Consider the following 48731-nt stretch of genomic DNA (forward strand, 5'->3'; position numbering starts at 1 on the left):
CCCCGGAACCCACCCCGGTTCCCACAGTGGAGCCTACCCCGGAGCCAGAGGTTACCCCTACACCGGAGGTCAGCCCTCAGCCCACAGAGTCGAGTGGGGAGACATAAATATGCAATTAAGCCCTCAGAGCATCGCTCTGAGGGCTCGCCGTTTCTTACAGGGGGAATAGCAGCAGTGTCAGGCCGGGCAACAACAGTACGCAGATGAGGGAGGCAGGAAGGGGGGAGCGCACCTTGGCGGACACTCCTTCCACCACGGCACAACCTACACAGGCCAGGAGCCCCCACAGTGCCATGGTCAGGGCCAGGACTCCCCACAGGGGGAGGACAGCGGGGAGGGCGGCAAACCGGGCCAGGCTGTTGGCCTGGGCGGTGAGCTCCGGCAGGCCATAATTCTGATATACGGCAACGATGCGGGGGAGGAAGGCGGCGGCCGTGCATGCCAGGGCGAAGAGCCAAGCCGTCAGGCGTTTGCGTCTCTTGACGTCCCGGCTGGCCCCCGCCGTCTCAATGAGCACCCCCACCTCCGTCTCCCGCTCCATGGAGAAGAAGAAGGGCAGGCACAGGGACAGGCTCAGCAGCAGCTTGGCCAGGTCGATCCGGTTGGCTGCCTGCCCCCCTGCATCGTACAGCAGCTCATAGGGGGTGGTGTAGATGTAGCATTGGCTGCTGGTCAAAGCCTCATACTGGGTCTTGGCCTGGTCCAGAGGCTCCCGGGCCTCCAGCTTTTGCGCCAGCTCACCGATTTCCTGGGTCAGCCAGGGAGAATCCTGGGCAGAGGCCTGGAGTTGGGCCAGCTGCTGCTGGATCTGCTCCAGCTTCTCCTCCTGTTGGGCCAGATAGGAGGCCTTTTCCTGGCTGGGCGGCCCGGAGAGTACGGAGCTGTACTGTCGGTAATACGTCTCCTTGGGGCCCTGGGGGCCGGAAAAGTCCCGGTAGGACAGCACCTGCACCGCCACCAGGAGGAGGAGCACCAGAAGGGCGCCGTTGGAGCGCAGCAGCTTGTACCCCTCGTGGCCCATGGGGTGGACGTGGCAGCCCAGAGACAGGCCCGCCGGGGAACGGCGAGCCGCCGTCACCGGGCTGCGCCGGACAAAGAGCGCCCCGGCCCCGGCGACACTCCCCGCCAGAAGTACCCCACACACCCCCAGGGTGGCGTGGAGCCGGGCCACGGGCAGGCCGAAGAAGTTGAGAAAGAGCAGCCCGTCAAACAGGCGGTAGGTGTCCCCCAGGCCCAGCAAATTCAGGCTCTGGGCCAGGTGGGAGGGCAGCGTCCCCAGGGCAAAGGAGAGCCCCAGGAGCAGGACCGCTGCCACCAGGGAAGCGGAGGAGCGCAGGGCGTTGGCCAGCAGGGCGAACAGCCCGGCCAGGGCCAGCAGCCACAAAAGCTTCAGGGCGAAAAACAGGGCCAGAAAGCCCCCAACTGTCAACAGGTAGGGACAGGCGGTGAGGCCATACACCGACTGCACCGGCAGGCTCAGGTTGCCCAGGCCGTAGAGCCCGGCGGAAATGCCCAGGCAGGTGCCGTACAGCACCAGGGCCAGGAAGAGCACCGCCGCTCCCAGAGCCAGACCCTTGTCCCGGTACAGGGACAAGCGGCCCCGCAGGGTGGGGTGAAGCAGGCACAGGGTGCCCTGTTCCCGCTCCTGGGCAAACAGGGCCAGGGCGGCGGCCAGGGCCAGCAGCACTCCAAAGGCATCGGCCAGGCGGTAGTCCAGCAGCGTCTCCACCCCGCCGAAGAAGCACACCTGGGGCTGCACCTGGCGCACCGTCTCGTACACCCCGTCGGTGAGGCGCAGGGAGCGGGTCTCAAAGCTGTCCCCGGTGCCAAACAGACCCGTGTTCAGCTTGGCCCGGGCCTGGGCCTGGAGCTGGGCCATGGTCTGGGGGAACTCCTCCACCGCCCGGATGCGGTCCAGGGTGTCACCCACCAATCGGGACTCCTGGTAGATGTCCCCGGTGAGCAGGGTGTCGTCGTAGATCTCCGTGTCATATCTGCACCGTTCCGACAGGTCTTCCTCCATGGCCTCCAGCTCCTGGGTGCTGCGGGTATAGAGGGTGGCCATGGGGGCGAAGTTGCCAGATGTGGCGTGGTCATAATAGAGCCAGCCATTGGCCAGACACAGCAGCAGGGCCAAAACCACCAGCATGGGGCTGCCCCACAGTTTTCTCAGTTCCCATTTCATAGGCCGCCCTCATCTCCAAAGGTGTGCAGGTACACATCCTCCAGGGTGGGCTCCACGGTCCGGCTGGGGTAGGGGGGCGGGGCGTCGGCAATGAGCCGCACCGCCACACCGCTGCCGCTGCGGCGCAGAGAGCTCACCAGTCCATACTGGCCCATCTGGGCCAGGTCCGTCTCCGGGATCTCCACATCCCACACCTGGCCCTCCATCCCCTGGCACAGGTTCTGGGGGGTGTCCTGGCATACCACTTCACCGTCCCCAATCAAAACCAGTTCCCGGGCGATGTACTCCACATCGGGGACCACATGGGTGGACAGCAGGACGATTTTGTGCAGGGCCATACTGGCGATGAGGTTGCGCACCACAATGCGCTGCCGGGGATCTAGCCCCGCCGTGGGCTCGTCCAGCACTAGAATGTCCGGGTCGTCCAGCATGGCCTGGGCCAGGAGCAGCCGCTGCTTCATGCCCCCGGACAGGGCCCGGGTGGGCTTTTTCCGCACCTCCTCCAGGGCCAGCAGATGCAGAAGCTCCGCCACCCGCTCCTTGGTGCGGGCTTTGGACATCCCCCGCAGAGAGGCTATGTAGTACAAAAACCGCTCACAGGTGAAGCCGGGGTAGAGGGTCTGCTGTTGGGGCATGTAGCCCAGCCGGGCCCGGAAGCGGCGGCCCAGCTTGGTCACATCCTCCCCGTCCAGAAAGATGTGCCCTTCGGTGGCGGGCAGATTTCCGGTGAGGATGTTCAAAAGAGTGCTTTTCCCCGCTCCATTGGGGCCCAGCAGGCCGTAAATGCCCTCATTCAGGGTGAAGCTCACCCCACGCAGGGCATGCTTGTCTCCGTAGTTCTTTTTGACATGGTCAAAGCGCAGTTCCAGGTTCGCCATAGCTGGTCACCATCCTTGCGTCAAACTCGGATGAGGCGGTCAAACCGCTGAGCCCAATAGTCCTCCTTGGAGAGGATGCAGGGGAAAGGCGTCTCTCCTCCAGAGTAGAGGCCATAGATGTAATCCTGACACTCTCCGCTGGTGGAGAAGGTGACACTTTGCCGGTCCCCCTCATCTTTCAGCAGCTGGGTGGGGCCGCCCTCTGGGTCGGCATAGTATACCTTCAAATCGGGGTCACGGGTATAGATGATGATACGGCCATCGGTAAAAAAGAAGTTTCTCAGCGTCCCTTGATACTCGATCTGACGCTGTTCCCCTGTGGCCAGGTCGTAGAGAAACAGGTCGTCTCCCACGGCGTACAGGGTCAGATCGCCCCAATGGGCCAGACTTGGAACCATATTGCCCCGGATGTAGCCACTGGCCACCACCTCGTAGCTGGACAGATCGGGGGTGTACTCCCGCAGTTCGGTTACTACGTCGTCTGGGTTCTGGTTGTCGTGAAAGTCGTCTAGATAGTCAAAATAGTCCTTGTCTGGATGTTGTGCCAGATACTCCTCCTCACTCAGGGGCTTCTGGGTAAAGATGGACACTGCCGCCAGAATGCGGTCCTCTCCAGCGCCAAACACCTGGACGGATTGGTTTTCAAAGGGAGATTCCACCTTACCGTTATCCAGCTGTACACGAATCATGAAATAATTGGAGGTGGTGCTTCCGTCTTCCTCTATGATGTCATGGAACAAATACAGATAAGCATATCCATGGGCGATCAAACCAGAGGAGAAGTAGTAAGAGTCCCTCCCGGTCTCCCCCATAAACTCACACAATTTGGTGCGCTGGCGGGTCTTGGGGTCCACCTTCCATACAGCGGCACTAATCATACCTTCATTGGACAGCACATACCAGGTGCCATAGTAGTCTACGAACCCGGCGGCGCTTTCCGCCAGATAGGCCCCACAGCTCTCGTCGGTGTGATAGCATCCACTCTGGGAGCACAGCGGCACCTGGGTCTGGACCATGGGATCATAGTAATTCAACAGGCGGCTCTGCGGGACGTAAAAGCCCTTGCCGTCGGCGGAGGGCCCCCAGGAGAGTCCGGCAAGGGTGAAGATCCGATTTTCACTAGGCGGCGCAGCGTGGTTACTCTGAACCGTCGTCCCCGGTTGAGCGGTTTGGGGCATTTGGGCAGTTTGCAGGCAGCCGCTGAGGCAGATGAGCAGGGCCAGGGAGAGAAGAGCGGATGTGAAAGAGAGAATGGTTCGAAATCTCATGGCGCACCACCTTTCAGAGGGGATTTTACAGACAATGAAACGAACTATATAGAAGGTTTCTCATCTGTAAGCGATACATTTCTAATGGCGTCAATATTGCTTATAGACGTTGCAAACCACCTTGGTATCTGCTCTAAAAATAGATGTGGTGTCTACTCTGACGCAATCCTTGATTTGTGATCTGCCCTTGGGACAGACAACGATGGGAGATCGAGTGATTCCGGCTACGGGACCCGTCTCATATGCACCCCCCGAAGCCTTTACAATACCGTAATTTTTGGTAAGCCATTGACCATGCAGAGCCTCTTGCGTGCGTATAACGGCAGCCTCAGTGGAACAGTGGCAGCTATATCCACCCTCACTGGCTTCGGTGTTCAGAATGACGCTATAATGATATTCATGATCGTTATAGACAAGCCAGCCGTATTCCCCCCCGTTATAATTAGACGGTTTTTTGGCAGCAAAAGCAGTGGCAGAGATACAGGAGAGGCAGAGGGCGGTAGCGGAGAGGGCGCACAGGATGCGAGCTGTTTTTTTCGCTTTCATGATATGTTCCTCCTACTATAAAGATTAAGATTTGGTATCAGCAGCCAGTAGGCTGATGATATAATACCGTCGTATGGGTGAGGCTTCCTTTCCCTCCTTGCGGCAGAGTCCGCTGAATACAAGAGTGGAACCTCTCCCTTCACGGGATTTCATTGATGAGCCGGATGAAGCAGCCCGATGTGAGCTGTCTTCTCATTTCGCAGTAGGGTATGACCCGTGGAGAACGAGAGGCGCAGCCATACGAAACCTGAACCAAAGGAGTGTTCTGCATGTACATCGTAGGCATCGACATCGGCAAACGTAATCATGAAGCCAGTATCATGAATGCAGCGGGAAAACAGTATGGAAAGCCCATTCGTTTTGCCAACTCTCATACCGGCTTCAACAAACTGATGGATTGGGTAAAGAACATCTCAGGAGCGGATGATGTCGTCTTTGGAATGGAAGCTACCGGGCACTACTGGCTGGCGCTTTACACCCATTTGTGTCATGAGGGGTACGCCGTCCATGTAATCAACGCTGTTCAGTCAGATGCTCTGCGGGGAATGTATATCCGCCAGGCTAAGAATGACAGCAGAGACTCATTTATCATTGCCGAGGTCATCCGCTTCGGACGCTTTTGTGAAACTGCTGTTTCAGCACCGGAACTCCATGCATTGCGGGAACTATGCCGCCATCGCTTCTGGATCGTTGATTCTGTTTCGGATCTAAAGCGGAAAGTAATCGCGTTGCTGGATCAGGTGTTCCCTGAGTATGAAAACCTTTTTACCAATACCTTTGGAAAGACTTCTTTACAACTTCTCTCCGAATACACGACACCGGAAGAACTGCTTGCCGTTGATACGGCCAAACTGGCAGAGACGATTTACACCGCCAGCCGTGGTCACCATGGCATTGAGAAAGCCCAGGAGATTCAAAACACCGCACGCAATTCCTTCGGAATCCTGCTGGCTTCCGATTCCATTGCCCTTCTCATCCGCCAATACATCGAACAGATTCGCTTCGTGGAAAAACAGGTTGATAGAATCGACACAGAAATCGCACGTTTGCTCTCTGCTTTTGACAACCAACTTACCACCATTACAGGTATTGGCCCAACCCTTGCGGCTACAATCCTTAGTGAAATTGGCGATATCCGCAAATTTGCGTCACCGGGCAAACTAGCCGCCTTTGCCGGTATTGATCCGACTATGAAACAGTCTGGTAACTTTGTTGGCAGCCATGTCCATATGTCCAAACGTGGCTCGCCTTATCTGCGCCGGGCTATTTGGCTTGCTGCAACTATCGCTGCCTTCAAAGACCCTTCCATCTCTGTCTACTACCAGCGCAAACGCTCTGAAGGGAAATCCCATCTCACAGCACTGGGACATGTTTCCCGCAAAATGGTGAATATCATCTTCGCTGTCCTTCGTGACAATACCCCCTATTCCCCAGCTATTTAGAAATCTTCTCTTGACAACCCTTTATAGCCGGTCTTGTATCAAAAACCCCAGAAAATGGGGTGGTACGCGAAAATACGACGTGTATTATATCACGGGTTTGGGAGATTGAAAAGTCTCCGGGAAAAAATATGGAGATTCTTAAGAATTACGATAAAAAACATTCGTCGGTTGTACATTGGCGGGGAATGTGGTATGATGAAGAACACTACACCTGCGAGATACAAAGGGAGGTTCTGCTGTGTATCAGCAAAAGCAGAAGTTACAAAACAGTTTGCTTGTCCTGGTGGATGCCGTATGCCTGGTGGCTGCGTTCCTCTTCGGCAGCGTGGTGCGGCTGGAGTTTCGCCCTGACCCGGTGAACCCCACCATGAACGGGGTCATCGCCAACCTGTGGTTGGTGTTGGTGACCTACTTTTGTGTGTATGTATTTTTCAATGCCAACCAGGACTTTACCCGCCGGGACGGCTATGAAGAGCTGGTATATGTGGTCAAAGTCAGTGCGTTTGTGGCGGGAGTCATTGCACTGGTTTTCTTTGCCGCTCACAAGCTGGAGTACCTGACCCGTACCGTGTGGGCGGTGACGGTGCTCAGCAACCTGGTGCTGATGTACACCAGTCACATGCTGGTCAAGAAAGTGGCCAAAAAGCGCCGGGCCATGGCGGAAAAGGAACACATGTACCTGGTGACCACCCAGAGCCGGGTGACCTACATCCTCTCCCAGCTCAAGCACGAGGAGGTGCTGGAGCGGTACACCCTGCGCATTGCCATTGTGGACCAGGACATGCGGGGCATGACCATCGGGGGCTATCCCGTGGTGGCTACCTTGGAGGACATGATGGAGGACCCCCGCCGGGAGGTGGTGGATGTGGCCTACATCAACGTGCCCTATGACACCGGGAAGTCCCTCCAGGAGTACATTGACGGCTTTGAGGAGATGGGCATCCCCGTCCAGCTCAACATCAACATGCTGGAGGGCAAGGAGGGCTACAGCCGCTGCATCGACATGGTGGGCAACATGCCGGTGGTCAGCTTTGCCCCCCGGTTCTTTGACTACAACAAGCTGGTGATGAAGCGGGCCATTGATATCATTGGCGCCCTGGTGGGACTGCTCATCACCGCTGTGGTGAGCATCTTCGTGGTCCCCGCCATCAAGCTGGAGTCCAAAGGCCCGGCCCTGTTCCGCCAGAAGCGGGTGGGCAAGAATGGCCGCTACTTCTATATCTACAAGTTCCGCTCCATGTCGGCGGATGCCGAGGCCCGTAAGGCGGACCTGATGGAGCAAAACGAGATGAAGGGCCAGATGTTCAAGATGACCAACGACCCCCGGGTGACGAAAGTGGGCAAGTTCATCCGTGCCACCAGCATTGACGAGCTGCCCCAGTTCTGGAACATCCTCAAGGGGGAGATGAGCCTGGTGGGCACCCGTCCCCCCACGGTGGAGGAGTTCAAGCAGTACGAGCCCCGGCACAAGCGCCGCCTGAGCATGAAGCCCGGCCTCACCGGCCTGTGGCAGGTCAGCGGCCGCAGCGACATCGAGGACTTTGAGGAAGTGGTGCGCCTGGACGTGGCGTACATTGACAATTGGAATCTCCAGCTGGATGCGAAAATCCTGCTCAAGACCCTGGTGGTCATTTTCAAAAAGGTGGGAGCCCGATAAGCCCTCCACCCAAGCTGTTGTATCAAAAATAGGAGTGAATGAAAATGAAACAGTATGATTACATCCTGGTGGGCGCCGGTCTGTTCTCCGGCGTCATCAACTACCTGGCCCGTCAGCAGGGCAAAAAGTGCCTGGTGGTGGAGCGCCGGGACCACATGGGCGGCAACGTGTACTGTGAGGATGTGGAGGGCATCCATGTCCACAAGTACGGCGCCCACATCTTCCACACCAGCAACAAGAAGGTGTGGAAGTTTGTCAACGATCTGGTGGAGTTCAACCGCTACACCAACTCTCCCATCGCCAACTACAAGGGCGAGATCTACAACATGCCCTTTAACATGAACACCTTCAGCAAGATGTGGGGCGTGCGCACTCCCCAGGAGGCCAAGGCCAAGATCGACGAGCAGCGCTCGGTCATCCAGGGCGAGCCACGCAACCTGGAGGAGCAGGCCATCAGCCTGGTGGGCACCGATATCTATCAGAAACTGGTGAAGGGCTATACCGAGAAGCAATGGGGCCGGGACTGCAAGGACCTGCCCAGCTTCATCATCAAGCGTCTGCCCGTGCGTTTCACTTACGACAACAACTACTTCAACGACGCCTACCAGGGCATCCCCATGGGGGGCTACAACGTGCTGGTGGACAAGCTCTTTGAGGGTGCCGACGTGGAGCTGGGGGTGGACTTCCTGGCAAACCGGGCCAAGTACGAGGCCCTGGGCCACACCATCATCTACACCGGCGCCATCGACGCCTACTATGACTACTGCTTCGGCAAGCTGGAGTACCGCACCGTCCGCTTTGAGACCGAGGTGCTGGACACCGACAACTATCAGGGCGTGGCCGTGGTCAACTACACCGACCGGGAGACCCCCTACACCCGGGTCATCGAGCACAAGCACTTTGAGTTCGGCACCCAGCCCAAGACCGTCATCTCCAAGGAGTACTCCACCGACTGGCAGGAGGGCATGGAGCCCTACTACCCCGTCAACGACCAGCGCAACCAGGCCCTCTATCAGCAGTATGCCCAGAAGGCGGCCCAGGAACCCAACGTCATCTTCGGCGGCCGCCTGGGCGAGTACAAGTACTACGATATGGACAAGGTCATCGAGTCCGCTATGAACCTGTGGGAGCGGATTCAGGGATGACGTGCACCATTGTCGTAGCGACCCATAAACCCTACCGTATGCCCTCCGACCCCTGCTACCTGCCCCTCCATGTGGGCAGGGCGGGGAAGGAGGATATCGGCTTTTCGGGGGATGATACGGGGGAGAATATCTCCCAGAAAAATCCATTTTACTGTGAACTAACAGGCCTTTACTGGCTTTGGCGCAACGTGGATTCCGATTATAAGGGGTTGGTGCATTATCGCCGCCACTTCGGGGGAAGCGGGAAGAGTAAAGACCCCTGGGAACGCATCCTCACCCAGGGGGAGCTGGAGGCCCTTTTGAAGGGCCAGGACGTGCTCCTGCCCCGTAAGCGCCGCTATTATATTGAGAGCCTCTACTCCCACTACGCCCACACCCACTATGGGGAACACCTGGATGTGACCCGGGAGATCATCGAGGCCCAGTGCCCCCAGTACCTGCCCGCCTTTGACCGGGTGATGCGCCGGACCTGGGGACACATGTTCAACATGTTTGTGATGAAGGGGGAGAAGTGCGACGCCTACTGCGCCTGGCTCTTCCCCATTTTGGAGCAGCTGGAGGGCCGGGTGGACTACCGGAGCCTGGACCCCTTCCAGGCCCGCCTCTTTGGACGGGTCAGCGAGTTGCTGCTGGATGTGTGGCTGGAGACCAACGGGTATGCCTACCAGGAGCTGCCCCTGGTGTCCACCGAGCCGGTGAACTGGTGGAAGAAGGGAACCTCCTTTTTGAAGGCCAAGTTCTCCGGCAAGAAGTACGGCTCCAGCTTTTGAGACGTTGGAATAGGTGAAATTGGAATGGAAGAGGAAAAGATAACCGTCAGTGTGGTGGTACCTGTGTACCAGACGCCTCTGGAGCTGCTGCGCCGGTGCCTGGACAGCCTGGAGGCCCAGACCCTGGAGGGGGTGGAGGTGCTGCTGGCCTTTGACGAGCCGGCGGACGGATACCGGGACACCGTGGCCCCCTACGCCCAGCGCATGGCCTTGCGGGTGCTGGAACTGCCCCACGGGGGTGTGTCGGCGGCCCGGAATGCGGGCATCCGCCACGCCCAAGGGGAGTGGATCTCCTTTGTGGATGCCGACGACTGGATTGACCCGGAGATGCTGGCCCGACAGGTCCAGGAGGGAGAGGCCAGGGGCGCGGATATCATCATGACCGAGCACGTCATGGAGTACGGAGCCAGCTCCCAGCCCCGCGGCTATCAGAGTCAGGCCATGCTCTTTGCGGGGGAGGACAAGCGCCGCTTTGAGTGCGACGTACTCAAGCCCCAGACGGGAGCGGGGTTTGTCACCGCCAAGCTGCTGCGCCGGGCGCTGCTCATGGAGGGGGAGATTTTCTTCCGGGAGGAGCTGTCGGCGGCAGAGGATGCGGAGTTTATGTTCCGGTGTGCCTGCGCCGCCCGTTGCATTGCCTACCTGCCCCTGCCCATGTACCACTACTGGTTCAATGCCGGTTCCGCAGTGCGCCGTTACCGCTCCGACTACGCCCAGCGGTACATCCGCTCCATGGAGGCCATCCGGGCGGACCTGGACCAGATGGGGGACCGGGGGTACTGCCGGGACGCCTATCACAGCTGTGTGCTCTACCACCTGCTGCTCATCGCCGTCAACGACTCCTTCCACCCGGACAACGGGCTGGGGGGACGGGCCCAGCGGAAGGCGTTCCGGGACCTGGTGCACACCCCGCTGTTTGCCCAGTCCCTGGAGCACGTGCACCTGGGAGACTTCTCCACCACCCGGAAGGTGGCGTTGCTGTGTGTGAAGCTCCGGTTTTACTACGGGGTGTATCTCATCGCCAAGGTCCGGCACTGGCAGTTTCGGAAATTTGCAGGACAGTAAGGAAGAAGCATGAAAAACGTATTGGTATTTGGTATGACGGAAAACCCCGGCGGGGTGGAGAGCGTCATTATGAACTATTACCGGGCCATGGACCGCAACCGGGTGCAGCTGGATTTTTTGTGCAACTCGGACACCGTGGCCTATGAAGAGGAGATTTTGGCCCTGGGCGGCAGAGTCTACAAGATTCCCGCCCGGCGGGACGGACGGCGTGCCTTCCACCAGGCCCTGGACGCCTTTATGGCCCAGCACGCCCGGGAGTACTGTGCCATCTGGGTCAATGTGTGCAGCCTGGCCAACATCGACTATCTGAAAGCGGCCAAGCGCTATGGCATCCCCAAGCGCATCATCCACTGCCACAACGCCGCCAACGGGGACAGCTTCCTGCGGGGACTGCTCCACCGATACAATCGGCGGGTGGTGCGGGGCGTGGCCACCGACTTCTGGTCCTGCTCCGACGGGGCCTGCCCCTGGTTTTACGGGGCTGAGGCGGGGAAGCTGCCCCACTATCAGCTCATCACCAACGCCATTGACCCCGCCCAGTTTACCCCCGATCCCCAGGTGCGGCAGGCGTACCGCCGCCAGCTGGGGTGCGAGGACGCCCTGGTGGTGGGACACGTGGGGCGGTTCCACTTTCAAAAAAACCAGAGCTTTCTCCTGGACGTGGTCTCGGAACTGGCCCGCATGGGCCAGCCGGTGAAGGCGCTGCTGGTGGGCCAGGGGGAGGACCTGGAGCCCATGCGTGAGAAGGCCCGCTCTCTGGGGCTGGAGGGCCAAGTGGAATTTCTGGGGGTGCGGTCCGACACCGCCCAGCTCTACCAGGCCATGGACGTGTTTGTCTTCCCCTCCCAATTTGAGGGGCTGCCCATGGCTCTCCTGGAGGCTCAGGCCAACGGCCTGCCCTGTGTGGTGTCCGATGCCATTGTGCCGGAGATTCAGGTCAACTCCAACCTGTACCGCCTCTCCCTCCAGGACAGCCCCAAGCAGTGGGCGGAGTGTGTGGTGAACAAAGCCCTCAAGGCGGGGCGGGTGGACCAGGCCCAGTTTGCCCACTCCCCCTATGACATCAACAGCCAGGTGCAGCGTCTGCAAGCGCTGCTGACAGAGGAGGCACTATGAAGCAATTCTGCATTGTGGAGCGGGACTCCCACGAGTTCCACGCAGGCTCCAAGGCCCGCAACGATGTGGGAGAGATTCTCACCGCCCAGGGGTGGACGGCCCTGCCCGTCCACCGCAGCCAGGGCAAGGGCACCCCGGATAAGCTGAAAATGGCGGCGGTGACCTGGATGGACTGGCGGGGAGTATCCAAGCAGTTGTCCCCCGGGGACACCCTGCTGGTGCAGTACCCCTTGGATATGTACCCCAAGGTCAGCCGTCTGGCCATCCCCTTTTTGCGGGGGATGAAGGAAAAGGGCGTGCAGCTCATCTTCCTCATCCACGACCTGGACAGCCTGCGGGGCGTTGAAGGAAACGGGGAGCGGCAGTTCTTGGAGCTTGCTGACCTGCTCATCGCCCACAACCAGGAGATGACGGAATACTTATGCGAGCGGGGGTACGGGGACAAGGCCATCCGCACCCTGGACCTCTTTGATTACCTATTGGAGGAGGAGCCCACCGCCTGCAACACCCAGGACCCCTGGGAGGTGGTGGTGGCGGGCAATCTCCGTCCGGACAAGGCGGGGTATGTCTACCGCCTGGGCCAGCTGGACTCCAAGGTCCGCTTCCGCCTCTACGGCCCCAACTATCAGGAGGGGGTGCCCCAGGTGGGGGTGAAGTACTGCGGCCAGTTCCCCCCCGAGCAGTTGCCCCAGACTCTGCGGGGCGGCTTCGGCCTGGTGTGGGACGGCGATCGGCTGGACTGTTGTGACGGAGTGTACGGCACCTATTTGAAGTACAACAACCCCCACAAGGCATCCCTCTATCTGGCCTGTGGCATCCCGGTGATGGTGTGGGACCAGTCCGCCCTGGCCGACTACGTGGTGGAGCACCATTTGGGTATTGCGGTGGGCAGCCTGGAAGAGCTGCCCCGGCGGCTGCAGCACATGAGCCGGGAGGAGTACCAGACCCTGTGCCAGGGAGCCCGGGAGATGGGCGCCCGGCTGCGCCGGGGCGCCATGCTGGGCCGGGTGCTCCGGGCCTATGAATCATCCAAGGACGAGGTGACAGAATGAAACGCCACGATGGACTGCGCCAATGCCTTTTCTGGTGCGCTTTTCTCCTCTATTTGGTGGCCACCACCCTGCAATTTACCATGGCCACCGAGGTGGGTATGGTGGGCAAGATATTGACCCTGGCCCGCTACCTCTCCTTTGGGCTGGCCGGGTTGAAAATCCTGTGGGATTGGGCGTTGCTGGGCCTGAAAAAGGAGGGGCCGTGGTCCCTGACCCGGGGGGCGGTGGGCTGTGCCCTGAAATATATCCTGCTGGCAGGGATTGTGCTGCTGGCGGTGGTGACCTCCAAGGATACCTTGCCCCTGTTTGTGCTGGTGCTGCTGCTGGCCTCCAAAGGGGTGGAAGTGGACGACATCTTTGGGATCGCCCTGCCTGTGCAGGTACTGGTGCTGGCGTTTGTCTTCTTCCTCACCCTGGATGGGACCCTCCCCGACCTGACGTACGTGCGGGAGGACGCCACCGTGCGCCACTCCCTGGGCTTTACCTATCCCACCGTGGTGATGACCTACTTTTTTTTCATCCTGGTGTGGGCCATGTGGCGGTGCAGAAAGGGCATCTCAGTGGGCTCCGGAGTGGCGCTGTTGGCGGTCACCGTGGGCCTTTACTACCTCACCGACGCCCGCAACGGCTTTTTGCTCTCCTGTGTGGTGATTCTGGTGGAGATGGTGCTGGGCCAGCGGTCCCGTTGGGATGGCTTGGCCCGCCGTCTGAGTGAGCAGCGCTGGTGCCGGGTGTTGTGCCGGGTGGTGCGGTTTGGCTATGAATACTGCGCCGTGCTCCTGTGCGTTTTGTTGGCGGGGCTGTGCTGGCTCTATCCCGCCCAACCGGCAGCGATGCTCAACCGTCTGCTCTCGGACCGCATTCGCCTCACCGCCCAGGCGGCTGCCAACTACGGCATCCACCTGTTGGGCAACTCCATCCAGTGGGTGGGCTACGGCGGAGATGTGGATTGGGCGACCATTGGAGAGCGGTACAACTTTGTGGACTGCTCCTACTCCCTGACCCTGTTCAACTACGGCGTGATCTTCTCGGCCCTGGTCCTGGTGGGGCTGGTGCTGCTGGGCAAGCGGCTGTACAAACAGGGCAATTGGAACCACTGCTTCCTCTATCTCATGGTGTTGGGATGCTGCTTTATTGAGCCTCGGCTGCTGGAAGTGCACCTGAACCTGGTGCTCTTTGCCGCCGCGCCCATCCTGTACACCTGTCCCAAGTGGCTGGAAGGCAGGAAGTGACCATGGCCAAGATTCAGTCGGTAAAATTCAATTTCGTCATGAACAGCATCCTCACCATGTCTGCCATGATCTTCCCCATTATCACCTACCCCTATGTGACCGGGATTTTGGGGCCTCAGGGGATTGGCACGGTGTCCTTTGCCAACTCGGTGGTGACCTACTTCTCCATGTTTGCCCAGCTGGGCATTCCCACCTATGGCATCCGGGCCTGCGCCAAGGTGCGGGACAACCGGGAAGAGTTGTCCAGAGTCACCCAGGAGATCTTGCTCATCAACCTGGTGACCTGCGTGGTGTCCTATGTGCTGTTCTTTATCTCCCTCCAGGCCATCCCTCAGCTCCGGGAGGAGAAGGGGCTCTACATGGTGATGAGCTCCATGATTCTGTTTAACTCCATCGGGGCAGAGTGGCTGTACAAGGGCCTGGAGCAGTACCGCTATATCACCCTAAGGTCGGTGCTCTTTAAGTTCATCGCCCTGGTGGGGATGTTCCTCCTTATCCATGAGGAGGGGGACTATGTGATCTACGGCGGCATCACCATTTTTGCCTCCGTGGGGTCCAACCTCTTAAACCTCATCAACCTCAAGTGGCTGGTGGATGTGCGCCCCATGGGGCACTACAACTTCCGCCGCCACCTGCGGCCCATCTTCGTGTTCTTCGCTATGTCCATCGCCACCACGGTGTACACCAACATGGACAACGTGATGCTGGGCTTCCTCCGTGGCACCACCGAGAACGGCTACTATGATGCCGCGGTGAAGATCAAGAACATCCTGGTCAGCGTGGTGGCCTCCCTGGGCACGGTGCTGCTGCCCCGAGTGTCCTACTACGTGGAGCGGGGGGAGAAGGAGGCTTTTGCCCAGGCCACTCAGAAGGCCCTGCGGTTTGTCTTCCTGCTGGCCATGCCTCTGTGCCTCTACTTCATCCTCTTTGCCCGGCCCTCCATCTACCTGCTGTCGGGCAAGGCCTTTGAGGCCTCCATTTTGCCCATGCAGCTGATCATGCCCACTCTGGTGTTCATCGGCCTGACTAACATTATGGGCATTCAGATTCTGGTGCCCACCGGGCGGGAGAAACAGGTGCTGTTCTCCGAGATTGTGGGGGCTGTGGTGAATGTGGTGGCCAACTCCCTGCTTATTCCCCAGATGGGGGCGGCCGGAGCGGCCATCGGCACGGTGCTGGCCGAGCTGGCGGTGCTGGTGGTGCAGATCGTCGCCCTGGGCCGGGAAATTCTCCCCGCTCTGGCGAAGCTGCCCTATCTCAGGGTATGGATGGCCCTGAGCGCTGCGGCGGCCTCGGTGGGGTGGCTGTTGGGCAGTTCCCTCCACCCCCTCGTGGTGCTGGTGGCCTCGGCGGTGCTGTTTTTCGCCGTCTATGGCGTGCTCCTGCTGCTGTTGGGAGAGCCTATGGTGCGGGAGATCTGGTCCCAGGTGTGGGAAAAGACCGTGGGAAAAGTGTTGAAAAAGTAAATGGAATCTGGTATAATTCGTTGGATAAACACCAGCGAGGACAAAAGGAAGCTGGCGCATCCCGCCAGCTTCTCTTTTTTGGGAGGGAACCCCTTGTCTCAAATCAAATTATTTGTGTGCTGTCACCAAGCGGGGCAGCGCGTTCCGGCGCACCCCCTCCTCCAACCCGTGCAGGTGGGGGCGGCGCTGGCCCAAGACCATTTCCCTGGTTTTGCCCACGACGATGCGGGAGAGAACATCTCCCAGAAAAACCGCTCCTACTGTGAGCTCACCGCTCACTACTGGGCGTGGAAGAACGTGGAGGCGGACTACTACGGATTTTTCCACTACCGCCGCTACCTGTATCTGGACGAGCACGCCCGCCGTCCCTACCGCCTGGCGGGAGAGTTGACGGCGGAGGGCCTGGAGACCCTGGGCTTCGACCGGCTGGAGGGGTGGCTGGAGGGCAAGGCCTGCGTGGTGCCCATGGGAGAGGACATGCACATCTCGGTGCGGGACCACTATGCCCGGGCCCCCTATCACCACCGTGAGGACTTGGCTCTGGTGGAGGACATTGTGAGGGAGAAATACCCGGACTATGTGCCCGCCATGGAGGAATATCTCTCCGGCACCAACTGTTATTTTGGCAATATCTTTATCATGCAAAAGCCCCTGTTTGACCAGTATTGCGGGTGGCTTTTCTCCATTCTGGAGGAATTTGACCGCCGGGCAGACACCACCGGCTACTCCACCCAGGAGCTGCGGGTGGACGGGTATCTGGCCGAGCGGCTGTTGGGGGTGTATGTCACCCACCTGCGCCGCACCACTGGGACCCAGGTGTACGAGCTGCCCCGGGTGCAGTTTGAGCCGGACAACAAGAAGCGGGTTCAGCGGAAGCTGCTCAACGCCCTGCTCCCACCGGGGAGCCGCCGGAGGGCTTGGGTGAAGAAGGGAAGAGGGTGAAGCGCTTGGCAGCATGTGACATTTCTGTGATTATTCCGGTGTACAACATCCAGCAGCACCTGAGAGAGTGCCTGGACAGCGTGCTGGGCCAGAGCTATCCCCACCTCCAGGTGATCTGTGTGGACGACGGCTCCACCGATGAAAGCCCCGCCATCCTGGCCGAGTACGCCCAGAAAGACCCCCGGGTGCAGGTCATCCGCCAGCAAAACGCCGGACCCGGCGCTGCCCGGAACACTGGACTGGAGGCGGCGGTGGGGGAGTACGTCATTTTCCTGGACTCGGACGACTGGTTCGAGCCGGACTTTTTGGAACAGATGGTGGATACCGCCCAGCGGGAAGGGGCGGATGTGGCCATCTGCCGGGCGGTGGAGTTTGACACCAACTCCGGGCGGGAACTGCCCTCCGAGTGGATGATGAAAAAGCAGTACCTCCCCGGCAAGCTGGCCTTTGCCCCTCAGGAGATGGCCGACCACCTGTTCCAGTTCACCTACGGGATGCCCTGGGACAAGTTCTACCGCCGGGAGCTGCTTACTTCTTCTGGCATCCGCTACCCGGCCCTGAAAAACTCCGAGGATCTGGCCTTTGTCTATCCCACGCTGTTGGCGGCAAAGCGCATTGCCGTGGTGGACGAGGTGCTCATTCATCACCGGATTAACCGCATGGCCTCGGTGTCCAACAGCCGCTGCGGCCAGCCCGAGGCCCCCTATGAGGCCTTCCAGATCGTCAAGGAGTATCTGGAGCAACACCAGCTCATGGACACCTACCGCCGCAGTTTCCTCAACTGGGCCATGGAGTTTTTGGTCTGGCACATCAGCAACATGTCACAGCGAGACATTCAGAGACAATACCTACACACGCTGCGGCGCCAGTGGCTGCCCCAGCTGCACTTTGAGGAGCATCCCGCCAGCTACTACGAGAGCAAAAGCTGCTACGCCAAATACCTGCTGGCCCGGTATGCCCCTTATCCTGTGTTTGCTGCCGTGGTGAAGGTGTATAAAAAAGCCAAACATGGGGGGCAGTGAGCATGGAGAAGATGCAAATTTCCGTCATTATCCCGGTGTACAACACCGAGGCCCACTTAAACGCCTGCCTGGACGGCGTTCTGAGCCAGAACATCCCAAACCTGGAGGTCATCTGTGTGGACGACGGCTCCACCGACCGCAGTCTGGAGGTGCTCCGGGAGTACGCCGCCCGTGATCCCCGGGTGGTGGTGCTCACCCAGAAAAACTCCTTTGCCGGCGTGGCCCGCAACCACGGCCTTGAGGTGGCCCGGGGTGAGTACGTGGCCTTTTTGGACTCGGACGACCAGTTTTTGCCCGGAGCCCTGGAGGGGCTGTATGCCCAGGCCAAGGAGCACGACCTGGACGTCATCAAGGCGGGCTTTTCCTATGTGGAGCCGGGGGGAGAGCCCTACACCACCCTGTACTCCACCTTGAGCTGCATCGGCAAGGGTCAGGCCAAGCGGGTCATGCGCTTCACCGACCTGCCTCTGCGGCTGCTGCAAGTGCCCGACGTGCCCTGGAATGGCCTGTACCGCCGGGCCTTTTTGGAGCAAAACCACATCCACTTCAACAACCTCCGGTGCATCAACGACCACTCCTTCTGGATTGCCTGCCTCATCCACGCACCCCGGCTCATGGTGACCCACACTCCGGTGGCCTGCTACCGGGTGGAGCAGAGCACCTCTCTGGTGGGGCGTAAGGCGGCCCATTTCCACTGTCAGCTGGAGTCCTATGCAATTGTCCGGGAGATGGTGAAGGATTTGCCGGACAAGCTGCGCCGGGCTGTCATGCGCAACGAGCTCAACGGCATGTTCGGCTGGTATGAGCGGCTGCGCCCCCAGGCCCCGGACGTGGAGGGCCTGGACCGACAGGTGGCGGAGTTTTTGAAGCAGTTGGATGAGGAAGAGGTGGGGGTGAAATTCCTCCGCTCCTTCTCCTATAGCGGCTCCTATTTCTCTCTGCGCTATGGCCAGCCTGCCCCCAAGCGCCCCAACCCCCTGGTGCGGGCGGTGAGCTGTTGGCGGGACCACGGCTGGACCTACACCTGGGAGAAGCTGCGCTCGAAAGGAGAACAGACATGGGTACGGTGAAAAATGCCTTGAAGAAGGTCTTGCCTCCGCCCGTCTCTGCCTTTAACCGGGAGGTGGAGCGGATTTTGGCCGCTCAGGAGGACAATGCTCAGCTGATTCAACAGTTGCGCCATGAGGTGGAATCGCTGACCCAACAGCTGGAGGATACCCAGAAGATGGTGAATGCCCTGACCAAAGTTGTGCAGGAGAACCAAGCTGCAAAACTGGAGCATGTGCGCAGACAATCGGCGGATGCCTCCCGAAATGCGGCAGAAGGGACTTGGGCCAACGTCTTCCACGATACGATTCGAGAAAGCAAGTGGCTGACCGATGCCACATTTTCGCCGGGCAGATGGGCAGTGGGATATCCCTATCTGTATGCCATGTATCGAGTGCTCAACGAATTCCAGCCCAAGCGTATTTTAGAGCTGGGGTTGGGCCAGTCCACCCGAATGATTGCCCAGTATGCTGCGGCCCATGAGGGCGTAGAGCATCTTGTGGTGGAGCATGACCCGGCGTGGATTCAATTTTTCAGCCAGGCATTCTCCCTGCCCGCCTCCACGCAGATTGTACAGCTGGAGCGGGAAATGGTGCCCTATCAAGAGGCACAACAGGTGCGCGTGTTCCAGGGCTTTCAGCAGGCCTTGGCGGGAAAGCAGTTTGACTTTATCTCCATCGACGCACCGTTGGGTGGAGATATGAAGGAGTACGCCAGGATCGACGTATTGCGTATGATGCCCGGATGTTTGAGTCGGGACTTTGTCGTTATGGTGGATGACGCAGAGCGACCGGGAGAGCGGCATACCGTGGCAGCCATGGAGAAATGCTTGCAGGAACATGACATTGCCTATCAGCGTGGCGGATACAACGGGAAAAAAGATACCGTTTTGCTCTGCTCACAGTCTGTGGGATTTTTGAGCAGTATGTGAGGGCTTGCCCCTGACACATCATGTGATGAAGAAAAGGAATGGAGAAAAAAGAAATGGAACCTAAGGTTTCGGTGATTATCCCGGTATACAACGTGGAGAAGTACCTGGGCCCCTGCCTGGACAGTATATTGGGACAAACTCTGAACAACATCGAGGTCATCTGCGTGGACGACGGCTCCACCGACCGCTCCCTGGACATTCTCCGGGAGTATGAGAAGCGGGATGCCCGGGTGAAGGTGCTCACCCAGCCCAACACCAACGCCGGAGCGGCCCGCAACAAGGGCATCCAGCAGGCCAGGGGCGAGTACCTGTCCTTCCTGGACTCGGACGACCACTTTGACCCCACCATGCTGGAGAAGTGCGCCGCTCGTATGGACCAGGACGGGTCTGACGTGCTGGTGTTCGGGGCCAAACAGCACAACATGCGCACCGGGGTCATCTCGGACATGCCCTGGAGCCTGCGCCTGGACCGCTGCCCCCAGAAGTCGGTGTTCCCCCCCCGCGAGGTGAAGGACTACCTCTTCAACAACTTCCAGAACTGGCCGTGGAACAAGCTGTTCCGCCGCTCCTTTGTGGAGCAGCACCACATCACCTACCAGGAGATCACCCGCACCAACGACATGGCCTTTGTCTGTCAGGCCCTGGCCCAGGCCGGGCGCATCTCGGTGCTGGACGAGTATCTGGCCTACTACCGGGTGGAGACGGGCAGCAGCCTCCAGCAGAGCAACCACCGGGACCCCATGGCCTTTACCCAGGCCTTTGTGGAGACCAAGCGCCGCCTGGAGCAGGCGGGCCTGTACCACAAGTTTGAGAAGAGCTTTTTGAATGTGATGCTCAGCGGCGCCCGGTTCAACCTCTACAACATGAAGACGGTGGAGGCCAAGGAGACGGTGGTCCGCTGGATTCAGAATGAGATGGACCAGGAGTTCCACGTGTTCTCCAAGGACCGCAGCTATTTCTACATGCCCGCCCACTATGACGAGCTCAAGGACCTGAGCCAGCAGGGCGAGGTGGCCCGGCAGGTGGCGGCCCCGGTGAAACAGCCCAAGGTGTCGGTGATCATGCCCTCCCTCAACGTGGGCCGCTTTATCCGGGAGTGTATTGCCAGTGTCAGCAAGCAGACCCTGGAGGACATTGAGATCATCTGTGTGGACGCCGGGTCCACCGACGGCACCCTGGAGCTGCTGGAGTACGCCGCCCAGCTGGACCACCGCATTCAGGTGGTGCGCAGCGACAAGAAGAGCTACGGCTACCAGATGAACCTGGGACTGGATGCAGCCCGGGGCGAGTACATCGGCATTGTGGAGACCGACGATTGGATTGAGCCCACCATGTTTGAGACCATGTACCAGGCCGCCAAGGCCCAGAAGGCGGACATGGTCAAGTGCAACTACCACTGGTTCACCACTGGGCAGGGCAGACAGTCCCTCCCCTTTGAGAACCTGTCCCGCTGCCAGTACGGCAAGGTGTTCTGTCCCCGCACCGACGACCACGCCATCTTCACCACCACCCCCGCCATCTGGAGTGGCATCTACCGCAAGGACATGCTCACCAGCCACGGCATCCGCTTCCATGAGACCCCGGGGGCCTCCTTCCAGGACACCTCCTTCCACTTCATGGTGTGCACCGTGTCCCAGCGCTGCTATCTGCTGGAGGACCACTTGCACCACTACCGCAAGGACAACGACGGCTCCTCGGTGCACTCCAAGGGCAAGGTGTTCTGTGTCAGCGATGAGATGCACTACTATGAGCAGTTCCTGGAGAAAAATCCCCAGTACAAGAAGGAACTGTATGCCTTCTACCTGTCTTTGAAGTATGAGAAGTACCGCTGGAACTACGAGCGCCTGACGGCGGAGAACCAGTGGTCCTTTATGGAGCTGATGCACCGGGAGTTCCAGGAGGCCTACCGTCAGGGCCAGCTGGACAACCGGGAGTTTACCCCCGAGGCCTGGGAGAACCTGAGCCGGGTGGTCACCAACCCCATCCAGCAGTTCAAGCTCACCTGTAAGACCTATTCCACCCGCCCCAACCTGTCCCAGGTGTTCCCCGCCCAGGTGGTGGTGGAAAGCCGGGTGGAGGCCCCCAAGGTGTCGGTGATCATCCCCATGTACAATGTGGAGGAGTACATCGCCCAGACCGTGGACAGCGTGCTGGGCCAGACCGATAAGCAGGTGGAAGTGGTGTGCGTCAACGACGGCTCGGTGGACGCCACCCTGGACATCGTCCGGGACATCGCCCAGCGGGACGGCCGGGTGACCCTGCTCCACCAGATCAACAAGGGCCAGTCCGCCGCCCGAAATGTGGGCATCCAGCAGGCCAAGGGTGAGTTTATCATCTTCCTGGATGGGGATGATATGCTGGAGGAGAACACCGTGGCCACCCTCTATCCCCAGGCGGTGGAGCGGGAGCTGGACGTGCTGTACTACGACGGCAAGTCCATCTACGACACCCCCGAGCTGGAGAAGGCCCACCCCTACTATAAGACGGCCTACGAGTACCTGGCCGAGTTGCCCGATGTGATGACGGGCCGGGACCTGTTCTGCCGCATGAAGGACGACCGGAAGTACCGGGCCTCCCCCTGTCTGGGCATGTACCGCAAGTCCTATCTGCTGGACAAGCATTTGACATTTGTGGAGGGCATTGTCCACGAGGACAACCTGTTTAGCATTCAGTCCATGGTGCAGGCCCAGCGGGTGGCCCACGTCACCGACCAGCTGCTCATCCGTCGGGTGCGGGAGGGCTCCACGGTGACTATGAAGAAGACCTTCATGCACATCTACGGCTACCTCACCTGTATGACGGGCATGTATGAGTTCATCCAGAGCCGGGAGTACGACCAGGAGCTGCAGCGGCATGTGTCCACTGAGATCAGAAGTCTGTCCCGCCAGACCTGGAACGACTACGCTCTGGTGGAGGACAAGGGCGCCTGTCGGGGCAAGCTGACCCCTGCAGAGGACATGATGCTCAATGCCCTTATGGCGGGAGCGGGAGGCGGCGGCTTTGCTGGTGACGAGGCCAACCTCATCCGGGCCTCCTGGACCTACCGTATCGGCAGCTTCTTCACCTTCATCCCCCGGAAAATCCGGGGCGGCATCCGCTGCTACCAGGAGAACGGGAAGGAGTACACCATCAACCGGGTGAAAGAAAAATTCGCACACTTGTTTGGGAGATGAAACAGATGAACATTGCCATTGCCGGAACCGGCTATGTAGGACTGGCCAATGCCATTTTGTTGGCCCAGCACCACCACGTCACTGCGGTGGACCTGGTGCAGGACAAGGTGGACGCCATCAACGCCAGACAATCTCCGCTGGTGGATGCGGAGATTGAGGACTACCTGAAGAACAAAGACCTGGACCTCACCGCCACCACCGACGGGGCGGCGGCCTATGCAGGGGCGGACTACGTCATTGTCTCCACCCCCACCAACTACGACCCGGTGAAGAACTACTTTGACACCTCCTCGGTGGAGTCCGTGGTGCGCCTGGTGATGCAGGTCAACCCCGAGGCCATCATCGTGGTGAAGTCCACCGTGCCGGTGGGCTTTACCCTGGGCCTGCGGGAGAAGCTGGGGTGTGAGAACCTGATTTTCTCCCCGGAGTTTCTCCGGGAGGGCAAGGCGCTCTACGACAACCTGTACCCCTCCCGCATCATTGTGGGAGCGCCCCTGGACGACCCCCGGCTCAAGAAGGCGGCGGAGACCTTCGCCAACCTCCTGGCAGAGGGGGCGGAGAAGAAGGACATTCCCATCCTTATCACCAACCCCACCGAGGCCGAGGCGGTGAAGCTGTTTGCCAACACCTATCTGGCCCTGCGGGTGTCCTTCTTCAATGAGCTGGACACCTACGCCGAGGTGCGGGGCCTGAACACCCGCCAGATCATCGAGGGCATCGGCTACGACCCCCGCATCGGCAACTACTACAACAACCCTTCCTTCGGCTACGGCGGCTACTGCCTGCCCAAGGACACCAAGCAGCTGCGGGCCAACTATGACCAGGTGCCCAACAACATCATCTCTGCCATTGTGGACGCCAACCATACCCGCAAGGACTTCATTGCCGAGCGGATTCTGGAGAAGGCGGGCTACTACGGACCCCACGGCGAGGGGAGAGATGGCACCCCCGGCAAGCCCTGCGTGGTGGGGGTGTACCGCCTGACCATGAAGGCCAACTCGGACAACTTCCGCCAGTCCAGCATTCAGGGCGTCATGAAGCGCATGAAGGCCAAGGGGGCGGAGGTCATCATCTACGAGCCCACCCTGAAGGAGGACACCTTCTTCGGCAGCCGAGTCATCCGTGACTGGCAGGAGTTTGTGGACCAGAGCGATGTCATCGTGGCCAACCGCTATACCAAGGACCTGGAGCCCGTGATGGATAAGGTGTATACCCGGGACCTCTACTTCCGAGATTAATTAGGGGAGTTGCTATGATAGAGAAGTTGAAACGCCACCAGTTCCTCTTTGAGGAGCTGGTGAAGCGAGATTTTAAGAAGAAGTACAAGCGCACCGTGTTGGGCATGGCCTGGAGCGTGCTCTCGCCCCTGATGACCCTGCTGGTGATGCGCCTGGTGTTTACCCAGTTCTTTGGACGGGGGATGGAGCACTACACCACCTATCTGTTCTGCGGTAACCTGATCTTCTCCTGCTTTAACGAGTCCACCAGCCAGGGTATGACCTCGCTGATGGGCAACGCCAACATCTTTACCAAGGTCAACGTGCCCAAGTACCTGTTTCTGCTCTCCAAAAACGTGCAGACCCTCATCAACTTTGCCCTGACCTTGGCGGTGTTCTTTGTGTTCTGTCTGTTAGACCAGATCACCTTTACCTGGAAGTTCATTCTGCTCCTTTACCCTGTGCTGTGCCTGGTGCTGTTCAACATCGGCGTGGGCATGGTGCTGTCCGCCCTGTTTGTCTTTTTCCGGGACGTGCAGTACCTGTGGACCATCTTCACCCAGCTTTTGATGTATATGTCCGCCATCTTCTATACCGTGGACATCTACTCCCCCCTGATGCAGAAGCTGTTCTACCTCAACCCGGTGTACACTTTCATCTCCTACTTCCGTAAGATCGTCATCTACGGCACCATCCCCACCCCATGGCACCATGGCCTGATGCTGCTGTATGTGGTGCTGGCCCTGGCTGTGGGAGCCCTGATCTACAAGAAATACAACACCCAGTTCCTGTATTACGTGTGATAAAGGGGAGCGGAGGGTAAGGAGATAACGCATGAAAACCCAAAATCAAAAACGATATCTGATTCTGCTGGCGTTGGTGCTGGTGTTGGCGGTACAGACCGTCATGATGGGGTACTTTGGCCAGAAAAAGGCTGGGTACCACGTGGACGAGGTCTATACCTATGAGCTGTCCAACTATCCCGGGACCTTCTTCTCGGAGACCGAGGGCTTTTTGGACACCTGGGTGGACGGCTCCTTCTTCCAGGAGGCCATGTCGGTGGACGGACTGGGGGATTTGGACTACTCCATCCCCTACCACAACCAGGAAAACGACGTGCACCCGCCCATCTACTACTTTGTCATCCACACCGTCTCCGCCCTGTTCCACGGGGAGGTGAGCAAGTGGATTGGCATTTTGCCCAACATGTTCTTCTGCCTGCTCACCACCGTGCTGCTCTACCTGGTGGCGGCCCGGCTCTTCCCCAATCGGGTGCTGGCCCTGTTGGCGGCAGCCATGTGGGCTTGGAGCGTGGGAGGTATGACCACGGCGGTGTTCATCCGCATGTATGCGCTGCTGACCTGCATTGCCACGGCTCTGGTGCTGGTGCACCTGAAAGCCCTGGAGGATGTGCGGCGGGGTAAGCTGCGCAAGAGAACCGCTGCGCTGCTCTTTGTGGTGACCCTGCTGGGCATCCTGACCCAGTATTACTTCCTGGTGTTCTGCTTCTTCCTGTGCGGAATTTTCTTCCTCTACCTGTGTGCCACCCGGCGGTGGAAGCTGCTGGCAGTATACACAGTGCTGGAGGGCGGGGCCCTGTGCGCCGCTGTGGTCCTCTTCCCCAAGATGCTGTTCCACATCTTTGGCGGCTACCGGGGCAAAGAGGCCTTTGGCAGCATGGCCACCAAGGAGGGCACCTTGGATGGTCTGAAAAAGGTGGCCAGCACCATCAGCCGCCAGCTCTTCAACGGCTGGCTCAAGGAGTGCATCCTGCTGGTGGTGGCCGTGGTGGTGGTGTACTTCCTGGTCAAGCACGTGCTGCACCTGCGTCTATTCCCCAAGGGGGAAGAGGTGGGTATGGCCGTGGAGATGGACGTGCACCTGGACCGCAAGCTGCGCCTGCACATCTCCCATGTGGATGTGGCCGTGGCCCTGCTGGGCGTGGTAGCCGTAGGCTACTGGGGACTGGTGGGAAAAGTGGCGCCCTATAAGACCGACCGCTACTTCTTCTGCATCTACCCCCTCATCGTTCTGTGCATGGTCTACCTGGGCTATCGCACCCTGATGCTGCTGGTGCGCAACCCCCAGCGGTGCACCATCGTCCTGGCTGTGGTGGCCCTGGGGATTACCGCCATGTCCTATCGGACCCAGACGGTAAACTACCTCTTCCTGGAGACCAACCAGAGAGCCCAGGAGCTGGCGGGGTATGAGGAGTACCCTGTGATCATTCTCAGCGTACAGGGGACCCCGGAATTTGCCGACGCCCAGGCCATGGAGTTCCCAGAGCATTCCCAGATCTACCGCTGCGGGGGGAAGGATTTTGCCGCTCTCAGGGATGCCGTGGAGTCCAAGGACCTGGAGGGCGGATTCCTGCTGTTCATCCGGGACTTCGGCAAGATGTCCCAGGAGGAGATCCAGGAACAGGTGGAGGCCCAGCTGGACCTGGCCCAGTTTGAGCTCTTGACCAGAATCGGGTGCAACGTCTATTTCTGCACCCTGGAGGAGGCTGCGTCATGATGATTACCGTGGTGGTGCCCTGCTACAACGAGGAGCAGGCCCTGCCTTACTTTATCCCGGAAATTCAACAGGTGGCCAAGACCTTGGAGACGCAGTACCAGGTGGACCTGGAGGTGCTGCTGGTCAACGACGGCTCCAAGGACGGCACTCTGTCCCTCATGCGCACCTACGCCGGGCAGTACCAAAACGTCCGCTACCTCTCCTTCTCCCGAAACTTCGGCAAGGAGGCGGCCATTTATGCGGGCCTGGAACATGCCAAGGGGGACTATGTGGCCATCATGGACGCGGATATGCAGGACCCCCCGGCGCTGCTGCCCCAGATGTATGAGATTCTCCGGGACGAGCCCTATGACTCGGTGGCCACCCGCCGGGTGGACCGGGCAGGGGAACCCCCCATCCGCAGCTTTTTTGCCCGCACCTTCTACAAGCTCATCAACCGCATTTCCGATGCCGACATTGTGGACGGCGCCCGGGACTACCGGCTGATGAAGCGGGCCATGGTGGACGCCATCCTGTCCATGAAGGAGTACAACCGCTTCTCCAAGGGCATTTTCGGCTGGGTGGGTTTCCGCACCAAGTGGCTGCCCTATGAGAATGTGCAGCGGGTAGCAGGGGAGACCAAGTGGTCCTTCTGGAAGCTGTTTCTCTACTCCATCGAGGGCATCGTGGCTTTTTCCACCGCCCCTTTGGCCATGGCCTCGGTGTTCGGCATTATCACCTGCCTGTGCGCCGCCCTGGCCCTGTGCTTCATCCTGGTGCGCACCATCCTCTTTGGCGACCCGGTGGAGGGCTGGCCCAGTATGATGTGCGTGATGCTCTTCTTGGGGGGCATCCAGCTGCTGTCCATCGGCGTCATCGGTCAGTACCTGGCCAAGACCTATCTGGAAACCAAGCATCGTCCCATCTACATCCTGCAAGAGAGCAGCGATGGCACAAAAAAGGATGAAGGGGTACAATCATGAGTATTTTGGAAGTGAATAACGTCTCCATCCGGTATATGACGGGAGATTTTAAAGACATCGGCATCAAGGAGTACGTCACCCGCCGCCTGCGGGGCAAGTACGAGGTGAAGAAGTTCTGGGCGGACAAGCACGTCACCTTCTCCCTGGAGAAGGGGGACATGCTGGGCATCATCGGCACCAACGGTGCGGGCAAATCCACCCTGCTCAAGGCCATCTCCGGCATCATGGAGCCCACCGAGGGGTATGTACACCGAGAGGGCACCATTGCCGCCCTGCTGGAGCTGGCCAGCGGCTTTGACGGGGACCTGACGGTGCGGGAAAACACCTACCTCCGTGGAGCCATGCTGGGCTATACCCGCAAGTTCATGAACGAGATGTACGACCAGATCATCGAGTTTGCCGACCTGAAGGAGTTTGAGGACCGCCCCTTTAAACAGCTGTCCTCAGGCATGAAGTCCCGTCTGGCCTTCTCCATTGCCTGCCTGGTCCAGCCGGATATCCTCATCCTGGACGAGGTACTGTCCGTGGGCGACGGCGCATTCCGCCGCAAGAGCGAGGCCAAGATGAAGGAGATCATCTACGGCGGCGCCACCTCCATTCTGGTCTCCCACTCCCTGGAGCAGGTCCGGGAGATGTGCACCAAGATTTTGTGGCTGCACAAGGGCCACCAAGTGGAGTTTGGGGATGACGTCCAGGGCATCTGCGACCGCTATCAGGAGATGCTGGACGGCAAGCGGAAGATCGAGGTCCCCGCTGACTGAACCATCCTCTATATCAACCCCCTCGCCCCATGGGCAGGGGGGTTTTCCTTGCTGAAAAAACATCGGTCACAGTGCAAAAAAGGCACTACTCAACGGGGCGAAAAGGTGGTATAATCCCACAAAGGGCGTTGACCGTGCTGACTCCCTGTAAGGCTCGTACACCATAGGCTGTCTGTCCCACAAGGAGGACAGACCACACCACACATATGGAGGTAATCAGTATGCGTTTTACTCTTCCCCGTGATCTGTACCATGGAAAAGGCTCTCTGGAGGAGCTGAAGAACCTGAAGGGCACCCGTGCATTTGTCGTCACCGGCGGTGGCAGCATGAAGCGATTTGGCTTCCTGGCCCGGGTAGAGAATGCCCTGAAGGAAGCGGGCATGGAGGTACATATTTTTGAGGGCGTGGAGCCCGATCCCAGCGTCACCACCGTAATGCGAGGCGCTGAGGAGATGCGCCAGTTCCAGCCCGACTGGATTGTGGCCATCGGCGGCGGCAGCCCCATCGACGCGGCCAAGGCCATGTGGGCCTTCTATGAGTACCCCGACGTCACCTTCGACGACCTCATCGTCCCCTTCAACTTCCCCACGCTGCGGCAGAAGGCCCATTTCTGTGCCATCCCCTCCACCTCCGGCACTGCCACTGAGGTGACCGCCTTCTCCGTCATCACCGACTACGACAAGGGCATCAAGTACCCCCTGGCCGACTTCAACATCACCCCCGATGTGGCCATTGTGGACCCCGAGCTGGCCGAGAAGATGCCCCCCAAGCTCACCGCTCACACCGGTATGGACGCCATGACCCACGCCATTGAGGCCTATGTGTCCACCGTCCACTGCGACTACACTGACCCCCTGGCCCTCCACGCCATCCAGATGGTGCACAACGACTTGAAGAAGTCCTATGAGGGCGACATGGATGCCCGGGACCGGATGCACAACGCCCAGTGCCTGGCGGGCATGGCCTTCTCCAACGCCCTGCTGGGTATCGTCCACTCCATGGCCCACAAGACCGGAGCCGTGTTTGAGGGCGGTCACATCATCCACGGCGCAGCCAACGCCATGTACCTGCCCAAGGTCATCCAGTACAACGCCAAGAACCCCGAGGCCGCCCAGCGCTACGCCTACATCGCCCGCTTCATGGGCCTGGAGGGCAGCGACACCCAGTCCCTGGTGGCCGCTCTGGTGGCCGAGCTGCGCCACATGAACGATGAGCTGAACATTCCCCAGTGCATCGCCCACTACGGCGAGGGCGGCACCATTGCCGAGCAGGGCTTCGTGGGCGAAGAGGAGTTCCTCTCTAAGCTGCCGGAGATCGCCAAGAACGCCCTGGGCGACGCCTGCACCGGCTCCAACCCCCGCCAGCCCGACCAGGCGGACATGGAGAAGCTGCTCACCGCTTGCTATTACGACCTGGACGTTGACTTTTAATCCTTTAGCGTGTAAAATAGGGGGAGGGGAATGGCTCTCCCCCTATTTTCTTTTGCGCGATACCCTCATGGAAGGAGATTGTTATGTTTCGAATTGCGGAAAAAACCCCGCTGAACCCCACCGTCACCAAGATGGTCATCGAGGCCCCTCTGGTGGCCAAGAAGGCGCAGCCGGGTCAGTTTATCATTGTACGCCCCTTCGAGGACTCCGAGCGGATTCCTCTGACCATTGCCGACTTTGACCGCCAGGCCGGCACCATCACCATTATTTTTCAGATCGTCGGCGGCACCACCATGGAGCTCAACCAGTTGGAGGCGGGCCAGTCCGTCCACGACTTTGTGGGCCCCCTGGGCCGGGCCAGTGAGCTGGAGGGCCTGAAGAAGGTGGCCGTGGTGGGCGGCGGCGTGGGCTGCGCCATCGCCTATCCCACCGCCAAGCGCCTCCACGAGCTGGGGGCCGAGGTGCACTCCATCGTGGGCTTCCGCTCCAAGGACCTGGTGATTTTGGAGCAGGAGTTTGAGGCGGTGTCTGACCACATGGTAAAGATGAGCGACGACGGCACCTGGGGCGAGAAGGGCCTGGTGACCAACGCCCTGGAGGCCCTCATTCAGGCGGGCAACCAGTACGACGAGGTCATCGCCATTGGACCCCTCATCATGATGAAGTTTGTCTGCAAGCTCACCGAGAAGTACGGCATCAAGACCACCGTGTCCATGAACCCCATCATGATCGACGGCACCGGCATGTGCGGCGGCTGCCGCCTCACCGTGGGCGGCGTGACCAAGTTCGCCTGTGTGGACGGCCCTGACTTTGACGGCCACCAGGTGGACTTTGACGAGGCCATGCACCGGGGCTCCACCTACCGGGAGTTTGAGACCCACGCCCGGGAGGCCTCTTGTAATCTGCTCAACAAGGAGGTGCAGTGAGCATGGCACACCAGATCAACATGGACCCCTGCAAGTGCCCCATGCCCAGCCAGGAGCCCCAGGTGAGAAACCACAACTTTGACGAGGTAGCTCTGGGCTACACCGCTGAGATGGCGGTCAGCGAGGCCAAGCGCTGCCTGAACTGCAAGAATAAGCCCTGCCAGACCGGGTGCCCCGTGGGCATCGACATCCCCGCCTTCATCGGCAAGGTGGCCGAGGAGGACTTTGAGGGGGCCTATCAGGTGCTCTCCGCTTCCAGCGCTCTGCCCGCCGTGTGTGGCCGTGTCTGCCCCCAGGAAAACCAGTGCGAGGGCAAGTGCGTCCGGGGCATCAAGGGCGAGAGCGTGGGCATTGGCCGCCTGGAGCGGTTTGTAGCCGACTGGCACCGGGAGCATGTCACCGACACCCCCGTCAAGCCCCAGCCCAACGGCCACAAGGTGGCCATCATCGGCGCTGGCCCCTCCGGCCTCACTGCCGCGGGCGACCTGGCCAAGCTGGGCTATGCCGTGACCATCTACGAGGCCCTTCACCTGGCGGGTGGCGTGCTGGTGTACGGCATCCCCGAGTTCCGTCTGCCCAAGGCCATTGTGCAGCAGGAGATTGACGGCCTCAAGGCCCTGGGCGTGGACATCGAGACCAACATGGTCATCGGCAAGGTGCTCACCATTGACGAGCTCATGGGCGAGTACGGCTTCGAGGCGGTGTACATCGCCAGCGGCGCTGGCCTGCCCCGGTTTATGGGCATCCCCGGCGAGAGCCTCAAGGGGGTGTACTCCGCCAACGAGTACCTCACCCGCATCAACCTCATGAAGGCCTACCAGCCCGGCAGCAAGACCCCCATCATGCACAGCCACAAGGTGGCCGTGGTGGGCGGCGGCAACGTGGCCATGGATGCCGCCCGCTGTGCCAAGCGCCTGGGTGCCGAAGAGGTGTACATCGTCTACCGCCGGGGCATGGAGGAGCTCCCCGCCCGGAAGGAAGAGGTGGAGCACGCCCAGGAGGAGGGCATCATCTTCAAGACCCTCACCAACCCTGTGGAGGTGCTGGGCGACGAGGACGGCCGTGTCCGTGGCATGGCGTGCATTGAGATGGAGCTGGGCGAGCCCGACGCCTCCGGTCGCCGCCGTCCCGTGGAGAAGCCGGACAGCCGCTTTGAGCTGGAGGTGGACACCATGATCATGTCCATCGGCACCAGCCCCAATCCCCTCATCCGGTCCACCACCCCTGGCCTGGAGACCAACCGCCACGGCTGCATCGTCACCAACGGGGACGACGGCCTCACCAGCCGAGAGGGCGTGTACGCCGGCGGCGATGCCGTCACCGGCGCCGCCACGGTGATTCTGGCCATGGGAGCGGGCAAGCAGGCCGCTGCTGCCATCCATGAGTACATCCAAAACAAGTAATAGAAACGAGGGCCCTCCGGGAAACCGGAGGGCCCTCGTTTTCTCGTTCCCTCGGCTACGCCGGGGGAATTTTTTATTGGGTGATGACGAATTCCGGCCGCCCGGCGGCGCCGTTGGCCAGCTCGTATTTGTCAAAGACCACCACCACCTGACCCTGTTCATTGAGGTAGAAGCTGCGGTCTTCGGTGATGAGGGATTCCAGGTCCAGATTGGGAAATAGCTGCTGTTGTTGCTCCTGGGACCACTGGGAGATGGAGGTCCGGATGCTGTCGGCCACAATCTGCTGGTAGTCGTCCCCGAACCAGTCTTTCAGGGTGAGCACCTGCTCCCCATCCAGGTCTACCGTGTAGTAATAGTCCGTCTGGTAGGCGGTAAAGGAGGTCTCATAGTGGGAGATGTGGAGGGAGACGTACTGGGGGCTGATATACTTCACATCATAGTCGATGTTGACCCCCACAGGCCGAAAGTCTGCCGGGTTTCCCCCTGTGGCCACATAGGCATCGTAGTATTCCTTGGCCCGGGCCTCGCTCTCCTCCAGGCAGTTTTCGATGAGCTGCTGGAGGTACTCATTGACCCGCTGCTCCAGCTCCGTCTTGCCCGTGTTTTCAATTTGAGGGATGACGGCGTCGATATACTGGAATTGGTTCTCGCTGTGGTATTCCCGGAAGACGAAAATCCGGCACACCTCCCCCACCACGGGCAGGCTACACACTCCCTGAGCGAAGGTGGGGGAGAGGTTGAGCAGGAGCACCAGGCAGGCCGCCACCGACATGGGTACCCAGGCGATGAGGCGAATAAGCCACAATCGGTGCCGCCGTTTTCCCTGTCCGCAGGCCAGAGCATCTGCCACGACACTGGACAGCTGGGAAGGAATTTCCATGTTGTCATACGGAGAGTGATCGATCATCTTCCATACCTCCCAAATCCAGTTTCAAGAGCTTCAGGGCCTTATACAGGCGTGATTTTGTGGTGCTGAGATTGGTGAACGTGATTTCCGCAATGGTGGACAGCTTCATATCCTCAAAATACCGCAAAATGATCACCGCTTTCAGCTGAGAGGGCAGGTGGTCAATGGCGGAATACAGGTCCAGATACTCCTCCTGGCCGTAGTTGGCCGGGGGAGGTGGCATGAGGTTGTCGTTCAGGTCTGCCAGATACACCACCCGGGACTGCTTGCGGAAATAGCTCATGCACTCATTGACCAGAATGCGGTAGAACCAGGTGCGCACACACTCCTGATTGCGCAGGGTGTGCTGCTTTTGCAGGGCCTTGACAATGGAGGTGTGCACCAGGTCCAGGGCGGCGTCCCGGTTTTTCACGTGGGCATAGGCGATGCGATATAGCTTTTCCTGGTTTTCCTGGATAAAGGAGACCAGAGGCGAGTTCTTTGAGGTGGCCATAACAGATTCCTTTCCACTGCCCCGTGGCCGAATCTCAGGGATTCACGGTGTGGCAGAGCAGATAGTCCAGCCAGTTTTTGCAATAGGAGGGGGTGAGGTGGATGCCGTCGGAGGAGGCACCCTCAGGCAGACAGAAGTTGTCGTCCTGGATGAGGGATTGAGAGACCTGGAGGTAATAGACCTTCTGCTCCTGGGTCATGTTGAGAATCAGCTGGTTGAACTCCTGAATCTTCTCGTTGGAGATATAGCTGTGGGTCTCGGACACCTTCTGAGACACGGGGAGAATCTCCTGCACGTAGATGACGGCGTCGGGGTTGATGGCCCGGATTTCCTGAATGAGCTGGGTAAACTTGTCGATGAAAATGCTGGGGTAGGCCCAGCCCAGCTCGTTGATGCCAAACATGAGATACACCTTGGAGAACTGGGTGTGTTTCATGGCCTCCACCACCGTCACCATCTGGCCGTTTCGGTCCACAATGGGGTCGGTGAAGACGGTGTCCACCGTGAGGCCCTTTTGGGCATAGCTTGTGGCGTTGCTCAGGCCCGTATACAGCACCAGCCCTTCGGTGCGGGAATCGCCGATGAACACGGCGTCGTCCAGGTAGCGCTTTTCCACACTGCTGGATTCGGGCACCGGCTGGGAGAAGTCATAGGGCAGGGACTGGGTGGGGCTGGCCGAGGGGGCCAGAGAGGGCGTGGGTTCCGGCGAGACGGTGGCTGTGGGCGTCGGGGTGGGCTCTGGCTGGTCATTAGACGGGGCGAAGAGGTGGGTGACCACCGTCACCACAATGGCCAGAGCGGCCAGACCCAGAACGAGAAAGAAGAGAATGGTGAGGGGAGATGCGCGGTGACGCCGTCTCCGGTGGCGTCGGGGTTGAGTGCTCATAGAAGGTACCTCCAAGGTTGAAAAATATGACATAAAAATCCCAATGGATGCTGTGTGCATGCTCGACAGTGTAGACGCGCAGCGGGGAAAGAAAGTTGACGAATGGGCTGCGTTTTTTCAAAAAATTTTTTGCTGCCAGAGCAGGCGCAGGGATGCGCATTTGGAAAATCTATCATTTTAGCATACCACGATTTTAGGGGTTGTCAACGGGGGGCGAAAGGAGAATTTTTTCTGTGTATCCGCGCACCATTTGGGCAGTGTGTTCCCCGCTCCTTTGGCGTGAAATTGGGCTGTATAACCATTTGGAAAATGCTCATAATAATTGACAAAACAGGTAATTTCCCATGGCACCTGTGACTTTTCAAATACAGAGGAGTGGCAAAGGATGAAAGCAACGGGCATAGTGAGAAGAATCGACGACCTGGGTCGTGTAGTCATACCAAAGGAAATCCGCAGAACCATGCGCATCCGGGAGGGCGATCCCCTGGAGATCTATACCGATCGGGAGGGCAGCGTCATCTTCCGCAAGTACTCCCAGCTGGAGGACATGGCGGAGCTGGCCGGAGAGCTGTGCGAGACCATGTACCGGGTTACCAGTGTTCCGGTGGTGGTCACCGACCGGGACTGCTGCATCGCCGCCGGGGGTGCGCCCCGGAAGGAGTTGGTGGAGCGGGGCGTGTCCTCAGAGCTGGGCCGGATGATGGAGGAGCGCAAGCCTTACTACAGCAGCGGCGAGGGCCTCACCCTCACCGAGGGGGACGGCCGCTACCAGGTGGAGGCGGTGTACCCCATCATCAGCCACGGGGACGTGCTGGGCAGTGTGTTGCTGCTCCACGGGGACGTCCCGGTGGGGGAGACGGAGCAGAAGACCGCCCAGATTGCAGCGGCTTTTCTGGGCCGACATATGGAGAGCTAAGAAAAAATAGGGATGCACGCGTGATTCACCGTGCATCCCTATCTACTTATTGTCCCAAATAGTCCTCGGGATTGATGGGGGCGTCCCCCTGATACATGGCAAAGTGCAGGTGGGGCTGCTTGCCGCTCTCCGCCACAGAGGTCTCTCCCACTTCGCCCACCACGGTGTCCGAGGCCACGGTGTCTCCCACCGCCACCGGGGGATTTTCCTCCAGGTTGGAGTAGACGCTGAACAGCTCGTTGCCGTGGTCCACCACCACGGTGACGCCCATCACAGCGTCTTCATATACGGCGCTGACCACGCCCTTGGCGGTGGCCTGGACCCGGGTGCCCAGGGAAGAGGCGATGTCAATGCCGTCGTGGGTCCGCCAGTCCCCCATGGTCTCGTTGTAGGACAGGGCCTCCACCGAGAAGGAGGAGATCACCGTCCCGCTCACCGGCCAGGAGTAGGCGCTGGTGGGTTGGGCGGTGGCCTCAGGGGTAGGGTGAGGGGTGGGAGCGGGTGTGGGTGTGGGCTTCGGCGTGGGGCGAGGCGTGGCCGTGGCCCTGGGGGCCGGAGTGACGGTGATGGATGCGGTGCTGGATGCCTGGTGATCGGCCGTTTTGGACAGGTTGCTGCGCACGCTCTGGATCATGAAGTAGGCGGACAGGCCAATGACCATCACGCACACCAGCACGGCAAGATAGAATCCTTTCCCCGTGACAAATTCCACGGCTCGCTGCCATAAATTCGGTTTCTGGTTCATAATAACACCTCCACGGATATTTTGGACAGGAGGTGAGAGGCCTATACCGGAGAATGGAAAAATGATGGAGGAGATTCCAGTCTGGGGAATCTCCTCCATATAGGCGGGCAAAAAGCCAACATCTGTATAAGCGGTTCAGATGATTTTGTAGGAACACAAGCCCTCGGCAGAGTTTTCCCGCCCGCAGGCGGGAAAATAAATTGAAATCACGTATTTTCCCAGGACATGCGCATGGGAAAATACACATCTCAGCCCGCCAGTGTGGAATTGGGTCGCCCTTTGACCCAATTATGCATGCAGCGGGCTGCATCCCCTCGAGAAAATGCTGGCATTTTCGAGAAATATATTATTTGACTTTGATGGTCATCAGCAGCTCGCCGGCCTTGACGCTGGTGCCGTCGGAGATGAGCACCTGGTCCACCACGCCAGCCATGCGGGCCACCACAGAGGTCTCCATCTTCATGGCCTCAATGACGGCCAGCACCTGGTTTTCCTCCACAATGTCGCCGGGCTTCACGGCCACCTTGGCCACCATGCCGGGAATAGAGGAGCCCACCTGGCTCTTGTCGGCGGGGTCGGCCATGACCACGACTTTGCCCTTCACTTCTGCCCGCTTGTCCGGCACGGCCACCTCGCGGCGGGTGCCGTTGAGCTCGAAGTTGACGGTGCGGGTGCCGTCGTCGTTCTGGTCGCCCAAGCCTAAGTACTTGATGACCAGGGTCTTGCCGTCCTCGATGTTGATCTTGTTGGTCTCACCGATGGCCATGCCGTTGAAGAACACGTGGCTGCTCATGCGGGTGATGTAGCCGTACTCCTGGCGGTGGCGGCGGTAGTCCTCATACACCTTGGGGAACAGGCAATAGGAGAGGATGCCCCGGGTGGTAATGTGCTCGGGCTCCATAAACCGGGTCATCTCCTCCCGCACGGCCTCCAAGTCCACGGGGGGCAGCAGCTGACCGGGGCGGCAGGTGATGGGCTTCTCGCCCTTGAGCACCACCTCCTGGAGGCCCTCCGGCTGGAAGCCCCAGGCGGGCTGACCCATCATGCCCTTGAAGTAGCTGACCACCGAGTCGGGGAAGGACAGGCTCTTGCCCCGCTCAATGATGTTGTCCGGGGTCAGGTCGTTTTGCACCATGAAGATGGCCAGGTCTCCCACCATCTTGGAGGAGGGGGTCACCTTCACCAGGTCGCCCAGCATGTCGTTGACGGTCTTGTACATCTCCTTGACCTCGTCAAACCGGGAGCCCAGACCCAGGGATACCACCTGGGGATACAGGTTGGTGTACTGGCCGCCGGGAATCTCGTAGCGGTAGATGTCGGTGGTGGGGCTCTTCAAGCCCTCGTCAAAGCTGGCGTAGCGCAGACGCACGTCCGCCCAGTAGTTGTCCAGCCGCTGAATCTCCCGCAGGTCCAGCCCGGTGTCCCGCTCCTGGCCCTCCAGAGCCGCCACCACAGCGGACAGGGAGGGCTGGCTGGTGAGGCTGGACAGGGAGGCGGTGGCGCAGTCCACAATGTCCACCCCGGCCTCGGCAGCCATCAGGTAGGTGGCCACCTGATTTCCGGTGGTGTCGTGGGTGTGCAGGTGGATGGGCAGGCCCACCTCCTGTTTGAGGGTGGAGATGAGCTTCTTGGCGGCGTAGGGCTTGAGCAGACCGGACATATCTTTGATGCACAGGGTGTGGGCGCCCCGGCGCTCCAGCTCCTTGGCCATATCCACGTAGTATTTTAAGGTATACTTGTCCCGCTTGGGGTCCAGAATGTCCCCGGTGTAGCACATGGTGGCCTCCAGCACCTTGTTCTGGCGCAGGACCTCCTCCATGGCCACCTCCATGCCGGGAATCCAGTTCAGAGAGTCGAAGACCCGGAAGATGTCGATGCCCTCCCGGGCGGCCTCCCGCACAAACTCCCGCACCAGGTTGTCGGGGAAGTTGGCGTAGCCCACCATGTTGGAGCCACGCAGCAGCATCTGGAAGGGGATGTTGGGGATCTTCTCCCGCAGCTGCTCCAGGCGGTCCCAGGGGGACTCGTGGAGGAAGCGGTAGGCGGTGTCGAAGGTGGCCCCGCCCCACATTTCCAGGGAGAAGCAGTCCTGGAGAATCTCCGCGGTGCCGTCCGCCCCGTGGAGCATGTCACGGGTACGCATCCGGGTGGACAGCAGGGACTGGTGGGCGTCCCGCATGGTGGTGTCGGTGATGAGCAGCTTCTTCTGGTTCAGCACCCACTCCTTCACCGCCTCGGGGCCCTTTTCGTCCAGCAGCGCCTTGAGGCCGTTCAGGGGCTTTCCGGTGGGGGTGGGGAAGCGGGGCTTGTGGTACTGCTTGCGCTCGGTGTCCGGGTTGTCCACCTGGATCTGGGCGATGTACTTCAAGACCTTGGTGGCCCGGTCCCGGCTGTTTTCAATCTCAAACAGCTCGGGGGTGTCGTCAATGAACTTGGTGTGACAGGCCCCGGCCAGGAAAGCGGGGTGGTTGAGAATGTTGGTGACGAAGGGGATGTTGGTCTTGACCCCTCGCACGTGCTCCTCGTTCACCGCACGGGTGGCCCGGCGGCAGGCGCCCTCAAAGGTGTTGTCCCAAGTGGTGACCTTCACCAGCAGAGAGTCGTAGTAGGGGGAGACCACCGCCCCGGCCGCAGCGTTGCCGCCGTCCAGACGCACCCCAAAGCCGCCGCTGGAGCGGTAGGCGGAGATTTTACCGGTGTCGGGGGCAAAGTTGTTGGAGGGGTCCTCGGTGGTAACCCGGCACTGGATGGAGTAGCCGTAGATGCGCAGGTCCTCCTGGCGGGCCAAACCGATGGCGGGGTGGGAGAGAGGATGCCCCTCGGCAATGAGAATCTGGGCCCGTACCAGGTCCACGCCGGTGACCATCTCGGTGACGGTGTGCTCCACCTGGATGCGGGGATTCATCTCAATGAAGTAATGCTGGCCGGTCTTGCCGTCCACCAGGAACTCCACGGTGCCGGCGTTGACGTAGCCCACATGTTTGGCGATCTTCACGGCGTCCGCCCGCAGGGCCTCCACGGTGGCCTGGGGCACCGACCAGGCGGGGGCGTACTCCACCACCTTCTGATAGCGGCGCTGGAGGGAGCAGTCCCGTTCCCCCAGATGCACCACGTTGCCGTGCTCGTCGGCCAGAATCTGAACCTCAATGTGCTTGGGCTCCACCAGGAACTTCTCAATGAAGATGTCCTCGTTGCCGAAGGCCTTTCGGGCCTCGTTTTTCACCAGCTCAAACTCCCGGCGCACGTCCTCCTCGCTGTCGCAGCGGCGCATACCACGCCCGCCGCCACCGGCGGCGGCCTTGAGGATGATGGGGAAGCCGTAGCTCAGGGCCTTCTCCACCGCCTCGTCGGCGTCCTTCAAGGGCTGGGTGGAACCGGGAATGATGGGTACGTTGCAGGCGATGGCGGTGGCTTTCGCCGCCAGCTTGTCGCCCATTTGGGCCAGCACCTGGGAGGGCGGGCCGATGAACTTGATGCCGTTTGCCTCACAGGCCCGGGCAAAGTCGGCGTTTTCGGACAAAAAGCCGTAGCCGGGGTGGATGGCGGTGACGCCCCGGCGCTTGGCCAGGTCGATGATGGCGGGGATGTCCAGATAGGCCCCTAAGGGGGACTGGTTCTCCCCAATGAGATAGGCCTCATCGGCCTTGATGCGGAACATGGAATTGGTGTCCTCGTTGGAGTACATGGCCACCGTGTGCAGCCCTAAGTCGTGACAGGCGCGGAAGATGCGGATGGCAATCTCGCCCCGGTTGGCGGCGAGCACCTTGGAGAATTGTTGTGCCACTGTCCTACCTCCTTATCCTTGAAACATATTGGATGATAAGGTACATTATAGAGGTTGTTTTTCCCTTTTGCAACGGAGAACCTATGTGAAAAAATAAACTTGGCATTTCTGACATGAAATGCTTTATCTCGGCAAAGAAGTTGTGGTAAACACACAAGAGTCCACGTCCTGCGGACAAATGGCCGGGAGTTGGGGGTGTTCATCCGGGGGGAAGTGTGATACAATATATCTCATATGCCGCGCAAGCGGCAGGTGTAGCCCAGGAGGTGGTGAAGGTGGGAAACAAGGAGGTCAATGTGGCCCTGTCCGCTCTGTCTGGCGTGGGTCCGGTGCGCAGCGGTAAGCTGGCCAAGCTGGGCCTGGAGCGGCTGGGGGATGTGCTGTGGCACTTCCCGCTGCGGTATGAGGACCGCAGGAAGCTGTACACCGTGCGGGAGGCCCCCGAAGGGATGACCTGCTGCGTGAAGGCCATGGTGGCCCAGGACCCCCAGCTGTCCCGGGCGAGGAGCGGCGTGGAGCTGGTGAAGGTGCGGTGCGTGGATGAGACCGGGACACTGCACCTGACTTTTTTTCACCAGAGCTATCTCCGCCGGGCCTTTTCTCCCGGGGACCAGTATATTTTTTACGGGCGTGTGGAGCGGCAGGGCAGAGGGCTTGCCATGGTCAACCCCCTCTTTGAAAAGGAGGGGGAGGAGCGCTACACCGGGCGCATCGTCCCGGTCTACCCCCTGACGGCGGGCATCCACAACGCCCTGATGGTGAGCTTGGCCCAGCTGGCGGTGGACCAGGTGGCCCCCACGGTGGAGGAGGTGCTCCCCACCTGGGTGCGGCGGGAGTACGGCCTGTGTCAGCAGGAGTTTGCCCTGGCCAATATCCACTTCCCTCAGAATTTCGAGGGGCTGGCCAGCGCCCGAAAGCGGCTCATCTTCGAGGAACTTATGACCCTCACCTGCGGCCTGGCCATGCTGAAAGGGCGGCGGCAACAGGGGGAGGGGCTGGTGTTGGGCCAGCACACCCCCCAGCAGTTCTGCGCCCTGCTCCCCTTCACCCCCACCGGGGCCCAGACGAGAGCCATGGAAGACATCTTCCACGACGTCACCTCGGGGCGGAGCATGAACCGCCTGGTACAGGGAGACGTGGGCTCCGGCAAGACGGCGGTGGCCGCCTACGGGGCCTGGTGTGCCGCCCTCAGCGGGCTGCAGTGCGCCCTCATGGCCCCCACGGAATTGTTGGCCGAGCAGCACTGCCGCACCTTGTCCTCCATTTTGGAGCCGGTAGGGGTGAAGGTAGCCCTGCTCACCGGGTCGGTGAAGGGAGCGGTACGGAAAAAGCTGCTCCAGGAGCTGGAGCGGGGTGACATTCAGGTGCTGGTGGGCACCCACGCCCTCTTCTCCCAGCCCGTGACTTATCACAAGCTGGGCCTGGTCATTGCCGACGAGCAGCACCGGTTCGGCGTGGCCCAGCGGGGGGCGCTGGCGGCCAAGGGGGGCGAAATTCCGCCCCATGTGCTGGTGATGTCCGCCACCCCCATTCCCCGCACCCTGGCCCTGATGATCTACGGGGATATGGAGGTATCCATCATCGACGAGCTGCCCCCGGGCCGCACCCCCGTGGCCACCTATGTGGTGGGGGAGGATAAGCGGCAGCGGATGTACGGCTTTGTCCGTGCCCAGGTGGGGCAGGGCAGGCAGGTGTATCTGGTGTGCCCTGCCGTGGAGGAGTCCCAGGGGGAGGAGGGGGGAGAGGCCCTTTCCCCCGCCATGGATATGAAGGCGGTGACCACCTACGCCAAGCATCTGCAAGAGCAAGTGTTCCCCGACTTAACCGTGGGCTTTGTCCACGGCAAGATGAAGGCCAAGGACAAGGAGACCATCATGTCCGCCTTTGCCTCGGGAGAGGTGCAGATTCTGGTGTCCACCACCGTCATTGAGGTGGGAGTGGACGTGCCCAACGCCACCTTGATGATTGTGGAGAACGCCGACCGCTTCGGCCTCTCCCAGCTCCACCAGCTCCGGGGCCGGGTGGGGCGAGGCAAGCACGAGAGCTTCTGCGTGCTGGTCACCGCCAGCCGCAGCGACACCGCCCGCCAGCGGCTGCGGGTGCTCACCCAGACCACCGACGGCTTCCAGATCGCTCAGGAGGACCTGCGGCTGCGGGGCCCCGGCGACTTCTTCGGCCAGCGGCAGCACGGCCTGCCCCAGTTGAAGGTGGCGGACTTCGCCTCCGACCTGGAGCTTTTGAATCAGGCCCGCCAGGCCGCCCAGACCCTGGTGGAGGGGGACGGAGAGCTCTCCAGGCCGGAGCACCAGCCTCTGCGCCGGAGAGTGGAGCATATGTTCCGGGATAACCCGGAAATTTTTCATTAATTGATTCGAAATGGAGCGTACAAACCATGACGAGAAAAGAACATAGCAAGGCCCTGCGGGCACACCCCCAGGTGCACTACAACTGCGCCCAGGCGGTGCTCATCCCCTTTGCCGGGGACATGGGGCTTACAGAAGAGCAGGCCAACGCCCTGACCCTGAATTTCGGGGCGGGCATGGGCTGCGGCGCCGTGTGCGGCGCCATCTCCGGGGCCTTTGTGGCCATGGGCGGCCTGGGGATGCCCCAGGAGAAGCGGGTGGAGCTGCTGCGGGAGTTCCGAGCGGCCCATGGACATGTGGAGTGTGCCCAGCTGCTGAAAGCTGCGATGGAGCGGGGCGAGGAGAGAAAATGCCACTGTGACCGGATGGTGGCCTGGTGTATGGACTGGGTCAGCCGGGAGAGCGGTTTGGAGTAAAGGAGCGAGACACAAGTGGAAGCCATCATTCAACGCCTGGCCCAGGAGTTTTCTGTCCCGGCCAAGCATGTGGAAAACGTCATCAACCTTCTGGACGAGGGGAACACCGTCCCCTTCATTGCCCGGTACCGCAAGGAGATGCACGGCGGCATGGATGACCAGCTCATCCGCCAACTGGCCGACCGTCTGCAATACCTGCGGGGGCTGGACAAGCGGCGTCAGGAGGTGAAAACCGCCATTGAGAACCAGGGCAAGCTCACCGACGAGCTGGCCCAGGCCATCGACGCCGCCCAGACTTTGGCGGAGGTGGAGGACCTGTACCGACCCTACCAGCAGAAGCGGCGCACCCGTGCCACCATGGCCAAGGAGAAGGGGCTGGAGCCTCTGGCCCAGACCCTCTATGACCAGAAGCGAGATTGTCCCGACCCGGAGACCCTGGCCCAGGACTTTATCAATCCCGACCTGGGGGTAGAGGACGTGGCCGCGGCGTTGCAGGGGGCGTCCGACATTGTGGCGGAGTGGATCTCCGACGATGCGGACATCCGCAAGACCCTGCGCACTCTCTACGGCAAAAAGGCCATGCTGGTGTCCAAAGCCGCCGCCAAGGAGCCGGAGGACACCGTCTACCGCCTCTATTATGAGTTCTCCGCCCCCGTCAGCAAGGTGATGGGCCACCAGGTGCTGGCCATCAACCGAGGGGAGCGGGAGGACATCTTGAAGGTGTCCGTGGACATGGACGAGGAGGAGGCCCTGGTGGCGGTGCGCCGCCAGGTGGTGCGCCCCGGCACCCCCGCCATGGCCTTTGTGAAAGCCGCCGCGGAGGATGCCTACCGCCGCCTCATTGCCCCCTCGCTGGAGCGGGAGGTGCGCAGCGACCTCACCGAGAAGGCCTCGGAGGGGGCCATCGGCCAGTTTGCGCTAAACCTCAAGCCCCTGCTGATGCAGCCCCCAGTGAAGGGCCATGTGACCATGGGCCTGGACCCCGGCTACCGCATGGGGTGCAAGGTGGCGGTCATCGACCCCACGGGCAAGGTGCTGGACACCACTGTGGTCTATCCCACCCACGGGGAGCGGGGCAAGCAGGAGGCCATTGCCAAGCTCTCCGCCCTGGTGAAGAAGCACCACGTGCAGCACATCGCCATTGGCAACGGCACCGCCAGCCGGGAGACCGAGCAGATGGCAGTGGAGATGATCGGGAAGCTGAACTGCGGGGTCACCTATATGATGGTCAACGAGGCGGGGGCTTCGGTGTACTCTGCCTCCAAGCTGGCCGCCGAGGAGTTCCCCGACTTTGACGTGAACCTGCGCTCGGCGGTGTCCATCGCCCGCCGTCTCCAGGACCCACTGGCCGAGCTGGTGAAGATCGACCCCAAGAGCATCGGCGTGGGCCAGTATCAGCACGACATGCCCCAGGCCCGCCTGGGCGAGGCCCTGGACAGGGTGGTGGAGGACTGCGTCAACGCCGTGGGCGTGGATGTGAACACCGCCTCGGCTCCGCTGCTGGCCCGGGTGGCGGGTCTGACCCAGACCACCGCCAAGAACATGGTCAAGTACCGGGAGGAGAACGGCCCCTTCACCACCCGCAAACAGATTTTGAAGGTGCCCAAGCTGGGCCCCAAGGCCTTTGAGCAGTGCGCCGGATTTTTGCGGGTGCCGGAGAGCAAATCCCCTCTGGACAACACCGCCGTCCACCCCGAGAGCTACGCCGCCGCCCAGAAGCTGCTGGAGCTGTGCGGTTATACCATGGAGCAGGTGAAGGCGGGTACCCTCCAGGACTTGATGGACAAGGTGAAGGCCTACGGCGTGGAGCGTGCGGCGGAGGCGTGTGGCGTGGGTGTGCCCACCCTGCTGGACGTGGCGTCCGAGCTGATGAAGCCGGGGCGTGACCCCCGAGACGAGCTGCCCGCCCCGGTGCTGCGCACCGATGTGCTGGAGATCAAGGACCTGAAGCCGGGCATGGAGCTCAAGGGCACCGTGCGCAACGTCATCGACTTCGGGGCCTTTGTGGACATTGGCGTTCACCAGGACGGCCTGGTGCACATCAGCCAGATCTGCGACCGCTTCATCAAGCACCCCTCTCAGGTCCTGTCTGTGGGTGACGTGGTGACGGTGTGGGTCAAAGAGGTGGACGAGAAGAAAAAGAGAATCTCCCTGACCATGAAGGGAGCCGCGGCGGCCACGCCGGGAAAGTGAGGAGAAATAGACCATGAGCGGTAAATTGTATCTGGTTCCCACCCCCATCGGCAATCTGGGGGACATCTCCCGGCGCATGGCAGACACCATGGCAGGGGCGGACTTTCTGGCCGCCGAGGACACCCGGGTGACGGTGAAGCTGCTCAACCACCTGGGGCTGAAAAAGCCCATGGTCAGCTACCACCGCCACAATTGTTCCACAGCGGGACCCGCCATTGTGGATCGTCTGTTGGCCGGGGAGAGCTGCGCCCTGGTCACCGATGCGGGCACCCCCGCCATTTCCGACCCCGGAGAGGACCTGGTGGCCCTGTGTGCCCAGCACGACATCCCGGTGGAGGCGGTGCCCGGTCCCTGCGCCCTCATCTGCGCCCTGTCCGTCTCCGGGCTGCCCACCGCCCGGTTCACCTTTGAGGGCTTTCTGCCCCAGAACAAGAAAAACCGCCGCTCCCATCTGGATAGTTTGAAGGGGGAGCAGCGGACCATGGTGTTCTATGAGGCCCCCCACAAGCTGGAGGACACCCTGGAGGACTTTGTGGCGGTGTTCGGGGCAGAGCGGCGCATTGCCCTGTGCCGGGAGCTGACCAAACTCCACGAAGAGGTGGTGCGCACCACCGTGGGCCAGGCTCTGGCCGACTGCGCCACCCGCCCGCCCCGGGGGGAGTATGTGCTGGTGGTGGAGGGTGCCCCCGAAGCCCCGGCCCAAGAGGCAGACCCCCAGGCCGCCCTGGAGCGGGTGGCCCAGCTGCGAGGCGAGGGCCTGTCCCTCAAGGAGGCCTGCGCCAAAGCTGGGGAAGAATTTGGCATGAAGAAGCGTCAATTGTACGATATGAGCCTGGGAAAGTGATTACGAATAGTATAAAAAGACATCTTTATTTTCTGGAGAATTTAGACATAAAATGACAAAAAAGTCCGGTGGAAATAGTTTCCACCGGACTTTTTGCTCGAAAAAGTAGTTACTTTCCTTCCAGTTCCCGCAGGCAGGATGCGCAGATGTTCTTGCCCTTGAAGGTGGTGATTTCGGAAGACTCTCCGCAGAAAATGCAGGCGGGCTCGTACTTCTTTAGCACGATAGAGCCACCATCTACGTAGATTTCCAGGGCGTCACGTTCTGCAATGTCCAGGGTGCGGCGAAGCTCAATGGGCAATACGATGCGGCCCAACTCGTCTACCTTGCGAACAATTCCAGTCGATTTCATATGTGAAGTCCTCCTTACAAAATGTACACTTTCACAAACCTCATTCATTATAACACAGGGTATAATCTTGTCAATCGCAAAAGTATAAAATTAATAGAACTATAATATTTTTCCAAGAAATTCGTCGAAGGCGTATGGAGGGGGAAAAGGGGGCATAAACATGGGGGAAGAAGGAGGGAAAATGGACCATGGCGATGTCTTGGATCTGGGTTGTGATGGTGGGAGCGTCCATTTTATGTGGTGCAGCCACCGGGCGTATGGATGCGGTGGCCGGGGCGGCCCTGGAGGGGGCCAACGCCGGGGTGGAGCTGAGCCTGGCCATGGCGGGGGTGATGTGCCTGTGGATGGGGGTCATGCGGGTGATGGAGAAGAGCGGCCTGGTGGGGGGGCTATCGCGGTGTCTCCACCCCATTCTCTCCCGGCTCTACCCTCAGCACCGGGATGATGCGCAGGTGATGGGGGCGGTGAGCGCCAACGTAGCGGCCAACCTGTTGGGGCTGGGCAACGCCTCCACCCCCTTGGGCATCCGGGCGGCCCAGCTCATGGCCCAGGGGGCGGGGGGCGTAGCCAGTGACAGCCTGTGCATGCTGGTGGTGTGCAACACCGCCTCCATCCAACTCATCCCCGCCACGGTGGCCAGCATCCGCCAGGCGGCGGGGAGCGGGGCGGCCTTTGACATTCTGCCTGCGGTGTGGCTGGCCTCGGCGGTGTCGGTGACGGTGGGCATTGTGGCGGCCAAGGTGATGGCCCGTGTGTGGAGGGAGTGAGAGGACATGATGTCCATGGTGGTGCCTGTCATCATGCTGGGGGTCATGGTGTGGGGCATTGCTTGCCGGGTGGACGTGTGGTCCACCCTGGTGGAGGGGGGCGCCCAGGGGCTCCAGACGGCGGTGCGCATGGTGCCCTCTCTGGTGGGGCTGCTGTGCGGGGTGTACATGCTGCGGGCCTCTGGGGCCCTGGAGCTGCTGGAGGGGCTCATTGCGCCGGTTCTGGGCCTGGTGGGCATCCCGCCGGAGACGGTGGGGCTGCTGGTAGTGCGGCCCATCAGCGGTTCGGCGGCTCTGGGGCTGGGGGCGGAGCTCATTGAGACCTACGGTCCCGACTCCCTGGTGGGGCGCACGGCGGCGGTGATGCTGGGCTCCACCGAGACCACCTTCTACACGGTGGCGGTGTACTTTGGGGCGGCCAAGATCAGCCGCACCCGCTACGCCATCCCGGCGGCTCTGTGCGGGGATGTGGCGGGCTTTCTGGCCGCCAGCTGGGCGGTGAAGTGGCTGTTTGGGGCATAAAAACTTCCCTGCCCCCAGAGAACTGAGGGCAGGGAAGTTGCTAAGCTATTGTCAGAATTCAATTTCGTACTCCAGATACCGTCTGGACTCGTTTCTCACTTCGCTGCTGACGGTGGTGTTGCCTGAACACTTCAGACCATTTAGAACAGCATCAATTTTTGCGGCATCGTGCTCCTTAATGCCTGAGGTGTTGCTCAATTTCAACATGTACTTCTGGTGGAGCAGGGGAGCCTTCTCGTCTAGGCGCATGGTAATGAGGGATTGGATGCTGGGTTCTTTGAGCAGGTAGACGGGGTGAGGTGCCATGGGCTCATGTCCTGGAAAGGACATTTCCGCAGCTACCTCAACCGTGGAAAACCTGCGCTCCGTGGACTGATGGTGGTAATCTCCTGAAGCGTGGCCGGATACATTGGCCTTTGCATCCACTTTGGCCTGGCGTTTTTGGTCTGTGAAGGATGCCTGTTCTTCCTTATAAGTGACCCGAAAGTGACGTGCACCCAGGGTTTGAGCGATCGTTTGAAGTTCATTGATTCGAGCAATCTTCAAATAGCTGAAATATTCATCCAGAGCGATATAGCGGTTGGGGATGATGGGGTCTACATAGTAAAATTCCCCATCTTGATCGGGGTAAAGGGTCAGGGAGAGCTGATCCAGGCAGTCACGAAATAGGTTGACCAGTACAACTCCTTTGGGGGTGGATTGGAAGCCTACAGCCCCCAGACAGAGCGGGTTTTGGGCGTACTTCGGAGTCCGTTCTGCCAAGCGGATAAATTTGGGGACGGTAAAATTTTCGTCGGGGAAAATAGGGCTGAGTGCTTTCAGTTCCTGGGCTCTTGCCAAGGCTTCGGCGGAGGCTTTGACATTCTGGGCACCTTTTTTGGCGGCTTCACCCATAACCCCAGCGATAACGCTCACATCTTTGAAATCAAATTTTCCATCATCGTTCTGGTCTACCGCCTGGATGGCGTGGCCCAGAATACCTTTTGCAGCCTTTCCGGCATTAGCAGCCAGATTTTGAAGCTTCGCTTTTTTATCCATGTCGGATTCCTCCTCAGTGGTGATCTCTTATTATGCCTTGTAAATTCTGCGTGAGGGAACTACATTGTGTGCGACAGATTGTGATAGAGTTCTTTTGTGTTTAGTATAGCATACCGTATTCTGGAAAGATAGATTCTTTGTGTAGGGGAGGGGCTTGCCCCTCCCGAATTTCTCAGGGCAAAACAGGGCGCCACAGCCTCTTAAATATAGACATAAAAAAGAACGGGCTTGGTAGCCCGTTCTTTCAGACTGTCCAAAAACCCCTGTTTTCATGAAGCGAAAACAGGGGTTCTAGTCGTATTTTGGGGAACAATAGCAAATATGATGCGCAAAATGGAGTTCTCCCAACTCC

The 48731-nt window shown here is 60.1% G+C and carries 40 protein-coding genes; 29 read left to right on the forward strand and 11 right to left on the reverse strand.

Annotation, left to right across the window (positions count from 1 at the left end; genetic code table 11):
- Positions 1–154: 154 nt before the first annotated feature.
- The 4 genes from B5F22_RS12765 to B5F22_RS08185 all read right to left on the reverse strand — a co-directional run bounded on the left by B5F22_RS12765 (position 155) and on the right by B5F22_RS08185 (position 4877).
- Complete coding sequence (locus B5F22_RS12765) at positions 155–2185, reverse strand: ABC transporter permease subunit (protein ID WP_087392177.1); 2031 nt, start codon at positions 2183–2185, stop codon at positions 155–157.
- Positions 2182–3063: an ATP-binding cassette domain-containing protein gene (locus tag B5F22_RS08175; RefSeq protein ID WP_242955085.1), complete on the reverse strand. Its 882-nt coding sequence runs from the start codon at positions 3061–3063 to the stop codon at positions 2182–2184. Before B5F22_RS08175 ends, B5F22_RS12765 begins: the two co-directional genes overlap by 4 nt.
- Positions 3064–3083: 20 nt before the next feature.
- A complete protein-coding gene (locus tag B5F22_RS08180; RefSeq protein ID WP_087392178.1) occupies positions 3084–4331 on the reverse strand; it encodes a hypothetical protein in 1248 nt (415 codons plus the stop codon).
- Between the two features lie 90 nt (positions 4332–4421).
- Positions 4422–4877, reverse strand: a complete 456-nt coding sequence (locus tag B5F22_RS08185; RefSeq protein WP_087392179.1) for a hypothetical protein — start codon at positions 4875–4877, stop codon at positions 4422–4424.
- A 269-nt stretch (positions 4878–5146) separates the two neighbouring features.
- Between B5F22_RS08185 and B5F22_RS08190 the strand changes: the two genes are divergently transcribed.
- The 22 genes from B5F22_RS08190 (at position 5147) to gltA (ending at position 32153) form a co-directional block, all read left to right on the forward strand.
- Positions 5147–6319: an IS110 family transposase gene (locus B5F22_RS08190; protein WP_087371429.1), complete on the forward strand. Its 1173-nt coding sequence runs from the start codon at positions 5147–5149 to the stop codon at positions 6317–6319.
- A 238-nt stretch (positions 6320–6557) separates the two neighbouring features.
- A complete protein-coding gene (locus B5F22_RS08195) occupies positions 6558–7976 on the forward strand; it encodes a sugar transferase (protein ID WP_158096658.1) in 1419 nt (472 codons plus the stop codon).
- Between the two features lie 44 nt (positions 7977–8020).
- Entirely contained in the window at positions 8021–9121 is a 1101-nt protein-coding gene (glf, locus tag B5F22_RS08200) for a UDP-galactopyranose mutase (RefSeq protein ID WP_087392180.1), read from the forward strand.
- Entirely contained in the window at positions 9118–9891 is a 774-nt protein-coding gene (locus B5F22_RS08205) for a DUF4422 domain-containing protein (protein ID WP_087392181.1), read from the forward strand. The genes glf and B5F22_RS08205 overlap by 4 nt, the downstream gene beginning before the upstream one ends.
- Positions 9892–9915: 24 nt before the next feature.
- Entirely contained in the window at positions 9916–10956 is a 1041-nt protein-coding gene (locus tag B5F22_RS08210; protein WP_087392182.1) for a glycosyltransferase family 2 protein, read from the forward strand.
- Positions 10957–10965: 9 nt separating this feature from the next.
- Positions 10966–12072 carry a glycosyltransferase family 1 protein gene (locus B5F22_RS08215; RefSeq protein WP_087392183.1) on the forward strand — a complete coding sequence of 369 codons (1107 nt, stop codon included), beginning with the start codon at positions 10966–10968 and terminating at the stop codon, positions 12070–12072.
- A complete protein-coding gene (locus B5F22_RS08220; RefSeq protein ID WP_087392184.1) occupies positions 12069–13124 on the forward strand; it encodes a sugar transferase in 1056 nt (351 codons plus the stop codon). Before B5F22_RS08215 ends, B5F22_RS08220 begins: the two co-directional genes overlap by 4 nt.
- Positions 13121–14356, forward strand: coding sequence for a hypothetical protein (locus B5F22_RS08225; RefSeq protein WP_087392185.1), 1236 nt, complete (start codon positions 13121–13123; stop codon positions 14354–14356). Before B5F22_RS08220 ends, B5F22_RS08225 begins: the two co-directional genes overlap by 4 nt.
- A 2-nt stretch (positions 14357–14358) precedes the next feature.
- Positions 14359–15822: a flippase gene (locus B5F22_RS08230; protein WP_087392186.1), complete on the forward strand. Its 1464-nt coding sequence runs from the start codon at positions 14359–14361 to the stop codon at positions 15820–15822.
- Positions 15823–15915: 93 nt separating this feature from the next.
- The gene (locus B5F22_RS08235; protein ID WP_158096659.1) at positions 15916–16764 is read left to right on the forward strand and encodes a DUF4422 domain-containing protein; all 849 of its coding nucleotides are present in this window, start codon (positions 15916–15918) and stop codon (positions 16762–16764) included.
- Between the two features lie 26 nt (positions 16765–16790).
- Complete coding sequence (locus tag B5F22_RS08240; RefSeq protein ID WP_158096660.1) at positions 16791–17786, forward strand: glycosyltransferase family 2 protein; 996 nt, start codon at positions 16791–16793, stop codon at positions 17784–17786.
- 2 nt (positions 17787–17788) lie between these two features.
- The gene (locus tag B5F22_RS08245) at positions 17789–18856 is read left to right on the forward strand and encodes a glycosyltransferase (protein WP_087392188.1); all 1068 of its coding nucleotides are present in this window, start codon (positions 17789–17791) and stop codon (positions 18854–18856) included.
- Positions 18844–19764, forward strand: a complete 921-nt coding sequence (locus tag B5F22_RS08250; protein WP_087392189.1) for a hypothetical protein — start codon at positions 18844–18846, stop codon at positions 19762–19764. Before B5F22_RS08245 ends, B5F22_RS08250 begins: the two co-directional genes overlap by 13 nt.
- A gap of 53 nt (positions 19765–19817) precedes the next feature.
- Complete coding sequence (locus tag B5F22_RS08255) at positions 19818–22937, forward strand: glycosyltransferase (RefSeq protein ID WP_158096661.1); 3120 nt, start codon at positions 19818–19820, stop codon at positions 22935–22937.
- Positions 22938–22942: 5 nt separating this feature from the next.
- Positions 22943–24175 (forward strand): nucleotide sugar dehydrogenase, encoded by a 1233-nt coding sequence (locus B5F22_RS08260; RefSeq protein WP_087392191.1) that lies wholly within the window; start codon positions 22943–22945, stop codon positions 24173–24175.
- 14 nt (positions 24176–24189) lie between these two features.
- On the forward strand, positions 24190–24957 hold the full coding sequence (locus tag B5F22_RS08265) for an ABC transporter permease (protein ID WP_087392192.1): 768 nt from the start codon (positions 24190–24192) through the stop codon (positions 24955–24957).
- Positions 24958–24988: 31 nt separating this feature from the next.
- Positions 24989–26671, forward strand: coding sequence for a glycosyltransferase family 39 protein (locus tag B5F22_RS08270; RefSeq protein ID WP_087392193.1), 1683 nt, complete (start codon positions 24989–24991; stop codon positions 26669–26671).
- Positions 26668–27633: a glycosyltransferase family 2 protein gene (locus tag B5F22_RS08275; protein ID WP_087231971.1), complete on the forward strand. Its 966-nt coding sequence runs from the start codon at positions 26668–26670 to the stop codon at positions 27631–27633. Before B5F22_RS08270 ends, B5F22_RS08275 begins: the two co-directional genes overlap by 4 nt.
- A complete protein-coding gene (locus B5F22_RS08280; RefSeq protein WP_087370331.1) occupies positions 27630–28394 on the forward strand; it encodes an ABC transporter ATP-binding protein in 765 nt (254 codons plus the stop codon). Before B5F22_RS08275 ends, B5F22_RS08280 begins: the two co-directional genes overlap by 4 nt.
- A gap of 221 nt (positions 28395–28615) precedes the next feature.
- Positions 28616–29824, forward strand: a complete 1209-nt coding sequence (locus B5F22_RS08285) for an iron-containing alcohol dehydrogenase (protein ID WP_087392194.1) — start codon at positions 28616–28618, stop codon at positions 29822–29824.
- 83 nt (positions 29825–29907) lie between these two features.
- Positions 29908–30750, forward strand: coding sequence for a sulfide/dihydroorotate dehydrogenase-like FAD/NAD-binding protein (locus B5F22_RS08290; RefSeq protein WP_087392195.1), 843 nt, complete (start codon positions 29908–29910; stop codon positions 30748–30750).
- 2 nt (positions 30751–30752) lie between these two features.
- Entirely contained in the window at positions 30753–32153 is a 1401-nt protein-coding gene (gene gltA / locus B5F22_RS08295; RefSeq protein ID WP_087392196.1) for an NADPH-dependent glutamate synthase, read from the forward strand.
- 73 nt (positions 32154–32226) lie between these two features.
- Here the strand turns inward: gltA and B5F22_RS08300 are convergent, their stop codons facing one another.
- From B5F22_RS08300 to B5F22_RS08310, 3 genes are read right to left on the reverse strand one after another with little or no spacing between them, the layout of a single operon-like run.
- Complete coding sequence (locus B5F22_RS08300; RefSeq protein WP_087392197.1) at positions 32227–33060, reverse strand: DUF3298 and DUF4163 domain-containing protein; 834 nt, start codon at positions 33058–33060, stop codon at positions 32227–32229.
- A complete protein-coding gene (locus tag B5F22_RS08305) occupies positions 33038–33553 on the reverse strand; it encodes a sigma-70 family RNA polymerase sigma factor (RefSeq protein WP_087392198.1) in 516 nt (171 codons plus the stop codon). Before B5F22_RS08305 ends, B5F22_RS08300 begins: the two co-directional genes overlap by 23 nt.
- A gap of 34 nt (positions 33554–33587) precedes the next feature.
- A complete protein-coding gene (locus tag B5F22_RS08310) occupies positions 33588–34439 on the reverse strand; it encodes a GDSL-type esterase/lipase family protein (protein ID WP_158096663.1) in 852 nt (283 codons plus the stop codon).
- A gap of 385 nt (positions 34440–34824) precedes the next feature.
- On the opposite strand from B5F22_RS08310, the gene B5F22_RS08315 reads away from it, so the two are divergent.
- Positions 34825–35355 (forward strand): stage V sporulation T C-terminal domain-containing protein, encoded by a 531-nt coding sequence (locus B5F22_RS08315; RefSeq protein ID WP_087392200.1) that lies wholly within the window; start codon positions 34825–34827, stop codon positions 35353–35355.
- Positions 35356–35401: 46 nt separating this feature from the next.
- Here B5F22_RS08315 and B5F22_RS08320 read toward each other — a convergent pair whose 3' ends face one another.
- Together B5F22_RS08320 and B5F22_RS08325 are read right to left on the reverse strand one after the other, a co-directional pair.
- Positions 35402–36100, reverse strand: a complete 699-nt coding sequence (locus B5F22_RS08320) for a M23 family metallopeptidase (RefSeq protein WP_087392201.1) — start codon at positions 36098–36100, stop codon at positions 35402–35404.
- A 346-nt stretch (positions 36101–36446) separates the two neighbouring features.
- Positions 36447–39884 carry a pyruvate carboxylase gene (locus B5F22_RS08325; protein ID WP_087370064.1) on the reverse strand — a complete coding sequence of 1146 codons (3438 nt, stop codon included), beginning with the start codon at positions 39882–39884 and terminating at the stop codon, positions 36447–36449.
- A gap of 275 nt (positions 39885–40159) precedes the next feature.
- Here B5F22_RS08325 and recG point away from each other — a divergent pair, with 275 nt between their 5' ends.
- From recG to rsmI, 4 genes are read left to right on the forward strand one after another with little or no spacing between them, the layout of a single operon-like run.
- The gene (recG, locus tag B5F22_RS08330; protein ID WP_087392210.1) at positions 40160–42250 is read left to right on the forward strand and encodes an ATP-dependent DNA helicase RecG; all 2091 of its coding nucleotides are present in this window, start codon (positions 40160–40162) and stop codon (positions 42248–42250) included.
- 26 nt (positions 42251–42276) lie between these two features.
- Positions 42277–42663 carry a C-GCAxxG-C-C family protein gene (locus B5F22_RS08335; protein ID WP_087392202.1) on the forward strand — a complete coding sequence of 129 codons (387 nt, stop codon included), beginning with the start codon at positions 42277–42279 and terminating at the stop codon, positions 42661–42663.
- 15 nt (positions 42664–42678) lie between these two features.
- Positions 42679–44856 carry a Tex family protein gene (locus B5F22_RS08340; RefSeq protein WP_087392203.1) on the forward strand — a complete coding sequence of 726 codons (2178 nt, stop codon included), beginning with the start codon at positions 42679–42681 and terminating at the stop codon, positions 44854–44856.
- 13 nt (positions 44857–44869) lie between these two features.
- Positions 44870–45700, forward strand: coding sequence for a 16S rRNA (cytidine(1402)-2'-O)-methyltransferase (rsmI, locus tag B5F22_RS08345; protein ID WP_087392204.1), 831 nt, complete (start codon positions 44870–44872; stop codon positions 45698–45700).
- Positions 45701–45809: 109 nt separating this feature from the next.
- Here rsmI and B5F22_RS08350 read toward each other — a convergent pair whose 3' ends face one another.
- On the reverse strand, positions 45810–46052 hold the full coding sequence (locus B5F22_RS08350; protein WP_087231027.1) for an AbrB/MazE/SpoVT family DNA-binding domain-containing protein: 243 nt from the start codon (positions 46050–46052) through the stop codon (positions 45810–45812).
- Between the two features lie 188 nt (positions 46053–46240).
- Here B5F22_RS08350 and B5F22_RS08355 point away from each other — a divergent pair, with 188 nt between their 5' ends.
- Both B5F22_RS08355 and B5F22_RS08360 read left to right on the forward strand, forming a co-directional pair.
- Positions 46241–46819: a nucleoside recognition domain-containing protein gene (locus tag B5F22_RS08355; RefSeq protein ID WP_087392205.1), complete on the forward strand. Its 579-nt coding sequence runs from the start codon at positions 46241–46243 to the stop codon at positions 46817–46819.
- A 6-nt stretch (positions 46820–46825) separates the two neighbouring features.
- Entirely contained in the window at positions 46826–47341 is a 516-nt protein-coding gene (locus B5F22_RS08360) for a nucleoside recognition domain-containing protein (RefSeq protein WP_087392206.1), read from the forward strand.
- 51 nt (positions 47342–47392) lie between these two features.
- Here B5F22_RS08360 and B5F22_RS08365 read toward each other — a convergent pair whose 3' ends face one another.
- Positions 47393–48379 carry a hypothetical protein gene (locus B5F22_RS08365; protein WP_087392207.1) on the reverse strand — a complete coding sequence of 329 codons (987 nt, stop codon included), beginning with the start codon at positions 48377–48379 and terminating at the stop codon, positions 47393–47395.
- Positions 48380–48731: the final 352 nt, after the last annotated feature.

Origin of the sequence: Pseudoflavonifractor sp. An187 (genome assembly GCF_002160275.1) — a bacterium.
GTDB lineage: Bacteria > Bacillota > Clostridia > Oscillospirales > Oscillospiraceae > Enterenecus > Enterenecus faecium.

Bases quoted from the DNA above. Each gene is read 5' to 3' on its own strand.
- B5F22_RS08230 (WP_087392186.1), top strand. From the start codon at position 14,359: ATGGCCAAGATTCAGTCGGTAAAATTCAATTTCGTCATGAACAGCATC.
- B5F22_RS08255 (WP_158096661.1), top strand. From the start codon at position 19,818: ATGGAACCTAAGGTTTCGGTGATTATCCCGGTATACAACGTGGAGAAG.
- B5F22_RS08285 (WP_087392194.1), top strand. From the start codon at position 28,616: ATGCGTTTTACTCTTCCCCGTGATCTGTACCATGGAAAAGGCTCTCTG.
- B5F22_RS08305 (WP_087392198.1), bottom strand. From the start codon at position 33,553: ATGGCCACCTCAAAGAACTCGCCTCTGGTCTCCTTTATCCAGGAAAAC.
- B5F22_RS08275 (WP_087231971.1), top strand. From the start codon at position 26,668: ATGATGATTACCGTGGTGGTGCCCTGCTACAACGAGGAGCAGGCCCTG.
- B5F22_RS08335 (WP_087392202.1), top strand. From the start codon at position 42,277: ATGACGAGAAAAGAACATAGCAAGGCCCTGCGGGCACACCCCCAGGTG.
- B5F22_RS08280 (WP_087370331.1), top strand. From the start codon at position 27,630: ATGAGTATTTTGGAAGTGAATAACGTCTCCATCCGGTATATGACGGGA.
- rsmI (WP_087392204.1), top strand. From the start codon at position 44,870: ATGAGCGGTAAATTGTATCTGGTTCCCACCCCCATCGGCAATCTGGGG.
- B5F22_RS08245 (WP_087392188.1), top strand. From the start codon at position 17,789: ATGGAGAAGATGCAAATTTCCGTCATTATCCCGGTGTACAACACCGAG.
- B5F22_RS08190 (WP_087371429.1), top strand. From the start codon at position 5,147: ATGTACATCGTAGGCATCGACATCGGCAAACGTAATCATGAAGCCAGT.
- B5F22_RS08205 (WP_087392181.1), top strand. From the start codon at position 9,118: ATGACGTGCACCATTGTCGTAGCGACCCATAAACCCTACCGTATGCCC.
- B5F22_RS12765 (WP_087392177.1), bottom strand. From the start codon at position 2,185: ATGAAATGGGAACTGAGAAAACTGTGGGGCAGCCCCATGCTGGTGGTT.
- B5F22_RS08250 (WP_087392189.1), top strand. From the start codon at position 18,844: ATGGGTACGGTGAAAAATGCCTTGAAGAAGGTCTTGCCTCCGCCCGTC.
- B5F22_RS08260 (WP_087392191.1), top strand. From the start codon at position 22,943: ATGAACATTGCCATTGCCGGAACCGGCTATGTAGGACTGGCCAATGCC.
- B5F22_RS08310 (WP_158096663.1), bottom strand. From the start codon at position 34,439: ATGAGCACTCAACCCCGACGCCACCGGAGACGGCGTCACCGCGCATCT.
- gltA (WP_087392196.1), top strand. From the start codon at position 30,753: ATGGCACACCAGATCAACATGGACCCCTGCAAGTGCCCCATGCCCAGC.
- B5F22_RS08290 (WP_087392195.1), top strand. From the start codon at position 29,908: ATGTTTCGAATTGCGGAAAAAACCCCGCTGAACCCCACCGTCACCAAG.
- B5F22_RS08265 (WP_087392192.1), top strand. From the start codon at position 24,190: ATGATAGAGAAGTTGAAACGCCACCAGTTCCTCTTTGAGGAGCTGGTG.
- B5F22_RS08350 (WP_087231027.1), bottom strand. From the start codon at position 46,052: ATGAAATCGACTGGAATTGTTCGCAAGGTAGACGAGTTGGGCCGCATC.
- B5F22_RS08225 (WP_087392185.1), top strand. From the start codon at position 13,121: ATGAAACGCCACGATGGACTGCGCCAATGCCTTTTCTGGTGCGCTTTT.
- glf (WP_087392180.1), top strand. From the start codon at position 8,021: ATGAAACAGTATGATTACATCCTGGTGGGCGCCGGTCTGTTCTCCGGC.
- B5F22_RS08315 (WP_087392200.1), top strand. From the start codon at position 34,825: ATGAAAGCAACGGGCATAGTGAGAAGAATCGACGACCTGGGTCGTGTA.
- B5F22_RS08320 (WP_087392201.1), bottom strand. From the start codon at position 36,100: ATGAACCAGAAACCGAATTTATGGCAGCGAGCCGTGGAATTTGTCACG.
- B5F22_RS08365 (WP_087392207.1), bottom strand. From the start codon at position 48,379: ATGGATAAAAAAGCGAAGCTTCAAAATCTGGCTGCTAATGCCGGAAAG.
- B5F22_RS08210 (WP_087392182.1), top strand. From the start codon at position 9,916: ATGGAAGAGGAAAAGATAACCGTCAGTGTGGTGGTACCTGTGTACCAG.
- B5F22_RS08175 (WP_242955085.1), bottom strand. From the start codon at position 3,063: ATGGCGAACCTGGAACTGCGCTTTGACCATGTCAAAAAGAACTACGGA.
- B5F22_RS08360 (WP_087392206.1), top strand. From the start codon at position 46,826: ATGATGTCCATGGTGGTGCCTGTCATCATGCTGGGGGTCATGGTGTGG.
- B5F22_RS08215 (WP_087392183.1), top strand. From the start codon at position 10,966: ATGAAAAACGTATTGGTATTTGGTATGACGGAAAACCCCGGCGGGGTG.
- B5F22_RS08270 (WP_087392193.1), top strand. From the start codon at position 24,989: ATGAAAACCCAAAATCAAAAACGATATCTGATTCTGCTGGCGTTGGTG.
- B5F22_RS08300 (WP_087392197.1), bottom strand. From the start codon at position 33,060: ATGATCGATCACTCTCCGTATGACAACATGGAAATTCCTTCCCAGCTG.
- B5F22_RS08185 (WP_087392179.1), bottom strand. From the start codon at position 4,877: ATGAAAGCGAAAAAAACAGCTCGCATCCTGTGCGCCCTCTCCGCTACC.
- B5F22_RS08220 (WP_087392184.1), top strand. From the start codon at position 12,069: ATGAAGCAATTCTGCATTGTGGAGCGGGACTCCCACGAGTTCCACGCA.
- B5F22_RS08180 (WP_087392178.1), bottom strand. From the start codon at position 4,331: ATGAGATTTCGAACCATTCTCTCTTTCACATCCGCTCTTCTCTCCCTG.
- B5F22_RS08355 (WP_087392205.1), top strand. From the start codon at position 46,241: ATGGCGATGTCTTGGATCTGGGTTGTGATGGTGGGAGCGTCCATTTTA.